The organism is Brassicibacter mesophilus (assembly GCF_050433385.1).
GTDB classification, from domain to species: domain Bacteria; phylum Bacillota; class Clostridia; order Tissierellales; family Proteiniboraceae; genus Brassicibacter; species Brassicibacter mesophilus.
The window spans coordinates 57,672-115,342 of the sequence record NZ_JBNPXI010000006.1; the positions used below are offsets into that span (position 1 = coordinate 57,672).

Annotated in this window: 53 protein-coding genes and 1 other annotated feature (2 of these 54 cut by a window edge); of the genes, 10 read left to right on the top strand and 43 right to left on the bottom strand. The window is 31.8% G+C overall.

Annotated elements, in window-relative coordinates; genetic code table 11:
- From mtnA to HNR33_RS08770, 5 genes are all read right to left on the bottom strand, one after another.
- Positions 1–305, bottom strand: the start of a protein-coding gene (gene mtnA, locus HNR33_RS08750; protein ID WP_429082427.1) for an S-methyl-5-thioribose-1-phosphate isomerase. Its footprint begins 733 nt before the window's first position; only the first 305 of its 1,038 coding nucleotides appear in the window; its start codon is at positions 303–305; its stop codon lies beyond the left edge, outside the window.
- 39 nt (positions 306–344) lie between these two features.
- Positions 345–1,295, bottom strand: a complete 951-nt coding sequence (locus HNR33_RS08755; RefSeq protein WP_429082430.1) for an MDR/zinc-dependent alcohol dehydrogenase-like family protein — start codon at positions 1,293–1,295, stop codon at positions 345–347.
- A gap of 37 nt (positions 1,296–1,332) precedes the next feature.
- Positions 1,333–2,616 (bottom strand): amidohydrolase, encoded by a 1,284-nt coding sequence (locus HNR33_RS08760; RefSeq protein ID WP_429082433.1) that lies wholly within the window; start codon positions 2,614–2,616, stop codon positions 1,333–1,335.
- A gap of 78 nt (positions 2,617–2,694) precedes the next feature.
- Positions 2,695–4,035, bottom strand: a complete 1,341-nt coding sequence (locus HNR33_RS08765; RefSeq protein ID WP_429082434.1) for a hypothetical protein — start codon at positions 4,033–4,035, stop codon at positions 2,695–2,697.
- Between the two features lie 63 nt (positions 4,036–4,098).
- Positions 4,099–4,830 (bottom strand): GntR family transcriptional regulator, encoded by a 732-nt coding sequence (locus HNR33_RS08770; protein WP_429082436.1) that lies wholly within the window; start codon positions 4,828–4,830, stop codon positions 4,099–4,101.
- Positions 4,831–5,181: 351 nt separating this feature from the next.
- Between HNR33_RS08770 and gdhA the strand changes: the two genes are divergently transcribed.
- Positions 5,182–6,519 carry an NADP-specific glutamate dehydrogenase gene (gene gdhA / locus HNR33_RS08775; protein ID WP_429082437.1) on the top strand — a complete coding sequence of 446 codons (1,338 nt, stop codon included), beginning with the start codon at positions 5,182–5,184 and terminating at the stop codon, positions 6,517–6,519.
- Between the two features lie 25 nt (positions 6,520–6,544).
- Here the strand turns inward: gdhA and HNR33_RS08780 are convergent, their stop codons facing one another.
- Positions 6,545–7,423, bottom strand: a complete 879-nt coding sequence (locus HNR33_RS08780) for a cation diffusion facilitator family transporter (protein ID WP_429082439.1) — start codon at positions 7,421–7,423, stop codon at positions 6,545–6,547.
- Positions 7,424–7,513: 90 nt separating this feature from the next.
- Positions 7,514–8,614: a GerAB/ArcD/ProY family transporter gene (locus HNR33_RS08785; protein WP_429082442.1), complete on the bottom strand. Its 1,101-nt coding sequence runs from the start codon at positions 8,612–8,614 to the stop codon at positions 7,514–7,516.
- Positions 8,615–8,760: 146 nt separating this feature from the next.
- On the opposite strand from HNR33_RS08785, the gene HNR33_RS08790 reads away from it, so the two are divergent.
- A complete protein-coding gene (locus HNR33_RS08790) occupies positions 8,761–10,392 on the top strand; it encodes an MBL fold metallo-hydrolase RNA specificity domain-containing protein (RefSeq protein WP_429082444.1) in 1,632 nt (543 codons plus the stop codon).
- Positions 10,393–10,450: 58 nt separating this feature from the next.
- Here the strand turns inward: HNR33_RS08790 and HNR33_RS08795 are convergent, their stop codons facing one another.
- Positions 10,451–11,218, bottom strand: coding sequence for an MBL fold metallo-hydrolase (locus tag HNR33_RS08795; protein WP_429082446.1), 768 nt, complete (start codon positions 11,216–11,218; stop codon positions 10,451–10,453).
- A gap of 206 nt (positions 11,219–11,424) precedes the next feature.
- On the opposite strand from HNR33_RS08795, the gene HNR33_RS08800 reads away from it, so the two are divergent.
- On the top strand, positions 11,425–11,643 hold the full coding sequence (locus tag HNR33_RS08800; RefSeq protein ID WP_429082448.1) for an alpha/beta-type small acid-soluble spore protein: 219 nt from the start codon (positions 11,425–11,427) through the stop codon (positions 11,641–11,643).
- A 30-nt stretch (positions 11,644–11,673) separates the two neighbouring features.
- Here the strand turns inward: HNR33_RS08800 and HNR33_RS08805 are convergent, their stop codons facing one another.
- The 4 genes from HNR33_RS08805 to HNR33_RS08820 all read right to left on the bottom strand — a co-directional run bounded on the left by HNR33_RS08805 (position 11,674) and on the right by HNR33_RS08820 (position 19,372).
- Positions 11,674–14,976 carry a ligand-binding sensor domain-containing protein gene (locus HNR33_RS08805; RefSeq protein WP_429082449.1) on the bottom strand — a complete coding sequence of 1,101 codons (3,303 nt, stop codon included), beginning with the start codon at positions 14,974–14,976 and terminating at the stop codon, positions 11,674–11,676.
- Positions 14,977–15,323: 347 nt separating this feature from the next.
- A complete protein-coding gene (locus tag HNR33_RS08810; protein ID WP_429082452.1) occupies positions 15,324–15,617 on the bottom strand; it encodes a hypothetical protein in 294 nt (97 codons plus the stop codon).
- Positions 15,618–15,693: 76 nt separating this feature from the next.
- The gene (locus HNR33_RS08815) at positions 15,694–17,520 is read right to left on the bottom strand and encodes an ABC transporter ATP-binding protein (RefSeq protein ID WP_429082454.1); all 1,827 of its coding nucleotides are present in this window, start codon (positions 17,518–17,520) and stop codon (positions 15,694–15,696) included.
- A gap of 43 nt (positions 17,521–17,563) precedes the next feature.
- Positions 17,564–19,372, bottom strand: coding sequence for an ABC transporter ATP-binding protein (locus tag HNR33_RS08820; RefSeq protein WP_429082456.1), 1,809 nt, complete (start codon positions 19,370–19,372; stop codon positions 17,564–17,566).
- Positions 19,373–20,037: 665 nt separating this feature from the next.
- Between HNR33_RS08820 and HNR33_RS08825 the strand changes: the two genes are divergently transcribed.
- From HNR33_RS08825 to HNR33_RS08840, 4 genes are all read left to right on the top strand, one after another.
- Positions 20,038–21,261, top strand: a complete 1,224-nt coding sequence (locus HNR33_RS08825; protein ID WP_429082459.1) for an efflux RND transporter periplasmic adaptor subunit — start codon at positions 20,038–20,040, stop codon at positions 21,259–21,261.
- 4 nt (positions 21,262–21,265) lie between these two features.
- Positions 21,266–24,286, top strand: coding sequence for an efflux RND transporter permease subunit (locus HNR33_RS08830; protein ID WP_429082461.1), 3,021 nt, complete (start codon positions 21,266–21,268; stop codon positions 24,284–24,286).
- 171 nt (positions 24,287–24,457) lie between these two features.
- Positions 24,458–25,972: a sodium-dependent transporter gene (locus tag HNR33_RS08835; RefSeq protein WP_429082464.1), complete on the top strand. Its 1,515-nt coding sequence runs from the start codon at positions 24,458–24,460 to the stop codon at positions 25,970–25,972.
- Positions 25,973–25,991: 19 nt separating this feature from the next.
- Positions 25,992–26,090: a MetS family NSS transporter small subunit gene (locus HNR33_RS08840; RefSeq protein WP_429082466.1), complete on the top strand. Its 99-nt coding sequence runs from the start codon at positions 25,992–25,994 to the stop codon at positions 26,088–26,090.
- A 543-nt stretch (positions 26,091–26,633) separates the two neighbouring features.
- Here the strand turns inward: HNR33_RS08840 and HNR33_RS08845 are convergent.
- The 5 genes from HNR33_RS08845 to HNR33_RS08865 form a co-directional block, all read right to left on the bottom strand.
- Positions 26,634–27,836: a serine hydrolase gene (locus HNR33_RS08845; RefSeq protein ID WP_429082469.1), complete on the bottom strand. Its 1,203-nt coding sequence runs from the start codon at positions 27,834–27,836 to the stop codon at positions 26,634–26,636.
- A gap of 161 nt (positions 27,837–27,997) precedes the next feature.
- On the bottom strand, positions 27,998–28,210 hold the full coding sequence (locus tag HNR33_RS08850; protein WP_429082471.1) for a hypothetical protein: 213 nt from the start codon (positions 28,208–28,210) through the stop codon (positions 27,998–28,000).
- An 83-nt stretch (positions 28,211–28,293) separates the two neighbouring features.
- Positions 28,294–28,494, bottom strand: a complete 201-nt coding sequence (locus HNR33_RS08855) for a helix-turn-helix transcriptional regulator (protein ID WP_429082474.1) — start codon at positions 28,492–28,494, stop codon at positions 28,294–28,296.
- Positions 28,494–28,841 (bottom strand): DUF3796 domain-containing protein, encoded by a 348-nt coding sequence (locus tag HNR33_RS08860; protein ID WP_429082475.1) that lies wholly within the window; start codon positions 28,839–28,841, stop codon positions 28,494–28,496. Before HNR33_RS08860 ends, HNR33_RS08855 begins: the two co-directional genes overlap by 1 nt.
- A 195-nt stretch (positions 28,842–29,036) precedes the next feature.
- Complete coding sequence (locus tag HNR33_RS08865; protein ID WP_429082478.1) at positions 29,037–29,627, bottom strand: hypothetical protein; 591 nt, start codon at positions 29,625–29,627, stop codon at positions 29,037–29,039.
- Positions 29,628–29,935: 308 nt separating this feature from the next.
- Between HNR33_RS08865 and HNR33_RS08870 the strand changes: the two genes are divergently transcribed.
- Positions 29,936–30,295: a hypothetical protein gene (locus tag HNR33_RS08870; RefSeq protein ID WP_429082480.1), complete on the top strand. Its 360-nt coding sequence runs from the start codon at positions 29,936–29,938 to the stop codon at positions 30,293–30,295.
- Positions 30,296–30,361: 66 nt separating this feature from the next.
- On the opposite strand, the gene folK is transcribed toward HNR33_RS08870, so the two are convergent.
- Genes folK through HNR33_RS08910 form a run of 8 tightly spaced genes read right to left on the bottom strand, consistent with a single transcriptional unit; the run spans position 30,362 to position 36,170 of the window.
- Positions 30,362–30,841: a 2-amino-4-hydroxy-6-hydroxymethyldihydropteridine diphosphokinase gene (gene folK, locus HNR33_RS08875; protein WP_429082482.1), complete on the bottom strand. Its 480-nt coding sequence runs from the start codon at positions 30,839–30,841 to the stop codon at positions 30,362–30,364.
- A complete protein-coding gene (folB, locus tag HNR33_RS08880) occupies positions 30,834–31,199 on the bottom strand; it encodes a dihydroneopterin aldolase (protein WP_429082485.1) in 366 nt (121 codons plus the stop codon). The genes folK and folB overlap by 8 nt, the downstream gene beginning before the upstream one ends.
- A gap of 2 nt (positions 31,200–31,201) precedes the next feature.
- Positions 31,202–32,053, bottom strand: coding sequence for a dihydropteroate synthase (gene folP, locus HNR33_RS08885; protein WP_429082486.1), 852 nt, complete (start codon positions 32,051–32,053; stop codon positions 31,202–31,204).
- A gap of 12 nt (positions 32,054–32,065) precedes the next feature.
- On the bottom strand, positions 32,066–32,632 hold the full coding sequence (folE, locus tag HNR33_RS08890) for a GTP cyclohydrolase I FolE (RefSeq protein WP_429082487.1): 567 nt from the start codon (positions 32,630–32,632) through the stop codon (positions 32,066–32,068).
- A gap of 29 nt (positions 32,633–32,661) precedes the next feature.
- Positions 32,662–33,378, bottom strand: coding sequence for a hypothetical protein (locus tag HNR33_RS08895; protein WP_429082490.1), 717 nt, complete (start codon positions 33,376–33,378; stop codon positions 32,662–32,664).
- Entirely contained in the window at positions 33,371–34,192 is an 822-nt protein-coding gene (locus HNR33_RS08900; protein ID WP_429082493.1) for an aminotransferase class IV, read from the bottom strand. The genes HNR33_RS08895 and HNR33_RS08900 overlap by 8 nt, the downstream gene beginning before the upstream one ends.
- Positions 34,193–34,218: 26 nt before the next feature.
- Positions 34,219–35,589 (bottom strand): aminodeoxychorismate synthase component I, encoded by a 1,371-nt coding sequence (gene pabB / locus HNR33_RS08905; protein WP_429082494.1) that lies wholly within the window; start codon positions 35,587–35,589, stop codon positions 34,219–34,221.
- On the bottom strand, positions 35,583–36,170 hold the full coding sequence (locus HNR33_RS08910; protein ID WP_429082689.1) for an anthranilate synthase component II: 588 nt from the start codon (positions 36,168–36,170) through the stop codon (positions 35,583–35,585). Before HNR33_RS08910 ends, pabB begins: the two co-directional genes overlap by 7 nt.
- 394 nt (positions 36,171–36,564) lie before the next feature.
- Between HNR33_RS08910 and HNR33_RS08915 the strand changes: the two genes are divergently transcribed.
- Both HNR33_RS08915 and HNR33_RS08920 read left to right on the top strand, forming a co-directional pair.
- A complete protein-coding gene (locus HNR33_RS08915) occupies positions 36,565–37,410 on the top strand; it encodes a TIM barrel protein (RefSeq protein ID WP_429082497.1) in 846 nt (281 codons plus the stop codon).
- Between the two features lie 189 nt (positions 37,411–37,599).
- Complete coding sequence (locus tag HNR33_RS08920; protein ID WP_429082499.1) at positions 37,600–38,064, top strand: Hsp20/alpha crystallin family protein; 465 nt, start codon at positions 37,600–37,602, stop codon at positions 38,062–38,064.
- Between the two features lie 210 nt (positions 38,065–38,274).
- Here HNR33_RS08920 and leuS read toward each other — a convergent pair whose 3' ends face one another.
- From leuS to HNR33_RS09010, 18 genes are all read right to left on the bottom strand, one after another.
- Positions 38,275–40,683 carry a leucine--tRNA ligase gene (leuS, locus tag HNR33_RS08925; RefSeq protein ID WP_429082502.1) on the bottom strand — a complete coding sequence of 803 codons (2,409 nt, stop codon included), beginning with the start codon at positions 40,681–40,683 and terminating at the stop codon, positions 38,275–38,277.
- Positions 40,684–40,733: 50 nt separating this feature from the next.
- Positions 40,734–40,940 (bottom strand) — a binding site (T-box leader).
- Positions 40,941–40,981: 41 nt separating this feature from the next.
- Positions 40,982–41,362 (bottom strand): RidA family protein, encoded by a 381-nt coding sequence (locus HNR33_RS08930; RefSeq protein ID WP_429082505.1) that lies wholly within the window; start codon positions 41,360–41,362, stop codon positions 40,982–40,984.
- 30 nt (positions 41,363–41,392) lie between these two features.
- Positions 41,393–42,787 (bottom strand): dihydropyrimidinase, encoded by a 1,395-nt coding sequence (hydA, locus tag HNR33_RS08935; RefSeq protein ID WP_429082507.1) that lies wholly within the window; start codon positions 42,785–42,787, stop codon positions 41,393–41,395.
- 26 nt (positions 42,788–42,813) lie between these two features.
- Positions 42,814–44,397: an N-acyl-D-amino-acid deacylase family protein gene (locus tag HNR33_RS08940; protein ID WP_429082510.1), complete on the bottom strand. Its 1,584-nt coding sequence runs from the start codon at positions 44,395–44,397 to the stop codon at positions 42,814–42,816.
- A gap of 28 nt (positions 44,398–44,425) precedes the next feature.
- Positions 44,426–45,493 carry a 4Fe-4S binding protein gene (locus HNR33_RS08945; protein ID WP_429082511.1) on the bottom strand — a complete coding sequence of 356 codons (1,068 nt, stop codon included), beginning with the start codon at positions 45,491–45,493 and terminating at the stop codon, positions 44,426–44,428.
- A 21-nt stretch (positions 45,494–45,514) separates the two neighbouring features.
- Entirely contained in the window at positions 45,515–46,825 is a 1,311-nt protein-coding gene (locus HNR33_RS08950) for an amidohydrolase family protein (protein ID WP_429082513.1), read from the bottom strand.
- A 37-nt stretch (positions 46,826–46,862) separates the two neighbouring features.
- Positions 46,863–49,142 (bottom strand): xanthine dehydrogenase family protein molybdopterin-binding subunit, encoded by a 2,280-nt coding sequence (locus HNR33_RS08955; protein ID WP_429082515.1) that lies wholly within the window; start codon positions 49,140–49,142, stop codon positions 46,863–46,865.
- Positions 49,132–49,926, bottom strand: a complete 795-nt coding sequence (locus HNR33_RS08960) for an FAD binding domain-containing protein (RefSeq protein ID WP_429082517.1) — start codon at positions 49,924–49,926, stop codon at positions 49,132–49,134. The genes HNR33_RS08955 and HNR33_RS08960 overlap by 11 nt, the downstream gene beginning before the upstream one ends.
- Positions 49,923–50,393 (bottom strand): (2Fe-2S)-binding protein, encoded by a 471-nt coding sequence (locus HNR33_RS08965; protein WP_429082520.1) that lies wholly within the window; start codon positions 50,391–50,393, stop codon positions 49,923–49,925. Before HNR33_RS08965 ends, HNR33_RS08960 begins: the two co-directional genes overlap by 4 nt.
- A gap of 434 nt (positions 50,394–50,827) precedes the next feature.
- A complete protein-coding gene (locus HNR33_RS08970; RefSeq protein ID WP_429082521.1) occupies positions 50,828–52,015 on the bottom strand; it encodes a YgeY family selenium metabolism-linked hydrolase in 1,188 nt (395 codons plus the stop codon).
- Entirely contained in the window at positions 52,005–53,222 is a 1,218-nt protein-coding gene (gene dpaL / locus HNR33_RS08975) for a diaminopropionate ammonia-lyase (RefSeq protein ID WP_429082522.1), read from the bottom strand. The genes HNR33_RS08970 and dpaL overlap by 11 nt, the downstream gene beginning before the upstream one ends.
- A gap of 368 nt (positions 53,223–53,590) precedes the next feature.
- A complete protein-coding gene (locus HNR33_RS08980) occupies positions 53,591–53,680 on the bottom strand; it encodes a helix-turn-helix domain-containing protein (RefSeq protein ID WP_429082692.1) in 90 nt (29 codons plus the stop codon).
- A 30-nt stretch (positions 53,681–53,710) separates the two neighbouring features.
- Entirely contained in the window at positions 53,711–54,664 is a 954-nt protein-coding gene (locus HNR33_RS08985) for a sugar-binding transcriptional regulator (RefSeq protein WP_429082525.1), read from the bottom strand.
- Between the two features lie 38 nt (positions 54,665–54,702).
- A complete protein-coding gene (locus HNR33_RS08990) occupies positions 54,703–55,197 on the bottom strand; it encodes a PTS sugar transporter subunit IIB (protein WP_429082528.1) in 495 nt (164 codons plus the stop codon).
- A gap of 15 nt (positions 55,198–55,212) precedes the next feature.
- Complete coding sequence (locus HNR33_RS08995) at positions 55,213–55,611, bottom strand: PTS sugar transporter subunit IIA (protein WP_429082530.1); 399 nt, start codon at positions 55,609–55,611, stop codon at positions 55,213–55,215.
- 21 nt (positions 55,612–55,632) lie between these two features.
- Positions 55,633–56,670, bottom strand: coding sequence for a zinc-dependent alcohol dehydrogenase (locus HNR33_RS09000; protein ID WP_429082532.1), 1,038 nt, complete (start codon positions 56,668–56,670; stop codon positions 55,633–55,635).
- Between the two features lie 12 nt (positions 56,671–56,682).
- Entirely contained in the window at positions 56,683–57,537 is an 855-nt protein-coding gene (locus tag HNR33_RS09005) for a class II fructose-bisphosphate aldolase (RefSeq protein ID WP_429082534.1), read from the bottom strand.
- 72 nt (positions 57,538–57,609) lie between these two features.
- Positions 57,610–57,671: the 3' end of a PTS system mannose/fructose/sorbose family transporter subunit IID gene (locus HNR33_RS09010; protein WP_429082537.1), read on the bottom strand. It continues 772 nt past the right edge of the window; the window shows 62 of its 834 coding nt (coding positions 773–834); its start codon lies off the right edge, out of view — the gene reads right to left on this strand; its stop codon occupies positions 57,610–57,612.

Consider the following 57,671-nt stretch of genomic DNA (forward strand, 5'->3'; position numbering starts at 1 on the left):
CTCTTTACTGCCCACATAAGATTTACAGCTGTTGGTCTAGAGCTATTCAATACTTCAAGAGCCTCATCCATTTTAACTAAAAAATCTTCTTTCTTTTCATTCATGAATTCCTTAGCAGCAAGAACTGCTCCATACGCAGCTGTTGCCCCTATTGCTGGTGCTCCTCTTACTACCATATCTTGTATAGCAAAATCAACATCTCTATAGTTCTTGCACTCAAAAACCTCATAATCTACTGGCAACTTTCTTTGGTCAATTAAGTACAAAACATTATCTCTAAATTCTATTGTTTTTATCTCCTTCATTTTTATCCTCCCTTGAATGTTTGCTAGCTATATCAGTACTTATTCTTTTTGTATGTCAAAAATCGCTTTTAGCCTATTTAGTGGACTAAATGCTTCTTCATATTCTTGAAGTGAATAAAATCCACTTATCAGATGTTCTACTGATATAAGTTTCCTTTCAAAAAGCCTCAAAGCAGCATCAATAGGTCCACATCTAGTTCCTACAATATTTATTTCATTTACTACCCAGGTTGTAGGATTTAATACTGCATCATCGTGATATGTGCTTTTTAATATTATAGTCCCCATTGCCTTTACTATTTTCTGCGCATATATAAGCCCCTGTTCATTACCAGTACAGTCTATTGCTACATCAAAATAGTTATCAAAGCTTGCATCAGATAATAGGACTGTTTTTCCTTTTGAACTTAATAGCTGCAGTTTTTCAGAATGCTTACCTATTATAGTTAGTTCACAAGCTGTAAGACTTACTACTTGAGCTATTAGTTGAGCTAACTTTCCATCTCCTACTATTGCTATCTTGTCTGAAGGCTTGATATGATACTGCTCTGCTATCTGGAGAGCAGCTGCTAATGGTTCTGCAAATACAGCTTCAATATCAGAAACATTATCAGGCACCATGTGGATATTTTGATTAGGCAGAGAAATGTACTCTGCAAAAGCTCCATTCTTATCTTTCATACCAACAATTTTTCTATTTCTGCAATGATTTTTAAATCCTTTTTTACAGAAATCACAATATCCACAACCTATATTAATCTCGCCTACAACTCTTTTACCAATCATAAGAGAATCTGAAGACTCTTCAATAATACCTACAAACTCATGTCCGAGTATCCCTTTGTATCCTTTGTATCCTTTAATTATTTCTTTGTCAGTATTACAAACTGCAGCATAAAGTACTTTTATTAAGCTTTCATTCTCATTACAAATTGGCTTTTCTAAATCTTCCTTATAGTGCAATTCTCCATTAAAGAATAATCCTCTCATATATTCATTATCCTCTCTTTTTATGATAATAAACTGACTATACGATTAATCCTTTTGCACTTCTCTCAGCATTATAAATAACTTTTTCTAGATCAATTGTCTTTATTTCGTAGTTTTCCATAACGATTTTTCCATCAATAATAACAGTATGTACATCTGATGCTTGTGCTGAATATGCTAATGAAGAAACTAAGTTATATCTTGGATAGAAATGTGGTTTGTTTAAGTCTATAAAAATAATATCCGCTTTTTTACCAGCTTCAATAGTTCCTATTTCACTTTCAAGCCCAACAGCTTTTGCTCCGTTAATAGTAGCCATTTTCAATGCAGTAATTGCTGGAACAGATGTTGTATCAAAGTTTACTGCCTTATTTATAATCGCAGCTAAATTTATTTCCTCAAACATATTTAAATTGTTATTACTCGAAGAGCCATCAGTTCCAAGTGCAACATTCACTCCCTTTTTTAACATTTTTTCTACAGGAGCAAATCCATTACCTAGTTTTAGATTACTGCCTGGGTTATTAGCTACACTTACATTGTTTTCTGCTAGTATATCAATATCTTCGTCTGATATATGAACACAGTGAGCAGCAATTGTTGGCAGTTCGAACAAACCTATATCATATACATGCTTTATTGGCGATTTTCCATAATTACTATAGCTATCCTCTACTTCCTTCTTGCTCTCAGACAAGTGTATATGTACTCCAGTATTAAGATCTTTAGCTAAATCAATAACTTTATGTAAATATTCGGGGTTACATGTGTATGGTGCATGAGGACCAGCTAATATATTTATTCTTCCGTCGCCTTTTCTGTGCCAATTATTAAAAAATAATCTTGTCTCTTCTAGCTTTTGATCACCATTTTCATCTCCTGCTAATCCTCTACATAAGCTTGCTCTCATTCCTGATTCTTCTACTGATCTTGCTGTTTCATCCATAAAGAAGTACATATCTGCAAAGCATGTAATTCCTGACCTAATCATTTCAGCAACACTTAACATTGATCCCCAATATACATGCTCAGCTGTAAGCTTTGCTTCTAGCGGCCAGATTTTTTCTGTAAGCCATGGCCAAAAAGGAAGATCATCAGCATAATTCCTAAATAAGGACATTGCTATATGAGTATGTGAGTTAACAAGACCAGGCATAACAAGCTTGTTATTAGCATCAATCACTCTGTCTGCCTTGAAATCAGCTGGTACTTCTCCTACATGTTTAATATATTGTCCTTCTATAGCTATTTTAGTGTTTTCTAATATTCTGTCATTATCACTCAATGTCAGCACTAAAGCATTTTTAATTAAAATATTCATATTATTCCTCCTTGAAATTTGAAATCTATAATTGATTAAGCTGGTGTCTTTTGGCTATGTGAGACTATACTTTAAACTTTATTTATAATCACCCATTAAGTAATTATAAAATGGCTTATCAACCCAAAATTTATAGGTTGTTACTTTCATATTAGGATCAATTTTCTTGAAACCCTCTACTACTTCATTTGACTTATCATTCAAAGAAAATGATTGAACAATAAAATTATCTTTTTTCACATAGTTATTAGTTATCTGCTCGTAATTTTCCATGTTAGTAAGTGAATAATAAAGAGGTTGCCACCATGAGCCAATTATCAATCCTGACATATCCTCTTGATCTCTTTTTGCATAACTAAATATAATATCCTGAAACTTGTTTTTTTGCTCCATATTGTTAAATTCAAAGCTTATGTCATATTCCTTAGAATATGCTATATAGTTTCCATTTTCTATCTGAACTACCTGATAATCTGGAAACTCTTCTGGTTCACCCCATTCTTTCAAATAAATAAAGGCTGAAGATTTTGGTTCAAGCTGTACTTTTGCGTCTATTCCTTCACTTTTTAGCAATCCTATAAGCTGCAAAGCATGATTAATATCAGTATGTCCATAAGTTATTGAAAGCTCTGGATCAAAGTTAGGATTATATCTAATATCTTTTACATTATATCCAGTAATAATATCTTCTTTAAGCGCTTGATCTACTATGTTTCTTAAGTCATCTGCTTGCAGAAGATTTTGTGACTTCCATGATTTATACACTTTACTGTATATGTCTGGATCACTTATGTTGCCCAAATAGTTTTTATACTGACCCCTAAAGGTTAGCAATTTTCCTAAAAGTACTGTAGTAAAATCACTATCAACGCTATTTTCAAGTTTTGTTAATTTGCTGTACATATCTAAAGGTATGATTTGAGTATCAATAGCTACTGCTAATTCTTTTAATTTATCACTTACAACCTTTTCTGACTTATAAGAGCTTATTTTTGCATTTAATAAAGTACTCTTTACTTTTGTTTCCGGATAAGTATACGCAAGCTCCTTTAAGTCTGCAGCTTTAACAGTAATGGATATTGCATCTTCATATGTTAATCTTTTATTTAAGTCATTAGTATTAATATTAGTATCAATCGTAGAATAGTCTATGTCCAATATTTTCTGTATAGTGTTTATAAAGTATTCTTGTGTTATTATATCCGGTACGGTTATGTCATAGGTATATTTCAAATAATTCTTATACTCGTCTACTAAAGAAACTTTCTCTGAATTGTAATATGAAGTATCCTCTGTTTTGGTAAGATAAGAATTTGATTCAGCAAAGGCAGAATTTCCTATGCTAGAAAGTATTAATAGCATTACTACTATAATGCAATAAAGCGACTTACTAATTTTTTTAAAACTATGTCCTCTCAAACTAAGTCCCTCCTTTTATTTTACCTATATCATTATATTTAAACTAAGACACCAGCTTAAATCTTATTTAACTCTATTCACCTTAAACTTGAATACATCTGGATTAAAATAGTCCATAGAATAGATCAAAGGATTTCCTTCTTTATCATAATGAACCTGATGTAAGAGAATAAATAGCTGCTTTTTATTTATTTTCATTAGCTCTACCATTTCCTTAGTTGGGAAAGTAGGCAATATCTCAGAAATAGCATATTCAGGTTCCATTCCACACATTTCTTTAAGATAACTAAACATTGATTCGTTGTCTACATTTTCTGGAACATCTCCAATTAACATTGATTTCTTTATTGTATCAACACAGTAAGCTGCCACTTTTCCACTTGCAGTTCTTATTCTTTTAAAAGTAATTACTTTCTCATCTTCATTCATCTTAAGCTCATTTATCATATCCTTTGTGGGAACGTTTTCTTTTATATCAATCCATTCTGTTCCTGGATCATATCCAAAGCTTTCTATTATCTCAGTAATACTTTCCAGCTTTTCAAGTCCACTCTCAATTTGAACTGGTCTTTTGTTTACAAAAGTACCTTTCCCCTGTATTTTATATACTATTTTATCCTGCTCAAGAAGAGCCAATGCCTCTCTTACTGTGTATCTGCTTACCCCTAGCATATCCATAAGATTTGCCTCCGATGGTAACGTATCATCAGGCTGAAGACCTTCTTCTCTAATATATTCTATAATCTTTTCCTTAGCTTTCTGACTTAAGGGAATAGATTTTTCCTTTATTTTCATATTTAATTTTCTCCCTTCACTTGTCTGACATCTGATATCCTATAACTAATGCTATCATGTAAAAAATATTCTGTCAATATATTATGATGCAAATTTATATTCAAAATTTTTATTGTTTATGGCACTGTTCTAAACTGTTTTTAGTAAGATATATTATCTCTATCTATGTACTGTCTGTTACTAAGTATAATAACCTTGTTGCCGAAGCATAATACTCTAAAAAGCTAATCTTATTTATATATGAAACGAAATAAATTTTTTAATAATTCACAATTTTTTGTTGATTTTTGTTATATTTCATGTATAATTATTAATAAATTATTTATAAATACTTATTTAGGGGATGATGCCATGAAAGTAGTAGAAAATGTAATCAATGAAGTTATAAAGAAAAATCCAGGAGAAACAGAATTTCATCAGACTATAGAAGAGGTGTTGCAATCTCTTGAACCTGTTATTGAAAAGCATCCTGAGTTTATTGACGAAGGTATACTTGAGAGATTGGTTGAACCTGAAAGACAAATAATATTTAGAGTTCCTTGGATAGATGATAATGGCAAAGTACGTGTCAATAAAGGATTTAGAGTTCAATTCAACAGTGCAATCGGGCCATATAAAGGAGGCGTTAGATTCCATCCATCAGTAAATCTAGGAATAATTAAATTTCTAGGATTTGAACAGATATTTAAAAACTCACTTACAGGACTTCCTTTAGGCGGAGGGAAAGGTGGTTCAGATTTTGACCCTAAGGGTAAATCAGACAGAGAGATCATGAAATTCTGCCAAAGCTTTATGACAGAATTATATAGGCATGTAGGACAGGATACTGATATTCCTGCTGGAGATATTGGAGTAAGTTCTCGTGAAATAGGATACTTATTTGGCCAATATAAAAGAATTAAAAACAGCTATGAAGCTGGAGTTCTAACAGGAAAAGGATTGAGCTCTGGAGGCTCTCTTGCTAGGAAAGAAGCAACTGGCTATGGTGTTGTTTATTTTGTTAAAGAAATGCTTTCTGCTAATAATATTGACATCAGTGGTAAAACTGCAATAATTTCTGGTTCTGGGAATGTAGCAATATATACATGTGAAAAAGCTCAGGAGTTTGGTGTTAATGTAGTTGCTATGTGTGATTCTAATGGATACGTATATGATAAGAATGGAATTAATATCGAAACGATAAAACAAATAAAAGAAGTAAAACGTGAAAGAATTAGCGAATACACAAAATATCATCCTGAAGCAGAGTATCACGAGGGGCAAAATAATATGTGGTCATTAAAATGTGATATCGCACTTCCTTGTGCAACTCAAAATGATATAGATACTTTAGAAGCTCAAAAGCTAATTGAGAATGGTGTTATTGCCATAGGTGAGGGCGCGAACATGCCTTGTACTCTTGATGCATTAAAACTTTTCCTGCAAAATAATGTATTAGTAGCTCCTTCAAAAGCTGCAAATGCTGGCGGTGTAGCTGTGTCAGGACTTGAAATGTCACAAAATAGTATAAGGCTATCTTGGAGTTTTGAAGAAGTAGACAAAAAGCTTAACGACATAATGATTAATATTTTTAAAGCAACAGACAATGCTGCTAAGGAATATGGTGTACCTGGAAACTACATAGCAGGTGCAAATATTGCTGGTTTTATGAAGGTAGCAAAAGCTATGATGGAACAAGGGATAGTTTAAAAAAAGTCATATGACTTTTTTTAAACTATTTGTCTAGCGTGTCAACTGGCTCTAAATGTACAATAGCTTCACTCACGCCTTCCAATTGTTCTTTTAGCATATCTTCAATGTTATGTGCAAGTCTATGAGAGTATTCAAGTGTGAAATCTTTGTTTATACCAACATGAAGGTCTATCATAATATGATTTTCTTTACCCCGAGTCCTAATTTTATGGCAATACCTTACCTCAGGAACCTTCATAACAAGCTCGTATATTTTTTCAGAATTTATCATTTTAGCATCTGATAAAACATTTATTCCTGGTATTAATATCTCTAGTCCAGCTTTTATAATTAATATTGCAATCACTGCTGCTACTATTGCATCGATAAAAACAAGTCCAAATCTAACTGCTATCAAGCTTATTATTACTGATATTGAAACATAAATATCACTTCTAGTATGCATGGCATCAGATATTAAAATACTGCTTTTTAATTCTTTCCCTTTTTTTGCTTCATATGTTGTAACAAATATATTAATTACTAAAGTAACTACCATTATAATAAAGCTTAACGAGTTTATTTCAGGAGCTACTGGAGATTTTATCCTATCATACGCATTTATGAGAATTTTAAAAGATATAAAAAATAGTATTAAACTAATAACAATAGTTGATAATGTCTCAAATTTGTGATGCCCATAAGGATGATTTTCATCGGCAGGTCTTGAAGCTATCCATATCCCTACTAGTCCAACAATATTTGATGTACCATCAGAAAATGAATGATATCCGTCAGCTATCATACTTGACGTTTTAGTTATTATTCCATATATTATTTTGGCTGTTGCAACAAGTATATTTAGTAGTAATATTCCTAGAAGTACATTTCTTACTTTTACACAGTTGTTTTGCTCGACCATATTCTCCCCCACTTTTATCATATTCTAATATGATATTACCCAATATGTATTTATTTAAAATAGGCTACATGTTTTTTATACTAATTTATCTTAAATACTTCTACGCACCAGATTTTTATTCTTTCCTTTTATAAATGATACAGACAATAAAATAATTACTAAAACTATCTGAAATAATGCTGAATAATATGGCCATATTTCATGTGACCATTCAAAATATTCAAGTGTCCCATCATACATTGCATATGAAAGATTAACAATATTTAGTGCTACTACAGTTACAATAGACCTATACTCAGAAAGTTTAAATATCCCTGTTATTCCTCTGCATGCTACTAATAAATATATGCTCAACTTTATAAAAGTACCTAATGAAAAGAAAATTGCTGATATTATTTCAAGCCTTTGTAGAAAATTTCCTATGTCTATTTTAGCAAAAGTTGAATATGATGGATATAATTCCACTAAAGCATTAGATACACCTAAAACTAATAAATCAAATATAGAAATTATGATTAATATAATACCCCCTAATAATAGTCCAAAAGAATAAATTTTAGTAGATGAATCTACATTTCTAAGATGAGAAAAAACCGTTATAAAAATAACAAGTTCTCCAAATGGAAATGAAAATGCTGAAAATGCTCCTTTCAATACAGGTCTCATTCCATTATACAAAACTGGCTTAATATTTTCAGGATGAATTTTAGGTAATAACAATATTGCGCCTATTAAAACAAAAAATATAAAAACAATTATAAAAACTTCATTCACCTTACTCAAAGTTTCAATGCCATCACGAATAACAAATGTGCAAAGAAGAACTAAAAACATCACTATTATTATAAAAGGAGTTTCAGGAATTGAAACTGTAGTCACAAACGTAGAGTAATTCCTAGCTATTTCAGCAGCATCATGTATAAAATACCAAGTATATAATATACTTATTATCTTACCTATAACATTTCCAAAGCATATCTCAAGAATTTCATATAAATCTTTTCCAGGAAATATCCTATTTATCTTAGCACAAATAAGTCCTATAATAAAAGCCATGCCAATAGATAATATATTAGCTATCCATAAATCCCTACCTGCTTCAAAAGCTAAAGTATATATGGCCGATGTTCCTATTATTAGCATTGCAACAAGTCCAATTCCTTGTCTTTCAGTAATAACCTCTTTGGTCATTTCATTCCTCCATTAAATTATTATTATATTATTTGCTAATGATAGAAATAATACTCGCCAAAGATTCTGAATAATTACAATCTTTTTTCAGAAATATTCAATGAATATGATATAATAATAAAAAGCCAGTATAGGGGGTTACTTTTATGAGAATACAATTTTTAGGTGCTGCAAAGGTTGTTACAGGTTCTAACTACTTGATCACTACTAATAAATATAAAATTCTTCTTGACTGTGGTATGTTTCAAGGAAGTGAGCAGCTAGAAAAATTAAACTATGAAGATTTCCAATTCAATCCATCAGAAATTGACTTTGTTATTTTGAGTCACGCCCACATTGATCACAGTGGAAGAATCCCTAAGCTAGTAAAAGAAGGCTTTGAAGGAAAAATATTTTGTACACAAGCAACTAGCGACTTATGCGAAATAATGCTAGTGGATAGTGGACATATACAAGAGTCTGACGCAGAATGGGAAAATAGAAAGAGAAAGAGAGCTGGAAAACCGCTTATTGAACCATTATATACTGCAAGAGATGCAGCACTAAGTCTTAAATACTTTAGTCCCGCTTTATATGACCAAAAAATAAAAATCAACGAAGACATATCAATCAGGTTCAAGGATGCCGGCCATATATTAGGTTCATCTATAGTAGAGCTTTGGATTAATGAAAATAACAAAGCAGTGAAGATAGTATTTTCTGGTGATATAGGAATGAAAGACAGACCTATAATTAAAGATCCTGAATATATAGAAGAAGCTGATTATTTGATTTTGGAATCGACATATGGTGATAGGATTCATGAGAATGTAAATAAAAGAGTTGAAGAATTAACAGATATAATTAATGAAACTGTACTGCGAGGCGGTACTGTGATCATACCATCGTTTGCAGTAGGTAGAACTCAAGAATTAATATATGAGCTTAATAAGTATTATGAGTATAATGATGAACTAGAAACATTTATGAAAATACCTATATATATTGATAGTCCTATGGCTGTATCTGCTACTGAAATTTTTCAAAAAAACTCCTATTGCTTTGATGATGAAACGAAGAAGCTTATATTAAATGGTGACAATCCATTTGAATTTGAAAATCTTCACTATGTAAAAAGCCAAGAAGAATCTATGAGACTAAATAATTATTCATTTCCTAAAGTAATTATCTCAGCTAGTGGAATGTGTACTGCTGGGCGAGTACGCCATCATTTGAAGCATAATCTATGGAAAAAGAAGAATAGTGTTATTTTCGTAGGCTATCAAGCTGAAGGTACTTTAGGAAGAATATTAAAGGATGGATCTAAAAAAGTAAAAATTCTAGGTGAAGATATTGTTGTAGATGCTGAAATTCATAGCATAGAAGGCTTTTCAGGACATACTGATCAAGTAGGATTAATCGACTGGGTTAAAGGATTTAAGAAGCTTCCAAAGGAGATTTTTATAGTTCATGGTGAGGATAATTCTTCAGAAGCTCTAGCAAAACTAATATCTACTCAGTTCAATGTGAAAACTATTATACCTACTATGGGATACTCTTATGAAATAAAAGAAGATATGATAGAAAGTAACGGTAAAAACTTGATGGAAGCAATTAAGCTTAAAGAAAGTATCAAGGAAGAGCTTCAAGAGGTTTATGATCAATTTGAAAGTCTTGTTACAAAAACTGATTTAATGATTGATGAAAAGCGATTAAAAACTGATTACGATGAACTAAAAAATAAGCTAATTGAGTTACAGCAAAAACTACTTGATATTAATATGATAATAAGTGACTAAACTATAAACAGAAACAGGGCTTAAATTCAATAAATTTGAGCCCTGTTTAATTGTTCTATTAAACTAATTGTTTTATATTAATACTATGATATCTTAATGATTCGTAATTTTCTATGCTTTGTCTTAAGCAATCTTCTAGTGCCAATTTGCCTTTTGACTGATCTACTTTTTTTAAATAATATATTCTATCAAATATTGTATCCTTTATTTTTTTCTTGTCATACAAAACTTCACCATGAGAAGGTATAACTATGTTATATTCTAATTCAGCAACCATGTTAAGGCTTTCAATATGTTCTTTAAAATTTCCATCATCTGAAATATACGGAATCATGTCCTTACCGTTATGGGATTTCATTATTAAATCTCCAACATGTATTATTTCATAATCTATTACTGTGCTAATGCTGCATTTACAGTGACCAGGTGTATGTATAAAACTCAAATTATGGGTACCAAACTTAAGTCCTCCTTTTTCACCCATCAATATATTTGGCTCAATAAATTCTTCATCTGGAAACCATACTTTACATCTCTCAAGGTTATATTTGTAAAGTTTACTGCCAATAAAGCTGCATCCTTTAAACACTTTACATCCACTTATGTGGTCAGGATGATAATGAGATAAGACTACAAGTTCTACACTTATGCCATTATCCATCAAGTCCTTCTTCACTAGTCGAGCCTGCTCTTCGTATCCAGTGTCTATTATTAATGCTCTGTTCCCATCAACAATAGCTGTTATGTTAATATTGAAATCAGTTTTTATATTATTATCATTGAATTCATATAAAAATATATTCTCTTTTATATCTATCTTTTTCATTTGATAACCTCCTAAAACTATCTTGATAACGTTTTCCTCATTCAAATACAATTATACTATATTTACACTTAAAACTGAAGTGCCTGAATATACATTAGATAATATATACAATATAATTTTTTTATCCTTAATTTGCCTTGTATCCTTATGATGATAATGCAAAAGATAATATTAAATATATAAACATATTTGAAGAGGTGATTTTTTTGAGTAGAAACCCTGTAGACCCTAATGCTATAAGTGCTCTTAATCAGATGAAACTGGAAATAGCAAATGAACTAGGAATCACGAATAATTTTACAAATAATAGTGGTAGTATAGATGAGTCTGTACAAAATATTTTTTATGCAGGTAGCGTTGGTGGAAATATGACAAGAAGACTAGTGGAATTAGGAGAAAAGCAGCTAATTGACAAGAACAAATAGAAGTAGATAAAGCCCTTTAAAGGGCTTTATCTAAAGTTCAGACATTTCAATATTTATATTGTTTATTCCTGAATTATCTGCTCTAGTAGAACATGTCTCTGATTTAAAGGTTTTAGGAAATTCATCATTTTGAACTGGTAGCTCTATAATAAATTCACTACCTTTATTTTCTTCACTCACTACCCTTATGGTTCCTCCGTGTAATTCTACAAGAGATTTCACTAAGCTTAAACCTATTCCACTGCCACCATTTGATTTTGAAAGATTATCATCCGCCTGCTTAAATCTTTCAAATATTATGTCTTGCTTATCTTTTGGTATACCTATACCGTCATCTTTAATAGAGATCCTTACCATATTTTCACTTTCTCCATAGATATTTACCCAGACATTTCCTCCTCTAGGTGTAAACTTTATAGCATTTGATACAATATTTAATACTACTCTTTCTATTTCTATAGGATCGCATTCTATTAGCTTCTCTTCTACATCAGTATCTATAATTAGATTTAATTCTTTCTGACTTGCATATTCCTTCATGGATAATACTAATTCTTCAACTAAATAGACAATATCTGTTTTCTCAAGATTTAGCTTATATTGTTTTGCCTCAATCTTAGTTACATCTATAAGATTATTTACTACTTTTAGCAGCCTAAAACAATTTTTCTTGATAATAAATATATGATTTTTAATATTGTCCACTAATTTAACTGTATCATCCTTCTTTACATAAACTTCAGATAATTGTAATGTGCTTAAAATGACATTTAAAGGAGTTCTTAATTCGTGTGAAAGATTTACAAAGAAATCATTCTTAAATCTTTCATTTTCGATGATTTCATTATATAGTCTTTCATTTTCCTTGATGTTTTTCTTAAGTTCTAACTCGACTTTCATACGCTCATTAATTTCGTTTAACAAATGCTCATTAGTTTTATTAAGCTCTGATGTTCTTTCATGAACTTGGATTTCTAGAATGTTTACATAGTTAACAATAAAAAACAATAATCCTATTAATAGTAATGCGTACATACAATACGCCCACCACGTCCTCCATGGCGGCATGTCAACACTAACCTTTACTGTTGCTTCAGTATCACTCCATACTCCATCACTATTTGCTCCTTTAACTTTAAATACATAGTTTCCACCATCTAGGTTAGTGTAGCTGGCATAGTGCCTAGTACCAGAATATATCCAGTCTTTGTCAAAGCCTTCAAGCATATAAGCGTATTGATTTTTTGAAGGATTCTTAAAATCTATTACAACAAAGTCAAATGAGATAAAATTTTCTTTGTATGATAATCTGATTTCATCACTATAATTTCTAGGTTTATCAAAAACTCTGAAATCAGTTATTATAACATCAGAGGCCTTTTCACTATTTTTAACCCTGCTTGGGTGAAAAGCATTTAGCCCATTTAGCCCGCCAAAGAACATTTCTCCACTCTTACTTCTAAAGAAAGCATTGGCATTAAATTCGTTTCCTTGCAATCCATCCATTACAGTATAATTAGTAAATGACTCGGTATCAGGATTGAATCTTGATATTCCATTGTTAGTGCTTAGCCATAAGTTTTCATCATTATCCTCTAATATACCATAAATAAAATTATTAGGAAGTCCATTTTTTTCTGAATATACCTTAAAACTTTGATTATTAGAATCGAATATATTTAAACCGTTGTTTGTAGCTATCCAAAGTCGTCCTTTTCTATCTTCATAAATGCACTTAACACTATTGTGACTTATACTATTACTGTCATTAAGATCATTGGTATAGGATTTAAACGTATTATTATGTATATCAAACAGGTTAAGTCCTCCGCCTACAGTTCCTATCCAAAGGTTCTTTTTGCTGTCCTCATAAATATATCTCACATAGTCATTACTTATATCGCTGTTCAAAGTTGTAAAATGAGTAAATGTTTCTTTTTCCCTATCAAATAGCTCTAGACCGCCCTTTGTTCCAATCCATAAGTCGTTTTTCGAATCTTCATATATGTAAGTTACTTTATTATCTATAATTGAGCTAGGATTAGTATCATCAGTAGTGTATCGTTTAAACTTTTCTGCTTGTCTATCAAATCTATTAAGACCATTTTCAGTACCTATCCACAATATTCCATTTTTATCTTCATATATGGAATAAACTCTATTTGCACTAATTGATTTAACGTCCTTTGCATTATATGTATAGTGCTTAATCTTATTGTTTTTTCTATCAACCCTGCTTAAGCCACCATCATATGTACCAATCCATAATATATCAGATTTATCTTCATATATAGAAAATACTGCATCATCATTTAATAAAGAGTTAGGTAAGTCTTCTTCTTTTTTATAATGTAGAAAAACTTGTTTTGGGTTAAACCTACTGACTCCAGCATCATATGTTCCTACCCATATTATTCCCGAGTTATCTTCGTATATAGAAATAACATCATTACTTTTCATACTATATTGATTATCAGGCTCTTTTACATAGCTAATAAACCGCTCTGCTTCTCTATCATACTTTACTAAACCAAGACCATCTGTGCCTATCCAAATGTTTTCGTTACTATCTTCATATATCGATTGTATCCTATGAGCTTTTAAGTTGTTTTGTCTATTATTCCCATCATTGTATCTTATGAATTTACCTGTTTGTCTTTCAAATCTGTTTAGTCCACCGTCATGTGTTCCAATCCATAGCTGTCCTTTATTATCTTCATATATAGCATATATTGAATCATTGCTTAAAGTGTTAGGATCGTTTGGATCATTTCTATAAACAGTAAATTCTCCAGTATTTTTATCAAATTTATTAAGACCATCTTCAGTACCTATCCATAGTGTTCCTTCTCTATCCTGTCTTATTACAACTATACGATTATCACTTATAGTTGTAGAATTCTGGGGATCGTTATTATATCTAGTGAACTGGTCTGTCTCTCTATCCAGCTTATTTAATCCCCCTCCATATGTTCCAATCCAAAGAACACTATCATTATCCTCAAATATAGTTATTACTTTGTTATCACCTATACTATAAGGATTGTGTTCTTCATTAAAGTAATGCTCAAATTTTCCTGTATGTACGTTGTGCTTATTTAAACCATTATTAGTTCCAATCCATATTGTTCCTTTTTTATCTTGATATAAGGAAGTAATATGATTGTCAGAAATAGAGCTGTTATCAAAAGGTATGTTCTTATAGACAGTAAACTTATATCCGTCGTATTTATTTAATCCATCATGTGTCCCAAACCACATATAGCCTTCGCTATCCTGCAAAATAGCGCTTACAGTGCTTTGAGATAATCCATCTTGCAAGTCTAAAGTCATAAATTTGATATCATCCTCTATAGCGTATGTATACGGACTTATAAGAAATAATAAAACAATATTAAGGACCACAAATAACTTTATTTTTATGTAGTTCACCACCCTTCATCAAAAGACAATAACTCTCACAAATTTTGAAAGTACCTAATATGATTTTCTCAGAAAGTAAATAAAATTACAATACATTTTATGATATTAATTGTCGTATTTTGTATTTTTGTGCTTTTATTCTATTATTAATTTTTAAAATTGCTATATGTTTGTAAATTTATCACATAAAAAAATTACGATTAAACAACCGCAATTTTTTTAGTTTGTAAATTATATCTAATTTTCATATTGTAAATCTACATTAGCTGTGAATCAACGCTTTTGTGTAGAATGTCTCTAAATTTCTTTGCTGAAAAATCTTTTACATTCACCCAACCTTCATTATCTACTTGATTTGAATACTCATTTACTTCTTTTCCATATACATATCCATTTCCTGAACTACTAAAATCTTTAGCGACAAGTTTAAGTTCATCATTATCATTCAAGTAATATGAATATCCAGATTTTTCATCCTTCACTTCAATTAGTTGGTTAAAGGAGTTTAATATAACTCTTTTTTCTTCTAATGTCATAAAAAACTTATCCATTTATAACAACCTCCATTTATCTTTGTATTATTCTATTATTGTTTCAAAGATGAATGGCTTTTATTACATTCTATTATTATGACTTCAAAACCCTTGCTTCCTGCTCTTCCATAAATTGATTTGTATATAGTCTATAATAATAACCTTTGTTTTTAATAAGCTGATTGTGATTTCCTTCCTCAATAACCTTGCCATTTCTTACTACAAGAATACGATCTGCTGAACGTATTGTAGATAATCTATGAGCTATGATAAAGCTAGTTCTTCCTGTTAATACTTTTTGTATTGCTCCTTGGATAATTTGTTCAGTTTCAGTATCAATAGATGAAGTAGCTTCATCTAAAACAAATATTCTTGGATTAGCTAGAATAGCTCTAGCAAATGATATAAGCTGCTTTTCTCCCGTAGACAGCTTGTTTCCACCTTCACCTACTTCAGTATCATAGCCTTTTTCTAGCTTCTTAATAAAGTCATGAGCGTTTACTAGCTTTGCTGCCTTGATTATTTCTAGTTCGCTTGCGTCTAGTCTTCCATACCTTATATTATCCTTTATAGTTCCACTAAAAAGATGAGGTGCTTGTAAAACATATCCTAAATTGGAATGAAGCCATTGTAGTGGCATTTCTTTATAATCTACTCCATCTATTAATATCTGTCCTTCTGTTGGTTCATAGAATCTACAGGCAAGATTTACTATTGTACTTTTACCAGATCCTGTTTCTCCTACTAAAGCTATTGTTTCTCCTGCGTTTACATCGAGATTGAAATTTTCAAGTACCTTTTCACCTGACTTATATGAAAATGAAACATTTTTAAAGCTTATATTACCCTCCATATCAGGTAATTTACCTTTATCTATATTTAATGAATCTCCATATCGTCTAGTTACTTTTTCATTATCTTTAATATCAGGCTCTGTATCAATCATTGATAATACTCTCTCTGCAGAAGCTTGTGCTGATTGAATCTCTGCGAAAATACGGGCTAACTCTCTCACAGGTTCAAAAAATTGTACTGTATAAGATATGAAAGCTACAAGAGTACCATAGCTTAATGCTCCAATCATTACGTTTCTTCCTCCATACCATAGTGCTAATCCTGTTCCTACACTACTGAGTGCTAATACTATTGGTAAATATAGTGACGAAAATACTGCAGCTCTTACTGATGAGTTTTTCATTTCTGTAGTAATAACTTCGAACTCATTTAAGTTTTCTTCTTCACGTACTAATGTCTTTGTGGTCTTCGCTCCCATTATTCCTTCATTAAACGCTCCAGTTATTTTCGAGTTTATTTTTCTAACCTGTCGATAGGATTTCAATATTTTATTTTGGAAATATACACTTATAACTGCAAGTATTGGCATTACAAGTAAAACAATCAGCGCAAGCTTCCAATTCAAATAAAACATTACTCCAGTTATAGCTAGCATCATTGTCAATCCCCATACTGAATCAACTAGCCCCCAAGCTATAGTATCTCCAAGCCTCTGTATATCAGAAGTCATTCTTGCCATAAGCCACCCTACAGGTGTTTTATCATAATAGGCAAATGATAGCCTTTGCAAATGTTCAAATCCCACTTTTCTTATAGTGTAGCATACTCCCGTCTCAACCTTTCCAGCTATTGCTATAAAAAACCATATATTTATTGCCTGAACAAGAACTAAAGCTATATATCCTAATCCAAACTTTGCTAATCCATCAAGATTACCTGGAACAACAAAGTTATCTATGGCATACTTAGTCATCAGTGGAAAAATAGCATCTATTCCTGCAACCCCTATCATCACGAATCCTAGTTTAAACAATGAATCTTTATATGGTTTTGCATAGTGTAATAGTTTTTTCCATAACCCTATGTCAAATCGTTTATCATAATCTTGCTCTTGAAATGAATTCATTGATTCATACCTCCTTTTCTTTCATAATCTACTGCACTTATCATTATACAGTTTTAATATCTCTTTCTAACTCTGCTTCAAGAGAATTCTGTATAGACCATATACGATTATATAGCCCTTTCTGACTAATTAATTCTTCGTGTGTTCCTGTTTGGACTAACTTTCCATCTTCTATAACGATTATCTTATCAGCTTCAGATAAAGTTGAAACTCTATGAGATATTATAAATGTTGTTGTTTCCTCATTTTTTTCTTTTAATGCCTTACGAATAGCTGCGTCAGTTTCTGTATCAACTGCACTTAATGAGTCATCAAAAACCAATATAGGATAATCTGATATCAGCATTCTAGCTATTGCTACTCTCTGTTTTTGCCCTCCAGAAAGTGTAACACCTCTTTCACCAACCAGGGTATCGTAGCCATCTTCGAAGTCCTGAATCACATCGTGTATAAAGGCAGTTCTAGAAGCTTCAAAAACCTGTGACTCTAAAGCATCTTTGTTCGCTATTCGAATATTGTCTTTAATAGTTTTAGAGTATAAAAATGGCTCCTGCAATATCACTCCTATATTTTTACGAATCCATTTTTTATCTATATTTTTCAACTCTATACCGTCTATTTTTATTGATCCCTTTTGATAATCATATAATCTACCCATTAGGTGGACAAGTGACGTCTTTCCCGAACCAGTTGGTCCTAGTATAGCTATAGTCTCACCCTGCTTCACTTCAAACGATACGTTATTTAATATTGGATGACCTTCTTCATACTCAAAGTAAACATTTTGAAATCTGATGTCACCTTTTATTTCAGGCTTCAACTCGCCATTTTCTTCAGTTTCAAGTGGTTCATCTAATATCTCATTTACACGTTTAAGCGAAACCATCATTTTACCCATATCTGCTAATATTCTTCCCATCTGACGCACTGGCCACAACAGCATGCTTTCATAAGTCGTAAATACTACTAATGTTCCGAGCGAAATAATATTCTTTGATGCCCAATAAGAACCAACAACCAACACTGTTCCTATTTGCATAAAGCATAAGAAATCCGATAAGGACCAGTACCCAGCTAATAATCTTATTACACGATATATCAAATCTCTGTATTCAGAGTTCTTTTCATCAAACTTTTCAATTTCATAGTTTTGACGTGCAAAAGCTCTCACTACTCTAACTCCAGTTAGGTTCTCTTGAAGGACTGTTGACAACCTTGCTTCTGATTCATCTGCTTCTTGAAAAGCATTTCTTATTTTCATAAAAAATAGAATTGCAAATATAAATATGATTGGAATAACCAGCATTGATATGATAGTCATTCTAATGCTTAATGATAGCATTATTATCAACATAAATATAAGCATAAATATTGCCTGACCTATTTCAACAAACTGAACAGCCAAAAATCTTCTTATTGTTTCTACATCAGATGTACATCTTTGAATTAAATCCCCTGTTTCAGCTTTTACATGATAGTCATAGGATAAATGCTGTATGTGATCATAAAGAGCCTCCTTCATATTTTTAGCTATTGACTCAGATGCAACAGCAGACCATTTACCTTTGAAATATAGAAAAAGTCCTCTTCCTATAGTTAGAAGCAGTATCACTATACTACATGCCCATAAATTTTGAGCTAATACTGTTTTTCCTCCAATCGATTCAATACCTGATAATACCCATCTTGGAGCAGTAAGTGGTTCATTTCCTATTATAGAGTCAATGGTCATCCTTATTACTAATGGCCCAGCTGTAGTAAATAAGGTCGCCATTCCCACACTTAAAATTGCTCCTATATATAAAAGTTTATTTCCCTTCATAAATTTCATAAGATATTTAAAAGTTTTCATTTAATACCCCTTCCCTTCACCATATATTTTGATTTCCAGTCAAAGCTTATCTAGTAAATCACTTGGACTAAGTCTATCCTTCCATGTATTAATCCTTACAGTTTTTAAAATTGTCATAAAAACTCCTCCTTTTTGTTTGATAATTTGTATAAAAACAAAAAACCACAGGAATATCCTATGGCTTTTATTAACAATAATTTTAGTGACAAAAGTAGTGTTAAGTAGTGCTAATTTATGTTAAGAAAATAAAAAGCCAATGGATAGACACTAACCCATGGCTTTATTGTAATCATCAAAATATATTTAATACATATAAATTATGCGTAAATATATAGACACAGGTCGTGTGTATTTTTTTGTAGTTTTTGTAATCTAATTTTCTTATTTGCCCTGATTGCAAACATTTTCATGACACGACCTCCTTTTAATTATTTCTTACCTTTAATATTATATTGATAAATGCTAAAATATTCAACCTTAAATATAATTTGTAATATTATTGTAATATTTAACTCAATGACACCATATTTCTTATTATTGTAGTTTTACAAACTATATTATATATTATTAATATACAGACACATATTTGATAAAACTATTTTACATATTTTTCTGTGGCTATACTATAGTTATAAATAGAATATTTAATACGTGGAGGAGATATTGTGAGAAAATTATTTTATCTAACCATTATACTAACACTCCTTTGTTCCAATGGATGCTCTGACACAAGTAATAAATCAGCTGAGTTAGAAAATATTAAGCCAGTAGCGGTAGAAAAACTAAATTCAGAAACCTTTCCTATCTTATTAGAATACATTGGTACACTTCAATCAAAGCAAATAAAGAAATATAGCTTTAAAAGCAGTGGAAAAATAGCTAAAATTCCTGTAGCAAATGGACAGCTAGTAAATAAAGGCGATATGTTAGCCGAATTAGATAGTACTGAACTGAAACTAGCAGCAAAAGCCTCAGAGTCTCAAATGAATGCAGCAAAAGCATTATATGACAAAGCAGTCAAAGGTGCCTCTGATGAAGAAATAGATCAGGCTAAGTTAAATGTAAAAAAAGCAAAAGATGCCTACGATTTCTCTTTATCTACATATGAAAAAGTTCAGAAGCTATATGATTCTGGAAGTATATCTAAACAGAAGCTAGATGAATCAAAACTTCAATTAGATAACAGTGAAACTAACTTAAAACTTACTGAGGAAATCTTATCTCAAGCTACTAATGGTAGCAGAGCTGAGGATAAGCAGGCAGCATATGCTCAGTATCAACAGGCAAAAGCAAGCTATGAAGCTCAAGAAAAATTAGTTGAGGATACTCAATTAAAAGCCGATGTGAATGGATACGTAGTTAATGTATTATATGAGATTGGAGAAATGGCCCCTGCAGGACATCCTGTAGTTGTTATAAGAACTGATGGGCAAATCATTAATGTAGGATTATCGCAACAAGACATAAAAAAAATAGATATTGGAACTGAAGTTAATATAACTATAGATGATACTAAAATTAAAGGCCTAGTATCACTAATTAATAACGTTATAGATAATAAAAGCAGAACCTATAATGTTGAAATAGCTATTGATGATAGTTATAAAAGCTTAAACCTGCCTTTAGGCTCAATAGCAAACGTTTCTTTCATAATGGGAAGTAAAAATGGTGTTTGGGTCCCTATATCATATATCTCAAATGATGGCCAAGACTATGTGTATGTAGTAGAAGATAATAGAGTGGTAAGAAAGAATATTATTATTAAAAATATATATCAAGATAAAGTTCTAGTTGATGGTTTAAAAAGTGGTGATTTATTGATTACTAAAGGAATAAAAAATGTTAAGGAAGGATACAAGGTTGTAGTTCAACAGCAGATTGGAGGGTAAATGTATGATTCGCATCGCTGTAGATAATAGAAAAATCACTCTATTCTTAGCTTTTATGCTTACTATAGCTGGATTATATAGCTATTATGTAGTTCCAAAACAGGATAACCCAGATGTATCTACTTCAGTTGCAATGATTTCTGCTGTATATCCAGGTGCTTCTCCTGAAAATGTTCAAAAGCTTGTCACATCAAAGCTTGAAGATAAAGTTGAACAGATTGAAGGCTTTGATCGTGTTGTATCACACTCAAAAAACAGTCTATCGATTATAGTTGTATATTTAACCAGTGATGCCGACGTGGATAAAGCATGGAGTGAGTTGATATACAAGATGGATGAAGTAAAGCCTGAACTACCTGATGAAGTAACACAAATAAATGTAAATACTCAAATGGATGATACTGCTGGGATCATAGTCAGTCTGTCAGGAGAAAAATACAGTTATGAGCAACTAGCTTCATATGCAGAAACCTTCAAAAACGAGCTTACAAGAATTGATGGAGTATCTCGTTTTGAAGTGGATGGAAAACTAGATAAACAAGTTAATGTAGTAATAGATATAGAAAAAATAAATATGCTTGATATATCTATGGAGGATGTACTTAATCTTCTAAAAATCCAGAACGTAGAAATCCCTTCTGGGAGCATAGACAACAAAAACTCTAAAATCAGTGTAAAGATACCTGGCATGTATACATCAATCAACGAAATTAAGGATACAATCATTAGCATTTCAGACGAAAACGGAGGTGCTGTTAGGATAAAAGATATTGCAGACGTTTCGCTTGAACTTGAAGAAGGCACCCATAAATTCAAAAAGAACGGTGAAAATGCAGTGTTATTAACTGGTTACTTCGACCAAGATAAGAACATAGTTATTATAGGTAAAGAGGTAAGGAAAACAATAGATGAACTAAAAGACAAAGTACCTGATGGAATAGTTTTTGATGAAGTACTTTTTCAGCCAGAAGATGTAAGCAATGCAGTATCAAATTTCATGTTAAACCTGATAGAAGGAATGATTTTTGTTCTGATTGTCGTTTTTATTGGGATTGGTATTAAAAATGCACTAGTCGTGTCTACTGCTATTCCACTATCTATTATCATTACATTTGTCGTAATGAATTTGATGCATATAAAGGTACATCAGATATCGACAGCTGCACTCATAATTGCACTAGGAATTCTTGTTGATAATGCAATTGTAGTCAGTGATGGGATTCAGTATCTAATAGATAATGGTGAAGATAAATTAACAGCTGTATTAGAAGGCACAAAAAAATCTGCATTACCTATATTTACCTCTACACTTACTACAGTTGTAGCCTTTGTCCCTCTATTACTTCTTCCTGGAATGGTTGGAGAGTTTATATACAGTCTTCCAATGGTTGTAATAATAGCATTAAGTGCCTCTTTTATTGTGGCTATGATTGTTACGCCAACTTTGGCATATATATTTTTTAAACCAAGTGAAAAAAGAAAACTAGGTCTGAACAGACTATACAATATATTTAATAAGCTGCTAATAAAAGGATTAAACAACAAGCGCTCTACCCTCTTTATATCCTTTGCAGCATTATTAGGTACAATATTATTAATTTATCAGTTAGGGCTTCAGTTTTTTCCGTACATAGATAAAAATGTGTTATATATAGATATGAATGCTGAGATTTCAAGTGATCTAGAAGAAACAGAAAAGCTAACTACACAAGTAGAAAAGGTATTGCTAAATCAAAGCGAGATTATTGATTATACAACAGCTATCGGAGATGGTCTTCCTAAATTCTATCTGACCATAATACCATCCATACCATCCCCAGATTATGCACAGATAATGATGAAAATAGACTTGAAAAAAGGAAATAGATTTAGATCGAATGAAGCCTTTGCAAACTATCTACAAGAGCAGCTTGACCAAAATATTGTAGGGGGAACTGCTGCTGTTAAGCTATTAGAATATGCAGAGCCTATAGGAGCACCTGTAAGAATACGAGTATCGGGAGAAAGCTTGGAAGAAGTAATAAAAGCATCTGAAGAATTACAGGCTGAAATTAGAAAAATCCCTGGCACCATGAATATTCGAGATGATGCTCCTAACAAAAGCTATGAATATATAGTTGATATCAATCCTGATATTGCAATGTACTTTGGAACAACTAAGCTCGATGTACAAAGGCAAGTAAATATAGCTTTAATGGGTGCAGAAGCAACTGTATTTAGAAAAGCTGGAAACGAATACTCTGTAACAGTAAGTAGTAATATTGAAAGTAAGAGTCAGCTAGAAAACTTAGCTATAAAGTCTTCAATAACTGGAGATAAAGTATTATTAAAACAGTTTGCTACTATCAAGCTTGGCACTCAAATAGATAATATCACTCGCTATAATAAGGATATAACTGTCACAGTATTTAGTGATGTTAAAAAAGGCTACAGTTCAGTTGATATAGAGAATATAATAGAAAAAGATGTAATAAAACATATAAATAAGGAAGATATTAAAATAACTTTTGATGGCGAAAGAGAGCAGATTGTTGAGAAATTTAGTAACGTTGGTTTTTCTGCTATATTTGCAGTTTTAGGTATATACATTATTCTACTGCTACAGTTTAAATCATTTGCAAAGCCTTTAATAATATTAATAACAATTCCCTTATCACTCATTGGTTCAATACTAGGTCTATTCATTTCAAGACAGCCATTATCATTCATGGCATTTCTAGGAATAGTAAGCTTAGTTGGTATAGTTGTAAATAACGCTATACTACTGATTGAATATATCAATGATGCAAGACTTGGAGGCTTTTCTGTATATGATGCATGCATTGACGCAGTAGAAAAAAGATTCCGTCCGATTATTCTAAGCACTACTACTACTGTAATAGGGTTAGTACCTTTAGTATTATCCGGAAGTCCTATGTTTACTCCTATGGCAGTATCGCTAATGAGTGGCTTGCTTGTATCTACACTGCTTACGCTTGTTATTATCCCTGTTGTTTACAGTGTGGTTTCAAAATATGCTGAATAATTTTTGTTAGAATATATCTATCTCAAAAAACCATGGTGCTTAATGTACCATGGTTTTTTTATGATAAAGCCATTTAAATAATACTGAATATTCAAAAAACTTCCTATATAATAATATATTTTGAATATTGAAGTAATATAATATATTAAATAAATTATTAGGGGGGGTTTAATGGAAACAAGAGAAAGATGGAACTCAAGAACTGCTTTTATTTTAGCTGCTATTGGATCTGCAGCAGGTCTAGGTAATGCATGGCGTTTTCCGTATATGGCAGCACAAAACGGAGGAGGAGCTTTTTTAGTACCTTATTTTGTAGCAATATTAACTGCAGGAATTCCTTTATTAATTGCTGAATTTACCATAGGTCATAAGTTTCAGACTGGTGCACCTGATGCTTTTCAAAGAGTAAAGAAAGGCTGGAGTGCACTAGGATGGTGTGCTATTACTATAAGCTTTGTTATAGTCACCTATTATGCCGTTATTATGGCATGGGTTGTTGATTATCTTTGGTATTCAATAACAACAGCATGGGGTAGTAATCCAGCAGATTTCTTTCTAAACAAAGTATTGCAGATCTCTAGTGGGCCTGGTGAACTAGGGTGGTTCAGTCTACCTGTGGTAATCGGCTTATTGATCGCATGGGGAGCTATTTATTATTGCATAAGAAATGGTGTAAAGTCAGTTAGCAAAGTAGTAAAATGGACTGTTCCATTACCGGTAATTATGTTAGGCATTTTGGTGATAAGATCTGTAACATTACCGGGGGCGTCTGAAGGACTTAACTATTATCTAAATCCTGATTTTTCTAAGCTTTTAGATCCAAAGGTTTGGGCTGCTGCATACGGTCAAGTGTTCTTCAGTCTAAGTTTAGCTTTCGGAGTTATGGTTGCTTATGCAAGTTATTTGCCTAAAAAATCTGATATTACTAATAATGCACTTATAACCGCTTTTTCTAATCATGGTATCAGTTTCTTAGCAGGTTTTGCAGTTTTCGGCACAATCGGTCATATGGCATTCAGTAAAGGAGCCGCAGTAGCTGATGTTGCTGGAACTGGTGGAATAGGATTGGCATTCTGGGTTTACCCAGAAGCAATCAATCTTTTACCTTTTGGTGTAGTAGCTTTCTCTTTAATTTTCTACATAATGTTATTTACACTAGGAATAGACTCAGCCTTTTCATTGATTGAAGGCGTTGTGGCCGGATTAGATAAAAGAGGCGGCTGGAACAAGAAAAAAATAATGCGAATTACTTGCTTAGTTGGATTTATTATAAGCTTCCTTTATGCAACTAAGAGTGGATTATACTGGCTAGATATTGTAGATAGATATATTAATAATTTTGCAATAATCGGTGTTTGCTTGTTTGAAGCTATCGCTATAGGCTGGCTATTTAAGGTCAAAAACTTACGTGACTATGTAAACTTATCTTCCGAGGTTAAGCTAGGTAAATGGTATGAAATAATGCTTAAATTTGTAACTCCATTAGCTTTAGCTATTATTTTTATATGGAATATAGTTCAAGAAATAATTGATGCTGTAAATGGTAATCTTTATGAAGGCTATCCTTTATGGGCTATAGCATTAGGTGGTTGGTTAATGTTGGCTCTAGTATTAGTGATTTCAATTGTACTGGGCAAACGTAAGTCTCCTGGCATCGTCGAAATCCAAGAAAACTCACTAGATTAATCAAGGAGGAATAGTTGATATGACTATTGGAGCATGGATAATGCTGTTTTTAGGAGCCATATTTTTATATGGTGGTCTAATTTGGACTGTGTCTATTGCTAGAAGACATAGTAAATAATTATAAGGAATGAACTTTAGTAGATTAGGAAAGTAAATAGCTATGGTAATCCACATCCATCTATCTAATCCTAATCGATATGTATTACAGCATAAAAAAAACAATACTAACAATTATATCTATAGAAATATGCATATTTAAGAGCATTACAACCTTTACTGCAAGAGGAGTTGGAGAAGAAATAAGATAAGAGTACCAATCTTTCAAAGAAAAAAGGTCTGAACTATTCAGACCTTTTTTGCATCTAAAAAACCTTTTTTACATCTTTATCTCCTCTTCCAGGTAAGATGATAACAATAATCTATTCTAGAAAAAAGATTTAAGCTAATTTTATGTAATAGGATATCCCATGAGCACTTTGTATAATCCTCTTTGTCTTGCTTAAGATTTGAAAGACTTCTAAAGCCTCATCATCTGTAATACTAACATACCTTTCACTTTCAATAGAGTATGTCAACAATTTTATTAATTCTTTGTAAAAATGAGAAAATCTTGCCGCTAATCTTAAAGGAAAGATAAATAAATTTAAAATATAGATATATTCTAAAGCTTTCCATCGTTTATTAATGAAATTAATCTAATAGTCAAGTCTACAATTTTACTCGCATCTACGTCATTATCAGTATTGTTTACAGTAAGTGAAATAGTGTATATATCACCCTTTTCTTCTTTTTGAAGAAGATGGGTATATTGAAGGACCCCAGGCTCAGAACCGCCCTTATAACCAACTAAGTTCCATTCATCTTTATTTGCTAACCCAGGGTTAATGGTAATTTCATCAGCTTCTTTTAAATCATATATTATATTGCAAAGCTCCTTAGTTGTGAAAAACCATTCTACATCGTTAATTAAAGTTGGTGAAGCTAACATTTTATCTACAGTTAACGTCTTGTCCTTTAAAAGGTTTAAGATTTCTTTTTTATCAGCCTCACATCCATTAATATATTTTTGCTGGGTTTTTTGATCAAGAAGATATTTAATTTTAAATGCTTCAGCTGTTTGTAAAAAAGGCTTATTAATATCTGATACATTTTTCTCAATATTTTCTCTTCCCATATAATCTATTAAGTGGTCAGTTGCAGTATTATCACTTATCGAGATCATTAAACTTGTTAGTGTTCTTAATGTTATGGGAGTGTCAAATGGCCAATCTTGAAGAATTCCAGCAGGAATAGATATGTTCTCTTTATTTAAGGTTATAACATCTTCCCAAGAAGCATCTTTAGCCTCTATTTTTTCATAAAGAGCCTTTAAAACATATAGCTTAAAAGTAGAACCCACTGCCATTGGCTTGTCATCATTATAAGAAAGAAGAACATCTTCATTATTCTTCATTATGCAAACAGAAGCCGTACCATCAAGAGCTTTTATTCCTGCCAATACTTTTTCTACTGAGTCATCTTCTAAAACCGGTGGACCAAAAAATATTGAAATAACTTTATTTTTATCATTTAATTTTATTTGTACTGGAGGCTTCCCCTTTTCAAATATAAGGATATAATTACCCTTTTCTCCTTCTATATTATTTAACGCACCTAAACTTGTTTTATAAGATTCAACCAATTCAATAATTTTTTCTATTGGAATTTGATTTAAAAAAGATTGGTCAAATAATGAGCTTATTTCGTTATAGTCCATTGTAAAAATTTTGTTGAGTATCTCTTTATCACGGTCATTTTCAGCAAAAGTCACTGATGTTATTAATAGAGAAATTACTAATACTACTATAAATATTTTTGATTTCATGAACTTACCACTCCTTATAATTTAATGAGAATTTTAAAAAAAGATAATTAAATAAGTGTTTATCCATTCATCTCTCTTTTCTTCATAACGATTTTAAAATATAGATAATCTACTGAATGACTATGGTCTTATCATTGACTTTTCTCAGTTACTTCACTTACTTAGTTATACTGTCTAATTTCCTCAATATTCTTTTCTAATTTTTCTATTTTGATTTTCATTTCTCTAATGCTAGTATTAAGATAGCCAATATATAAAATAATACATACTGTAATAGCTATCGTAAATAAACCTTCAGTTTGTATTGATTTGCTCTGCACACTTAATAGTATTATTACTACAACTATCAAAACACTCTTTAAGTTTATTTTCAACATGTAGTCTCCTTTCCTAAGCAATGGTGTGAAATTCTTGTTTTTTGTTATCTTGGTTATAATGTATTTTCAATTTTCTAATATTAGTCTTCATAAGTGAAAACTTCTTCTATGGTTGTTTCAAATACTTTTGATATATCCATAGCTAATTTCAAAGATGGATTATATTTTCCGTTTTCTAAATTACCTATTGTTTCTCGTCGCACTCCAACCATCTTTGCCAATTCTTCTTGACTTAAATTGTATTTTGCTCTAAATTCTCGTATTCTAGTTTTTAGTGCCACTAACTGCACCTACTTTCTCTATATTCCAAAATCGCAAGATAAATAGAGAACACAAAAATTGCAGTAGAAAAGCTAAGACCAAACGCAAATGGTATAGCTCTAGCATCTAAAAAAATAAAATGCCCTGAAAACATAAATAGAACTAAAGAAATCATTTGGCATAAAAAAGCAGCAGTAGATGCTTTCCGTACATTAAGCTGAAAAAGTTCATCAGGTATTACGAAAAAATATCTGATATAGTAAGCAAAACCAAAAAATCCATATAAGCTTATATCTCCTGTTTTCCATCCTAATAATCCTATTAGTGAAAGCAGAGAAAGTAAGCTTAAGTAGTTAAATTTTTTCATTTTAATCTCTCCTTTCTATGTTATATATTTCTCACTTTATGTTATAAATATATAACATAGAAAGCTAAAAGTCAAACACTTTTACAATAATTATTTTATTTGTTAATTTCACTATATCTATTTGGATTTTATGCGAATAAAGGTGCAGCTCTTAGAAATATAGTTTTTTTAGTATTGCAACATTAATTATTCTTTTCAAAGATTAAATTGTTCTCTGTACTCTACTAATTCGTTATTGAATTTGTTATATTTCAGATTTTCTTCTGGGGTATCTATGTCATACATACCAATATCAATATACTCTATCTCATATTCTCCGTTGTTATTAGTAATTCTATATCTCTTAGTTATATAAAATCCTGGAACAGAATTACCCTCAGGAGATATAGTTGATTTAGTAAATATATATTTTTTATTTTCGTAGTCAAAAACTTTAGTTATTTCTACTTTTACATCGCATAAATTTTCCTGTGTTTTTCTCAATTCATATAGCTGTTCTTTGTCTAAGTTTTTTAAGTCAATTGGTTCTGGAACGTATTTCCTATTGTAATGCACTTCATCATCAATACTGGTATTGAATTTTATGTCTAGACTCTTCAAACTACTGATATACTCATCATATGACAAAAAATAATTAGAAAATTGATGATCTAGTCTTTCTATTTCCTTTACTGCTTCAATTAAATTACTATTGTTTTCTGATTCATTAAAATTAGTCTGACTATTACAAGATATCAATAAAAAAACTGATACTGATAATAGAAATAAGCCAATGTACTTCTTCATGAAAAATACCCTCCCACTAGTAATTTAGTTATTTTTACATTTTATTCTTATATATAAGAGTCTTAAGACTATCAAAAAATTCCAAAAAAATAATTTTTTATAGATATGTCACAATGTTAACATTTAGCATTTTTTCAATTATTATGCTATAATTACAGCATATCATATTATAAAAAAAGTTTCTATTGAAGCATTAATATATTAAGTTAGCCTTTTTAGAAACCCATTTACTAAAAGTTTATATTAAGGAAACCTAGCACTTTCCTATGGATTATAAAAAATAATCAAATTAACCAATGGGGGATAGTATGAGAAGAGTTTTAGAAATATTAAATAACAACTTGTTTGTTAAAATAGTATACCCTATAGTTTTTGCTGTCTTATCTTACATAACTGACTATAATCCTAATAAATTCAGCTTTCATATCTATATTCTATATTTTCTTTTTTATAACTTCATTGGGTTCTTTATTGGGTATATTATTATTAGTATTATAACTAGATTAGGACAAAAGGAAAGACTATCAAATTTTATAAGCAAAGTAAATTCATTTATTAAAATTTTCATTTTTTACATTGCTCTTACTAGAATAGAGATGTACATGGGAGTAGAGTTTCAAACAATTTTTTTAGGTGCTATTTTATGGATTGATTTAGAAATCAGTTGAAATATAAGATTAGTGATGTATTTTAATATCTTGTATAGAAAAACCAGGGTATTTACCCTGGCTCTATCACTCTTCAAGCTTTCTTATAGCTTCACCGTTTAAGTTTTCTACTATATCTTTTATGGTCTTTCCGTTTATTTGTATGTCCTTTGCTATTTCAAATAATGGTATCATAACAAATGCTCTTTCACACATTCTAGGATGAGGTACTGTTAGCTTTTCATCATCTGATGTGAAGCCTTCGTATAATAGTATGTCTACATCTATTGTTCTAGGACCCCATCTTATTATTCTCTCCCTTTTAAGCTCTGCTTCTACATAGTTACAGTATTTTAATAGCTCATAAGGGTCAAGTGATGTCTCTATCTCAGCTACTATATTTAAAAACCAATCCTGATCAGTATATCCTACAGGCTCTGTTTCATAGTATGATGAAATATTTGTTATGTTTATTGATTCATGGTTTTCTAGCAGTTCTAAAGTCTTCTTTATGTTTTCTTTTTTATCTCCTATATTTCCACCGATTCCAAGATATGCTTTAGCCATTTCTTTTTCTCCTTATCTCAACACCAAAATAATCATATATGCCCTTTACTGGTGCTTCTGGCTTTTTAACTAAAACAATAGCCTCATTAATCATTTCAAATTCATTCATTAAGCTATTTGCCACATTTTCTGCCAATGCTTCTATCAGCTTAAATCTCTTGTCTTCAACTATATCTTTAACTATTTCATAAGCTATTCCATAGTGAACAGTATTCTCTACATTATCAGTGCTTCCTGCTTTTTTCAAATCAACATAAAGCTCTATATCTAGAAAGAATTTCTGTCCAAGTACATTTTCTTCTGACATAACTCCATGATATCCATAAAATGCTAGGTTCTTCATAACTATTTTATCCATACTTATAACCCTCTCACTATGGCATCTGTAACTTTAACCGCTCTAAGGTTTTCTTTAATATCATGAACTCTTATTATATCTACTCCTTGAACTACTCCCATAACTGATGTAGCTACTGTACCCTCTACTCTTTCATTTGCAGGTAAATCTAGTATCTTACCAATCATTGACTTTCTTGATGTTCCTAAAAGCACAGGGTATCCTAGGTCATTAAGCTCACCTAATCTAGACATAACAATCATATTCTGTTCGGGAGTTTTTCCGAAGCCTATACCTGGATCAAGAATAATATTATCTTTCTTTACTCCTGCTTCTAGTGCCATGTTAATAGACTTAACAAAGAAATCGCATATTGCTTCCATTATATCCTTACTGTATTCTGTACCGTTTTGATTATGCATTATGATTACTGGAGCATTATATTTTGCTACAACTGATGCCATATCTAAATCTCTTTGTAATCCCCATACATCATTTATAATATGTGCTCCAGCTTCAAGTACTTTTTCTGCAACTGAAGCCTTGTATGTGTCAACAGATATAGGAACATTTACTTCCTTAACTAATCTTTCAATAACAGGAAGTACTCTTCTTAATTCTTCTTCTGCATTAACTTCTGCTGAACCTGGTCTAGTTGATTCTCCTCCTATATCTAGGATATCTGCACTTAGCTGAACCATTTCTTTTGCATGTTCTATTGCTTTGTCTACATTTATAAATTGACCTCCGTCTGAAAAAGAATCTGGAGTAACATTTAGAATACCCATAACATAAGTTTTAGTTCCTAGCTTTAACACATGTTGTCCACACTCTACATCTACCTTACGATGAAGGTTATATGCTATGTTTCTCATAATTATCCCCGCCTATCTACCAAAGTTGATTAATGACATTGCCTCCGCTCTAGCCTTTGCATCATTATTAAATAATCCTCTAACTGCTGAAGTAACTGTTTTTGAACCTGGCTTCTTTATTCCTCTCATTGTCATACACATATGCTCTGCCTCTATAACTACTATAACTCCATATGGATCAAGAACTTCCATCATTGTATCAGCTATTGTTGCTGTCAATCTTTCTTGTAGCTGCGGTCTTTTTGCAACTGTATCAACAACTCTAGCAAGCTTACTTAATCCAGTTAATTTGCCGTTTTTAGGTAAATATCCTACATGAGCCTTTCCGAAGAATGGTGCAAAATGATGCTCACACATTGAGTAAAAAGGAATATCCTTTACTAAAACTAATTCTTCGTGCTGTTCTTCTTGGAAGTATACTTCAAGATGTTTTCTAGGATCTTGTTCTAATCCAGCAAATATTTCTTCATACATTTTTGCTATTCTTCTAGGTGTATCTCTTAATCCTTCTCTATCAGGATCTTCTCCGATTGCTGCTAGTATCTCTCTTACTGCTGCTTCTATTCTTGGTTTATCCATTTTAATACTCCTCTCGTTTTTTTTATTTCTTAAATGAAGTCAAATGGGTACTCAGCCTTCTCCCATTGGTTTAAAGCTCCTCCAAAAGGTTGTATAACATAATCTAATACATCACTAATTACTTTAATCTTATCATTTATATTATGGCTGTTATAATAGTTAACTATTAAGCTATAAAGTATATTATCTGTTTTACTTATTACTTGTATCATTTTTTTATCTGACGGAGTCCATAATCTATTAAGCTTAAAATAACTATATAGCAGCTCTTTAATAAAATTATTTATCAAAAACACTAAGTTTATTTCATCAGTCTTTTTACTTAATATTGTTTCATACATTTGACATAATCTAAATCTAACATATCTGATATCAATCTCTTCCAAATACTCTGGTCCTTCAATGTATACATCGTTTATATCGTTAAGATACTTATCTACCATAGTTCCTGATTTATATATAACCTTTGAATTATACAGAACATTAACTAGAGATGATATTCTGTCTTCAATAGCTTTTTTCAATAATGTTATAGGTAAATATGAAATGTCGAATTCGATGCCTTCTATATCTTTTACTTCTCTATAAAAGGTATCCTTCTCTATTATAACAAAAATATCAATATCCCTTAATCTTTCAAGCTCCGTTTCTTTAGAATTTGCAGCTGATCCAACTAATAATACAGCAGTTGGTTTTTCATTTTGAATTATCTTATCTATAACACTATCAAATATTTTTTTAATCATCTTTTTCACCTAAAAATCCTATATATTCTTTCGCTAATAATTTTGTAATTTTGTTATCTATTATGTCAAATAACTTGTCTTCAATTCTTGATACTGGCATTATTCCCTTAAGCGAATTTGTAATAAATACTTCATCTGCTTCTAGCAAGCTTTTTTTATCAAATTCACCTATTATTATATTTATTTTAAATTTATTTGCAATCTCTATAACCTTATCTCTAGTGATCCCGGGTAGAATACCGCATTCAATTGAGGGGGTATATACTTTTCCTTTTTTTATAAAGAATAAATTTGATATGGATCCCTCGCATAGTTTATCATTAGTATTTAAAAAAACTGCTTCATCATATCCTGCTTCATTAGCCATCTTTTTAGCTAATATATTCTCCATATAATTGTTTGACTTAACATATACTAAAATTGAATATGGATTTTTTTTAATATCAGAAAAGCATAGTTTGAATCCTTCATTATACTTTTCTGAGTTATACGGATTCTCTCTTGTTGAAATTAATAGATTAAAACTATCCTTATTCTTTGCGATTAATATTTTAATTGCACCGTATTCTAGTTTGTTTACTTTTATCAATTTATAGCAATGTTTTTCTACGTTTTTTATATCAATATCAGAATTAATTCTAAGAGTTTTACATCCATCAATTAATCTATTCATATGCTCAGTAAAAAAGCAAATTTTCTCATTATAAACATTCAATGTTTCAAAAAGTCCATATCCAAACATAAAGCCTTCACTGTTTACTGGTATATTCGCCTTACTATTTTCCATTAAGCTATCGTTTAGAAAAGCATACAATATTATCACTCCTAAAAAGAGTTTACTTACATTTTAATGGCTTCCATCATAGCTCTAGCTTTATGGAGTGTTTCCTGATATTCCAATTCCGCATCAGAATCCCAGACTATACCGCCACCTACTTGAAAATATGCCTTATTATCTTTACATACAATAGTCCTTATAACAATATTTAAATCCATGTCGCCATTAAATCCAATATACCCTATAGAACCTGTATATATATTTCTCTGTGTAGGTTCTAGTTCATCTATTATTTCCATTGACCTTATCTTCGGTGCTCCAGTTATTGAACCTCCTGGAAATGTAGCTGTAATACAATCAACAGCATCATATTCATCCTTAATCTCTCCTATGACAGTTGACACTAAATGATATACTGTAGAGTATTCTTCTAAATGAAATAATTCTGTTACCTTTACAGTACCTGTTTTAGAAATCTTACCTAAGTCGTTTCTTTCTAAATCAACTATCATCAATAATTCTGCTTTATCCTTTTCACTTAACTGTAGCTCTTCTCTATTTGCTATGTCTTCTTCAGGAGTTTTGCCTCTCGGTCTAGTTCCTTTGATAGGGCGTGTTTCTATTATATTGTTTTTCAATTTAATAAATCTTTCTGGTGAACTGCTTACTATACATCCTTCACCAAAGTCTATAAAGCTAGCAAATGGAGCTGGGTTTATACTTCTAAGCTTTGTATATAATTCAAATGGTGTTTCTTCTAGCTCACACTCAAATCTTTGTGTAAGGTTAGCTTGATAGATGTCGCCTGATCTAATATAGCTTTTTACCTTATTTATTGACTCTATATATTTTTCTTTAGTGAAATTTGACTTAAACTCAACAGGTGAACTTTTTTCTTTAAGTCTTAGCTTTACACCTGTTTTCTCAGCTGCTTGTATTCTATGTGTTATCTGTTCTAATACAGTTTCTTCATTATCTTTTATTCCTAATGTAGCAACTGAAACTTCATTTTTCCTGTGATCTATAATAATCACGCCATCATATATTCCAAAAAAGCAATCAGGTATATCTACATCATCAACAGCTGTTCTAGGAAGCTTTTCTATATGATGACACAAATCATATGACAGAAATCCTACTGCGCCACCGATAAATGGTAGCTCAGTATTATAGTCTAATGAAAATTTTGAAAAAACTTCCTTTAGCTTGATGAATGGGTTACCTTTATAGCCTTCAGTTACTCCATCTTTTTCAATGCTAATATAGTCATTTTTACTCTTAAATACTAAAAATGGATCAAATCCTATAAAAGAGTACTGCCCAAGCTTTTGATGATCCATGCCGCTATCTAGAAAAAAACTATATCGACTTTCTTTAAATATAGTATATAGCTCAAAGCTGTTTAACCTAGTTTCGATCTTCTTTATTAGCATTGTTCCACCTGCTTTTTAATTTTTTTTGCTTCTTTTAAAAAATTATCTAAAAGCTCCATTCCCATTTCTGTTAGTATTGCTTCAGGATGGAATTGAACTCCTTCTATCATATATTCTTTATGCCTAAATCCCATTATCTGACCGTCATCAGTTTCAGCCGTTATCTCAAAACAGTCCGGAAGTGTTTCTTTTTCAACTACTAATGAATGATATCTAGTTACTTTAAGCGGGTTGTTAAGCCCTTTGAATACACCTTTATCTGTATGCTTAATAGGATAAACCTTTCCATGAACAGGCTCTATTGCCTTTATGACTTTTCCTCCAAAAACCTGTCCGATAGTTTGATGACCAAGACATATACCTAATATTGGTATTATACTTTTAAATTTTTCAACAACTTCTATACAAATACCTGCTTCATTAGGAGTACATGGTCCTGGCGAAAGAACTATCATATCAGGAGCAAGTTTAGCGATTTCCTCAATAGTAATACTATCATTTCTATAAACTAAAACTTCTTCTTTCAGACATTGCAAATACTGAACTAGATTAAATGTAAAGGAATCATAGTTGTCAATCATTAATATCAAATGAAACACTCCTTTGTTTTATATACATTATACAACTAAGTTAGTTTTATCAGATTTCATATATTGTGTAAATATCACTTTTTTCCAAAAACTAAGCTTAATGTCTATAGTCAATTTTGTATATTATATATAAATAAAAAATGAAATTAACTTCTTTATCATTTTACCAAATACAATTATCCTTTAAAAGCATAATCAAGTATTTATTTTTCTTTCAATATGCCCAAATGAATTATCTGAGATTAAATATTTTTTTGGCTACTTACAGCCTAATTTAAATCATATTTTACTTTATATTATTCTTCCCTGTTGTTAAAATAATAATAAGAAGTATTATAAATGTAATTTACAATGTATTGTAAAAAATAACTTTGGAGGATGTTAAATGAAAATTGGATTTACTGTTGATGAAAAGTGCTTTAATAAAATAACTGCTGAAGAATTGATAAATAGAGCTGCTGAAAATAATGTTAAAAGCATTGAAATAAGTCCTGATGTCGATGTACTGTCTGCAAATGAATATAAAAAAGTCATAAAGCTTGCTTCTGACAATTCATTTGAAGTCAATTATCATATACCATATTTCGCTAACAAACTTTATGAAACAAGCTACTTTACAAATAATAAAAATGAATCTATATCCGCATATGAGAAGTTTTTATCACTAATTGAAAGCTTTCAACATTTCTTGCACAATAAGCCAGTTATCGTAGTACACGGTGCTAAGTACACCAATCAAAACGAAGCACCAGAAAGCTTATATGCTACACTTAGTTTTATTGACTGGATGCTTAATACAATAGAATCAAAAAACTTAAATCTCAATCTTGGAATTGAAACTCTAGGAGTTAAAGAAGAAAGAAGTGTCGGTGATACTAAGTCAGACGTATTATATATAGTAGATAACTTCAAGACTGAAAAACTTGGAATCTGCTGGGATATATGTCATGATGCATTAAACCACTATCCTGAAAATCCACAAGTTGATAAGAGTTTTCTAAAGAATATTGTATATAGTCATATACATGGCACTGACTTATCAAGAAAAATATCGCATATATCATTAGTAAAGTCAAATATTGATTACACTAATCAAATCAAAAGTTTAATTGAAGCTCAATACAAAGGTATCATAAATCTAGAGCTTTTAATAAACTATTGTGGAGAAACCTATATTGATGATTTGTTTAAGGACATAGATTATATGAATAAGTTAACAAAAATCGAGTAACAATAAATACGCTAGAGATAACCTAAGATTTTCATCTACATTTTGATTTATCTCTTGTTAACAGGTGTAAATCGTTCTATTTTGATTAATTTGGCAATTGAATAATTTTGAATTTGATGATATAAAATAATTGTAAGGTCAAAGAAAGTCAAAGTCAAACATTAAATAATAATATCGGAGGTGTTGTATATGTTTGGTTTAACTCCTTACAACAAAAGAAATAGAGGTTTAATTAACAGGCCACTAGAAATGCTAGATTTTGATAACTTTAATAATTTTGTACAAAGCTTCTTTGACAATGATTTCTTTCCTTCAACTCTTGGAAATGCAAATCAGATGAAGGTAGACATCAAAGAAAATGAAAAAGAATATATATTAGAAGCAGAGCTCCCAGGTGTAAAAAAAGAAGATGTAAATATTGAACTAAGAGATGATAGGTTAACTATATCTGTTGAAAAAAATGAACAAGTAGTAGAAGAAAAAGAAGATTACATCAGAAAAGAAAGAAGATATGGATCTCAGTCAAGAAGCTTCTATGTAGAAAATGTTAAACCAGAAGATGTGGCTGCGAAATTTGAAAATGGGATACTGTCTATTTCTTTACCAAAGAAGGAAGTCAAATCTTCAAACAGCAGAAAAATTGACATAAACTAGTATTTAGAAGAGCTTAGCGCTACAAAGTGTTAAGCTCTTTTTGTGTTATCTACTTCATCATGGGAATTATCGCAATTAATTACATTAACTTGAAATTTCATATTATAAATACTTAATCCTTCTACATTAATATTACATTAAATGCAATTTGCCTCAAATTTTAAGTATAATAAGTAAAAAAACATCCCCTAAAAAAGGGGATGTTCATGCCTATTTTACAACTATATTATATATTCTGCCTGGAACATATATTTCTTTGACAATATTTTTACCTTCTATTAAGCAGTAAAGTTTTTTGTCTTCAGCAAGCTTCGCTTTAGCTGTTTCATGATCAGCATCTGATGGTACTACAATCTTGCCTTTAACTTTTCCATTTATCTGTACTGCTATCTCTATCATATCTTCAACTGTTTTAGCTTCGTCCCATGTTGGCCAGCTTTGTTCATTAAGCATTCCTTCAAAACCATTTTCAGTCCAAAGCTCTTCAGTCATGTGAGGTGCAACAGGATTAAGAAGATTTATAAATGTTTTAAACTCTGCTTTATTTACTTTACCAGCACTATTAAATTCATTTATCAAGCTCATCAATGCTGCTATTGCTGTATTAAATTTTAGACTTTCAAAGTCTTCACTAACTTTTTTAATAGTTTTATGCATACTAGTTTCTAGCTCTTTAGAGAATTCTTCTCCATCTACTAGTATTTCCTGAAGTCTCCATACGCGGTCTAAGAATCTTCTACAACCTCTAACACCATTCTGCGACCAAGAAACACTCTTCTCGAAATCACCTATAAACATTTCATATGTTCTTAGAGTATCTGCACCGAATTCATCTATAATTTCATCAGGATTAACTACATTTCCTCTAGATTTAGACATTTTTTCGTTATTTTCACCTAAAATCATACCGTGAGAAGTTCTTTTTTGATATGGTTCTGGTGTTGGAACTATTCCATAATCATAAAGAAATTTATGCCAGAATCTTGAATAAAGTAAGTGAAGCGTAGTATGCTCCATTCCTCCGTTATACCAATCTATCGGCAGCCAATACTCAAGGTTTTCTTTGCTTGCAAGCTCATCGTCATTATTTGGATCAGTATATCTTAAGAAATACCATGATGAACCTGCCCATTGAGGCATTGTATCAGTTTCTCTTTGTGCTTCTCCTCCACATTTAGGACAAGATGTGTGTACCCATTCAGTAATATTAGCAAGTGGCGATGCTCCATCCTCACCGGGCTCATAGCTTTCAACCTCTGGTAAAAGTACTGGAAGATCTTCTTCAGGTACTGGTACCCATCCACATTTTTCACAATATACTAAAGGTATAGGCTCTCCCCAATATCTTTGGCGTGAGAACACCCAATCTCTCAATTTGTAGTTAGTTTTTCTTTCGCCAATTCCTTTTTCTTCAAGCCAATCGCTTATTTTTTGCTTAGCTACTTTAACATCTAGTCCATTTATAAAATCAGAATTTACTAATACACCATTTTCTATATCAGTAAATGCACCTTCTTCTACGTTTCCTCCTGCAACAACCTCAACTATTGGAAGTCCAAATTTCTTCGCAAACTCCCAGTCTCTAGTATCATGTCCAGGAACAGCCATAATTGCTCCTGTCCCATAAGACATCAATACATAATCGGATATCCATATAGGGATTTCTTTTCCAGTAACTGGATTAGTAGCAGAAATTCCGCCAATTTGTACCCCAGTTTTCTCTTTTGCAAGCTCAGTTCTTTCAAAGTCTGACTTTTTATTTGCAAATTCCCTATATTCTTCGATTTTATCGAAATTATTTATTTTATCTTTAAGTTCATCAATAAATGGATGTTCTGGCGATATAACCATGTATGTTACACCAAACAAAGTATCAGGACGAGTTGTATATACTCTAATCTTTCTACCACCAGTTATATTGAAGTCAACCTCCATACCTTCAGAGCGCCCTATCCAGTTTTTCTGTTGGATCTTTACTCTGTCAATATAATCAACTAAATCTAAATCTTTGATTAATCTTTCTGCATACTCTGTTATCTTAAGCATCCATTGGTTCTTAGTTTTTCTTACTACTTCATTACCACATCGCTCACACACACCATTTACTACTTCCTCGTTTGCTAGTCCTACCTTACAGTCAGTACACCAGTTTATAGATGCTTCTTTTTTGTATGCTAACCCTTTTTCAAATAGCTTTAAGAATATCCATTGTGTCCATTTGTAATATTCAGGGTCTGTTGTATTAATTTCTCTTGACCAATCAAATGACATACCTAATGATTTTAGCTGAGCCTTAAACTTAGCTACGTTTCTTTCTGTTACTATTCTAGGATGAATTTTATTTTTTATTGCGTAGTTCTCAGTTGGTAGTCCAAATGCATCCCAACCCATTGGATATAATACATTATATCCTTCCATTCTTCTCTTTCTAGCAACGATGTCAAGAGCTGTATATGGTCTTGGATGCCCAACGTGGAGCCCTTGTCCTGATGGATAAGGAAACTCAATCAATGGATAGAATTTTGGTTTTGTTTTATCCTCTGATGCATAAAATGATCCCTTTTCATCCCAAATACCCTGCCATTTCTTTTCAATTTGTTTTGGATTATACTCTCTCAATGAATTCACTCCTTTTCATATGCTATAAACATAAAAAAACCCCTCGTCTGTATAGAGACGAAGGGTTCGCGGTACCACTCTAATTGACAGTAGAATACTGTCCACTCAAAAACTTTAACGGGTTTACCGATTAAGGCTACTCTTTTTCACCTTAATAGCTCAAGGACGAGTTCGGCTGTAACTGTTACCACCTCTCACCAAACAGTGGCTCTCTTAAAACAATATAAAAGCTTACTACTTCCCTTCAACGCTAATATTATTTTAATATATGGTATCAGATTTTTAGATAAAAATCAAACTATTTTACAAAAACAATCATTTCTATTTCTACTAATGCATCTTTTGGTAATCTTGCTACTTCTACACAAGCTCTAGCTGGCTTATGTTCATTAAAATATTCAGCATATACTTCATTTATTTTCCCAAACTGATTCATATCTTTAATAAATATTGTAGCTTTAACTACATCATTAAGTGTAGCTCCTGCTTCTTCTAGAATAGCTTTACAATTTTCTAATGACTGTTTAGTTTGTTGCTGAACATCTTGTGGCATTTCACCATTTGTTGGATCTATTGGAAGCTGTCCAGAAACAAATAATAAGTTACCTGCTAATACTGAATGTGAATAAGGTCCTATTGCTGCTGGTGCCTTTGATGAATTAATTGCTTTGATACTCATTTAAATTCCTCCCTTTATAATTATGTTTTTTTAATTATCATTAAATATGTAGGATTTGTTTCTTCTTTGATATTTCCCTAATGGTTTTGAAGTTACTATCTTATCATCTTTAACTATCATTTCCCCTCTTAAGAAAACATATTCAAACTTTCCATGTTGTTTAAATCCTTCATATAGATTATAATCAACATTTTGGATTTGATTTTTTGATTCTATTATAGAAGTATGATTTGGGTTAAAGATAACAATATCGGCATCGCTTCCTTTTTGAATAGTGCCTTTTTTAGGATACAAACCAAATATTTTTGCAGGACTTTCACAAAGAACTTCAACAAGTTTTTTCATATCTATCCTGTTTTCCTTTACTCCATAGCTATACATAAGCTTAAATCTATTCTCCACTCCAGGAGCACCATTAGGTATTTGAGTAAAGTCTTTTTTTCCAAGCTCCTTTTGCTCTTCATAATTAAATGCACAATGATCTGTAGCAACAACATTTATTATATCATTTTTTATTCCATTCCACAAAGCCTCATTACTTTTAATGTCTCTGAGAGGAGGAGACATTACATATTTTGCTCCTTCAAACAAGTCATTTCCATTAGGAGTATAACAGTCTTCATTTAACAAAAGATACTGTGGACATGTCTCCGCTAATATTTTTATTCCTTCTCTTTTAGCATTGATTACTTCACCGTATCCTTCTTTTGAACTTAAGTGTACTATATAAATCCACATATCTGCAAGCTTAGCGATCGCAGCAAGTCTTGATATCGCTTCTTTTTCAGCTATTGCTGGTCTAGATTTAGCATGATAAATTACATCTGTATTACCTTTTGATACTTCAATTTCCCTAAGTTTATCTATCAAATCTCCATTCTCACAATGAACACCTATTAAAGCATCTAGTTCTTTTGCTTTTATTAAAGCTTCGTATATTTCCCCATCATTTAGCTGTAGATCCTTATATACCATAAACAACTTAAAGGAAGTTATTCCTTCTTTAATCATTTCACTCATCTCTTGGATTGTATGTTCATTCCAATCTGATATAGTCATATGATATCCGTAGTCAGTATAAGTTCTACCTTCTGCTTTATTGTTCCAGGCTTCAAAAGCTTCTCTTAGTGTTCCACCTTTTACTTGCTCAGCAAAGTCAATTATAGTAGTAGTTCCCCCTGCAATCGCAGCTTTAGTTCCAGTTTCAAAATCATCTGCTACTGTTCCTCCTGCTTCACAATCAAAATGAGTGTGAACATCAATAGCTCCAGGCATTACATAGCATCCTTTGGCATCAATTATTTCATCTTGTTCCTTGGCTAAGCTACTGCCTATATCTTCTATTTTACCATCAACTATACGAATATCTTCACTTATAATTCCCCGTGAAGTCACTATGTTGCCATTAATTATCACCGTTGCCATATAACTCTCTCCTAATTTTCATATATCTATATACGCTTTAATACTTTACCAGCAAGAATACTATGATATTTCTTATCTAATATTACTACTTTGCCATTTATTAGAACATATTCTATCCCTTCTGAGAATTGAACTGGTTCTATAAAAGTTCCTTTATCTTCTATTTCTTTCATATCAAATATCACAATATCAGCAATATTTCCCTCTTTAATCTCTCCTCTATCTCTAATATTAAAGGTTTCTGCTGGCTTTTTTGTCATCTTATATATTGCTTCTTCTATAGTAAGAGCTTTTTGTTCTCTTACATATCTACCTAAAACTCTTGGAAATGATCCAAATAGTCGTGGATGAGGTTTTTCTGACATCATTCCATCTGTACAAACATTTTGCTCTGGTCTTTTTAGAATTTTTATTATATGCTCTTCCATTCCATAAAAATCCACCATGCCTACAGAATTTTCTTCTTCATAAAGAAGATCAAAGGTTGCATTATAAGGATCTTTTCTTCTAAGCTCTCCTAGCTCAACAAGATTTTTACCTACTGTGTCTTTATTTTTATCTGTTTTTACTGAGGTTACAAATATTTGATCTAGTCCAGCAAAATTAATAAAATTGTCCCAGCCAGGAATTCCATTTTTTATATCTGCTATTATTTTTTTTCTAACTTCTTCACTTTCAAGCCTTTTTAATAATTTTTCTGTACCTCCTTCATGAACCCATGAAGGCAATATTACTCCTAGGCTTGTACTTCCTGCAGCATAAGGATATTGATCAAATGATACTTTAATTCCTTCTCGTTTTGCCTCATCTAATAATGCTAAAGCCTCATCTATATACTGCCAATTGTTTTTACCACATACCTTGAAATGAGAAAAATGAATTTTTACTCGTGACTCTCTTCCAATTTTTATTATTTCCTTCATTGATTCTATAATATCATCTGCTTCACTTCTCTGATGTACTACAAATATACCATTATATTCTGATACAACTTTACAGATTTCTATAAGCTCATCAGTATCAGCATATACACATGGTGCATAGATAAGCCCACTAGAAACTCCAAATGCACCTGCTTCCATTTCTCTTCTAGTAATCTGGCACATTTTTGCAACGTCTTGAAAGTTAGCCTTTTTGTCTTCTAATCCTATAGCCTCAAGTCTTATATTGCCATGAGGAACTAAATATCCTTGATTTAATCCAACACCATTTTTCTCCATTATACTCAAATAGTTTTTTGTAGTCTCATATTCCCAATCAATTGTGTTGCTATCTCCATTGAAGGCAGAAATTATACTTCTCCATTGATTAATATACTTTTTAGGGAGTGGAGCCATAGATAGTCCATCCTGACCTAATATTTCAGTAGTAATACCCTGTCTTATTTTTATCTCGTTATATGGATTATCAAGAATCATAAGGTCAGAATGACTATGAGTATCTATAAAGCCCGGACATACAACTTTCTCATTGGCATCAATTACTATATCGCTATCTTCAATTAATTTACCTATTTTTTTTACTCTATCTTCTTCAATTAATACATCAGCATTATATGGTTTATTTAAACTTCCATCAACTATTAATCCATTTTTAATTAATATTTTCATACTATACACCAACTCTATAAAAATATTTTTATATATAAACAGATTTAAGTGCTTTTGTTGGACATACAGATACACATAGTCCACAGTATCTACACTCACCTTCATCTAATTCCATTTTGTCAGTCACTTTTCTTGCTTTATAAGCACATACCTTTTCACATAGCTTACAGCTAGTACAAACATTTTTATCAAATTCAAATTTAAAGCTTTCTCTATCGTTACGCTCACCCATATGTTTATGAACTACTCCACAAGCTTCTTGTATTGAACTATATCCTAATCTTTGTAGATGATTTAGACAATCATTATTTATTTTATTTATTATTTGTTCTCCTTTTAAAATAGGTGCTGAACATATTCCTATGAAATTTGCACCTGCCATTATCATCTCTACTGCATCAGCACCACTAACACATCCACCTAATCCAATAATTGGAACATCTACTTTTTTTCTTATCTCATATATCTTGTGTAAGGTAATTGGCTTAATTACTTCACCTGTTAACCATCCAAATCCTGAACCACCTAATAGTGGCTTCCCAGTTTCTATATCAATACGAAAAGCAGGTCCTACAGAGTCACAAGCTGTAATAGCATCAGCACCAGCTTGTACTAGTTGTTTACAAAAATCACCTATATTCTCAATGGTAGGAGGTAATTTTGCAATTACGGGTATATTTACTCTCTTCTTAGTATCTTCAATCATTGGGATAAGATCGTTCTTGTCGTAAGAAACTAATTCGATTATATCTGTTCCTGCATTTGCTACTTTTTTTACTAACTCACTGCTTTCCTCTAATGTATGCCCAACAGATGCAATACAAACAACTCCATATCCCTTCATCTTAGGAATTTCTTCATTTATCCATCTTTCAGGTTCAAAATCTGACCATTTTTCATTATTTATAAGTGAATTGTTTGAGCTTTTTACCATGTGTGGTGCTGGATTTATAGCTCTATTTTTTCTTATTGTCTTTGTTACTACGGCACCTGCTCCAGCATCACTTAGTCTTTTCATTCCCTCTGCGCTATAGCTTAAAGGGCCTGATCCTATAATAATAGGTGATTTTATTTCAACTCCAAATAATTTATACATCTCGCTCACCTCTTGTATTTTTTAGATATCCCAAAATGTTTTTGCTACCTGCTTCATTTGTTTACACACGTCTTTTTTATCTATTGTGCTTAATCTTTTTTCTTCAAGAACTATCTTGCCATTTATATAAACACTATCTATTGATTCCTTTTGACCATGAACTACTATTTGATCAAAGATGTTTTCCATAGTAATAGGGGTTTTAAAGTTATCTTCCATAATAATAAAGTCAGCTTTATTTCCTACAATAAGTCTTCCAGTATCCTCCCAGCCTAGAGCCTTCGCTCCATATTCTGTAGCCATTTTGAATACTGTACTTGCGGGCATAACAGATGCATCTTCTTTACTCGCTTTGTGTATTAAAAATGCTGCTTTCATAACAGTAAAGAAATCGTTTATATATCCATCTGTTCCTAAAGCCACCTCTATACCCTCATCTAAAAGTTCTGGTATTGGAGCAAAGCCTCCACCAACTTCACAATTACTAAGAGGCATATGAACTACTTTAACATTTCTTTCTTTTAAAAGCTTAATCTCGTCATTATTTACTTTTACACATTGAGATGCAAGAACATCCTTATCTAATAAATCAAGATCATCATAATATTTTACAGGTGACTTATTATAGTTGTTTCGACAATAATTTACTTCATAAATACTTTCGGATAAATGAAATTGCCATCTAGCATTTATTCTTTTAGTTTTTTCCTTGACTTCCTTTAAGAAATTTTTAGAACATGTAAATGAAGTATGTGTGCACATAATTCCATCGATTAATTTGCTATTTTCTCTACCCCATTTTATCAATCTTTCATTTTCATCTAGGCATTTTACTCCGTTTTCATAGTTTATTCTCTCACAGCTTTCTATGGATAGAATAGCTTTCATTCCAATATTTTCTATAATTTTAGCTTGCTCTATAAGTGTACCTTCTTCTGTATTTGGAGCTTCTAACGTGTCACAGAATCCTATTACTCCTGACTCTATAAGCTCTATTGCAGAAGCTCTAGTAGTTGCTTTTACTTCTTCTATTCCTATCCTATTCTCAATAAATGGCCACCAATAGTCGTTTAAAAACCCTTCAAAATCCTTAAATTCTACATTTGCAGGTATTCCTCTTGAAAGAACACCGTACTGGTGCATATGAGCATTGATAAAACCTGGCATAAGGATCGAATCAGATTTGTCAATTATTTTAACATTAGGATACTTTTTTTCTGTCTCTATATTAGGTAATATTTCTTTAATATACTCATTTTCAATTACTAGAGAATAATCTATATAAACCTCTTCGCTAGAAGCTATCAAGTACTTACTCTTTACTATATACATGGTTTACCTCCTAAAAAGCTTCCTAATTGGTCAGTTATCATTTTAGTTTTTTCATTTCATTGTATACTTTTTCTGAAGTTATTGGTAAATTTCTTATATTCACTCCAACTGCGTTATAAACTGCATTTACTATGGCTGGAGATGGGGTGTGGATTACTACTTCGCCAATGGATTTTGCTCCAAAAGGACCTGTTGGTTCATAATCAGGTTGGAAATCCACTATTATATTACCTATATCTTTCTTTGAAGGAACATTGTATTGAATAAAGCTATTCGTCAACAATCTCCCTTTATTAGAATATTTTACGTCTTCATATAACGCCATACCTATTCCTTGAGTTATTCCTCCCTCTACTTGAATTCTTGCTAAATTAGGATTAATAACCGTTCCACAATCAACAACAGCAACATAGTTTATAACCTTAACTTCTCCTGTATTTTTGTCTAACTCTATCTCTACAAAACCTGCAATAAAAGGTCTAGGACTTTCTGTCATTCCAAAAGTTGCATTAGCCATTAATACTTCACTATCTGGTCCCAATACAGATTCTTCCCCTAAGGTGCTTAATAGTACATATATATTTTCATCTTCCCTATGACATATTCTGTCTTCCTTTAGTTCTAAAAATGGTGCAGGAATATCAAGTTTCTTTTCTGCAGTCTTTAAAATTTTATCTTTTAATTCTGCACAAGCCCTTACAATTGCATTACCTGTTAAATAAGTAGTACATGAAGCATATGCCCCAGTATCATAAGGACATGCATCCGTATCTCCTGAATAAACCGTAATCCTATCCATATTCGTATTCAATGATTCAGCTGTAATTTGTGCTAAAACTGTATCTGAACCTGTGCCTAAATCCGATGAACCTGTTAGCAATATATAAGTACCGTCTTCTACCATGCGTATAATTACTGTAGCAGAATCGATATTAGCAATTCCAGATCCATGTATAGCTATACTCATGCCAACAGCCCTTACTTTATTACAACTAATTTCTTTTTTAGGATATTTTTCATCCCAACCTATTAATTCTTTTCCTCTTTTTATACATTTTTCTATATTAAGACTTTTAATAGGACTTTTTAATATCCCACCTTCTGCTCCCTTTCGTATAGTATTCTTAAGTTTAACTTCAATAGGTTCTATCCCTAGCTTGCTACTAAGTTCATTTATAGCCGAGTCCATCATAAAAGTCCCTTGAGTTGCACCATATCCTCTAAGGGGACCTGCCGAAACTATATTTGTATAAACGGTTTTCCCTCTATATCTTATTGCTGGCACCTTATTATATATAGGCAATACATTCTGTGCAGCCTCCATAGTTACTACAGCTCCATTGGCACCATAGGCACCTGTATTGTTTATAGAATTAATTTCTATGGCTTTAATATTTCCATCTAAATCAGAACCAATTTTTACATCAAATTTCATTTCATGTCTACTTGTAGAGGCTGCAAAAGTTTCTTTTCTTGTATAGATAAGTTTAGAAGGCCTTTTTGTTTTCCACGTAACAAACGCTGCATAAGGTTCAGCTAATGCTACATTTTTACCTCCAAAACCTCCGCCTATCCTTGGTTTTATAAATCTAAGCTTTGAAACAGGTAAACCAATAGCTTTAGCCGTTTGTCTCCTCATATGGTAGGCTGATTGATTGGATGATATCACAACAAGTCTTCCATTTGCATCTATGTAAGAATAAGCTCTGTGAGTCTCCATCATACAATGTGCTTGCGCCTGTGTACGATAAGTTCTTTCTATTATAACATCACAATTTTTAAACTCTTTCTCCACATCTCCTTTTCCTAATTCAAACCGTGAAACAATATTTTTTTTGCCATTAAATCCAAAATCAAAAGGGCAAAATATATCACTTTCTGGATGTAGGATAGAACTATGTCCTTCAGCTGTAATTAAGTCCAATACAGGTTCTAGTACTTCATATTCAACTTCTATTAATTTTATTGCCTTTTCAACGGCTATCTCATTTTCCCCAACTATTATGGCAACCTCATCTCCTACATATCTTACAATAGGTTCCAACAGCATCCTATCGTAAGGTGTGGGGTCAGGATAAGATTCCCCTGATTCTGAGTATCTAACTTGAGGAACATCTTTGTATGTGTATATTTCCACAATCCCTTCTACTTTTTTAGCTTTATTAATATCAATCTTCTTAATCTTCGCAAAAGCATGAGGACTTCTTAAGAGTTTAATTATTAAAACATCCTTATGAAAAATCAAATCATCTGTATATATTGGTTGTCCATTTAATATGGAGGAGCTATCTACTTTCTTTACTCCTTTACCTATCATGATAATCACCTACCCTATCATGCATTCTTTTTATCAATACTTTACACATATCTTCTCTATATTCTTTTCTGCCTCTCATATTAGTTCCAAAATGCAGTTCATCAACCGCCCTATCTGCTGCCTTTTCAATATTCAATCCATCTCCTAAATCCTTGGCTGCCTTTTCAGCCAGTTTTGCTCTTTGAGGTCGAGAACCGATAGCAATTCTATATTCCCCACCCTTACTTCTAAACATTGCTCCATTTATAATAGATAAATCTCCAGATGACTTTCTTAAACAGTCAAATTCAGCTATACCGTCTTTTTTAGGTAATATTACTTCCAATAATATATCTTTGTCATATTTCTTCTCTAAAAAGTATTTTAAATCCATAACTCCACCATTATAAAGCCTTACTCTAGCATCCAAGACCAATAAGGATGGCAATAAATCAGAAAAACCATATTTAGAAAATACACTAGCTCCAACCCTTGCCATATTTCTAAATTGTACTCCTACAATATTGGAAACACCTTGACTAATTGCTCCTCCACAATAGTTTTTTATAATATTATTAGTTTCTAACTGCCTTAAAGTTGTATCTGCACCTATTAATATCTTATCTTCATTTTCAATAATATAGTCTAAGGACAGATTACATAAATCTATAGCTGTTCCAATATTTTTAGAACCTAATTTTATAAATCCACATCCACCTAATATTATATTATTTTTTCTAGCCATTAGAATTTCATACGCTTTTTCTATACTTTTAGGTGCAACATATTCCTTTATAGTAATCATCCTTCTTCCCCTCTCACTACTTTAGATTCTAAATATTTCTTAACCGCCCTAATCTGTCCCTTATATCCTGTACATCTACATAGATTACCGTTTAAATAATGATATACTTCTTCCTCACTAGGATTGATTAATTCTTTTTCCATAGCAAGTACCGTCATTATAAATCCTGAAGCACAATATCCACATTGTTCTGCACCTTCATCAGCTAAAAAATTAGTAAACTTTTTAGATTCTTCTCTTACACCTTCTAAAGTAGTTATATTTTTCCCAACTGCCCGTACAGTGAGATAGGTACAAGATAGTACTACCTCACCATCAACCCATATTGCACATAAACCACAGGAACTTGTATCGCATCCGCTTTGTACGCTTGAATATCCAAGCCGCCTTAAAGTATCGAGCAAAAATTCATCTGGCCTAACATCTATTTCCATGTCTTTATTATTAACTTTGAGTTTTATTTTCAAATATCTCACCTCTATACTTAATATTCCTGCATATACTTCGTACTAATCTTCTTCTATTTCCGCTCTTCCTTTGGCTTCATCTGCTAAAGATTTGTTTGGTAAAACTATGTTTAGTGTAAATGCTATAATAGTTGCAATTACTATTGGTGATTAAGCAAATATCTTTATCGCAGAATCAGGAAGAGATACTAAATATCCCTTAACTGCTGTTGTTCCCAAACTGCCCTATCACTTTTAATCTTGCATCTTTAATGGGGTATGAATGCCCTATAATATCTTCTTTACTCATATTACTCACTCCTCATTTTTATAGATGCCATTTTGATAGTTTTTGCAATCGTTTACATCTAACTTCACTATCTTCATTTTTACCTCATAGATAACTTTTCTATCGATTTTAGTTCATATACGTTTATTTATACTAGCAACCTTTTTTACTTCTCAAAAACAGCTTTCAATATTCCATAATAGCCTCTGGCACCTTTTTCTAGTTGCTCAATCTCAATATATTCGTTGATTGTATGAGCTAAGTTCTCTTTTGAAGGACCAAAACCTATTGTTTTTATTCCTTTTTCACCTGCGTAATGACTTCCATTAGTACAGAAAGAATAATGAGTTATCTTAGGATCAATTCCTGCTTCTTTTAATCCTTTATATGCAACTTGAACAAATTCATCGTCTTCTCTGAATATCCATCCTGGGAAAAATCTTTCACCTGTTATAACTTCACCTGTGTAACAAACCTCATTCCCTACCGCATAAGAAACGTTTGTATTCAATTCGTTATCTTCTCTCATCATTTCATCTAAAAGCTCTTTTATTGGAGCAAGTACTGATTCTTTCGTTTCTCCTACCAGAAGTCTTCTGTCAAATGTAGCCTTACAGTACTCTGGCACAACAGAAGCTCCAGGATATGGTGATGACTTAATATCTGTTAATACTAATATTCCTTCTCCTAACTCCTCATGTACAGTTGTTTTTAGTTGTTGAATTCTTTCAATTATTTTTGCCATCTTATAAACTGCATTAATACCTTTTTCAGGATTAGCTGAATGGGCTGGTTTTCCAAAAACCTCTACTACAATCTCTGCTCTACCTCTTTGTCCTATCTTTAGATTCAGTTCTGAAGATTCACCTATTACTACGTAATCAGGATTAATCGCATCACTTATTTTTCTTGCAGCTACTCCTTCAAATATTTCCTCATGTACAACTCCTGCAACATAAATATCTCCTGCAAAATCTTTTTCTGTATCTTCTGCAAAATATGAAGCGGCAGCTATCATAGCACTAACTTGTCCCTTCATATCTGAAGATCCACGTCCATATATTTTCCCTTCAGAAATCTCACCACTAAATGGCCCAAATTTCCATTTCATTTCATCTGTAACAGGAACCGTATCGATATGACCATCAAAAAGAATAGCCTTACCTTCTCCCCTTCCTTTTATATGACCTATTACATTTCCATAACTATCAACGAAGCAATTGTCAAATCCAAATTGTTCAAATGCGTTTTTAACTTCTTCTACTACTTTTTCTTCTTCTCCTGAAACACTTGGATTTCTTAATAATTCTTGACATAATTTAATTAGTTTTTCTTCTCTTTGTCTATTTAGCATTTGTATATTCTCCTTTCCACACTATACTTCTATACTTATCAGGATCTGTATCACCTTCTGTACTAACTAATAAAACTTTAGAATTCTCATCAAGCTTTAATTTTTCTCTTAACTCTTTGTAGCAATCGTTTGTCATGATCTCAACTAGTAATCCTGCAGTAACTGCCCCTGACTCTCCTGAGATAACATGCTCATCTCCCTTTAAAGGATTACCTAATATCCTCATCCCATTAGCTGCCACCCAGTCAGTACATGATACAAATATGGAACTATGATTTTTGAGTATCTCCCAGCCTATTGTATTTGCTTCTCCGCAAGCAAGTCCAGCCATTATAGTTTGCATATCTCCGCCAACGGCTGTAGGTTCACCATTTGCTTCTACTGCTGATTTATATAGACAATCTGCAACATCTGCTTCAACTATGGCTGTAATTGGACAATCATCTCCATAGATTGATGCAAAAACTCCTTGAATTCCTCCTGCAAAAGATCCAACACCAGCCTGTAAAAACATATGAGATGGTCTTTCTATTCCTTTTTCTTTTAATTGTTCTATAGCCTCTAACGCTATAGTTCCATATCCTTGCATAATCCAAGCTGGAATTTCTTCATAACCTTCCCACGCTGTATCTTGAACTATTACACCATTATTGTCTTGAGCGTATTTGTTTGCAAGCCTTACAGCTTCATCATAATTCATATCAGTGATACTCGCCTCTGCTCCTTCTTTTCTGATGTTTTCAAGTCTTATCTGAGATGAACCTTTCGGCATATATACAACTGATTTTTGCTTTAGCTGATTTGCTGTCCAAGCAACCCCTCTACCATGGTTACCGTCAGTTGCAGTAACAAACACCACATCACCTAATTCTTTTCTAATTTCATCTGAAATCAATCTTTTATAACCTAATTCTGAAATATCTTTTCCAAGTCTTTGTGCCATATATTTTGCCATAGCAAATGAACCACCAAGAACTTTAAATGCATTTAGTCCAAATCTATGCGACTCATCCTTTAAGTAAATGCCCGATACACCTATATGTGCTGCTAATTCTTTTAGTTCAACTAAAGGTGTCTCAGAGTATTGCTCAAAGCTTTCATGAAAATTTCTTGCTTTCCCAATTTCCTCTTTGCTTAAAAATTCTATACATTTCTTTTTATCTGTTTTAGGAAGAATGTTTTCTTGCCACTTAATACCTACATTCATTAAGTAATGTCTCCTTTCTACATAAATAATATGATTTATGCAAATGTATATAGCAATTGTTATGCCAATTCACTTAGAAAAACAAATTGAAGTTAATTGCTTATTTTTATCCTAAATAACTTCTAATTGGTAAAATTTTAAATTAATCTATAGTTGAATTCATAGATTTCTCTCTATTTTATTATCAAATAATATTTATAATAAAATTTCTAATTTAATTTCTATGACTTTAATAATTTGTAGCCTCAAATTAAAATAAAAACAGTAAAGTTATCAAACAGATAATTGTTTTATCATTTTGATAACTCTACTTTTCTTATATGTCTGCATTTTAACAATCTCAAACACAATAATTATTATTTTGATAATTATTGTTCAAGTTTTCTATAAAGAGTTGCTATACCTATTCCTAATCCTTTTGCTACTCTTTTATTTCCAGCAGTACCTTGACCATAAATAAAGTAGAATTAAATATATTTAATTCTACTTTATTTCTTATAATTTTCAATTAAACTAAGCGCAGTATGCTCATCGGTTACCAATGTATCTATCCAGTTTCCTTTTATACAAGCTAAAATAGCCTGTACTTTGTATGTGCCAGATGCTATTGCCATTACTTTTTTAGCTTTTCTTAGTTGCGACAAATTTATAGCAACTACTGTAGCTTGAGAACTAACTGGTTTTCCAAAAGGATCTATTAAATTAATACACAAATCAGCCACGACTTTTTGATTTGTCTCTACCTCAGCTTTTAGTACCAAGTCTCTATAATAGTTATTGTTAGATTGAAAAATAGCTCCTATACCAACTACTGCCCAATCCAACTCATCCCACAAATCAAAGGTATGTTTTAATTCAGGATCCGATAATATAGCATCTTTTGTAGCTTTATACCCTAAATAGACAGGAGAATATACATAATGACAAATCCCACCTAAACTATATGCCGCTTTCCTAGCTGTTTCATTTACTTGATAAAGAGAATCTATGCTCCCTAGCCCACCTGCCAATGGAACTGTTTCGATTCCTGTATGCTTGTTACCTGATAAATTATTTACTAATCCATAGACAGAAGATCCTCTACCTATACCAATTATTTCATTATCAAAAATATTTTCTTCTAAATATTTTGCACCTGCTTTATACACTCTATTTTTAGTTAATTCATCTTGAACTGAAGAAGGAACAACAATGGCTCTAAAATGTCTATCATCCGTAGAAAATATTTCCTCCATTTGCATTGCCAATTCTTTAGCTTCTGAATTTGGATTTTTAACGCTAATTTTAACAATTCCTAAATCATGGGCATTAGATAGTAGTTTTGAAATCATGGGTCTAGAATATTTTAATTTGTCAGCTATCTCCTGTTGGGTTTGTCCCATTTCATAGTAAAGTTCAGCTACTTTAACTATTACTTCTATATCACCCTCAATTTTTGACATAATTGCTAGGCCCCCTTTACTTAACCTATCTTACTTATCTATTTCCTCTTTCCCGCTAAAACTTCAGCTAAGGAAACTCCTTTATTTTCAACAACAACCCTAAATTCTACGTTAACTCCTAGTTCAGATAATTTTTTAAAAGTTTCTATTTCTTCAGAAGAAGCTTGAATATTTCTAAACAATTGTTTTCTACCTGACTTTGATCCCATACCTCCAACATTTAAATGGGTTATATCCACACCAGCTTCTACCAATGATAATATTACCTCTGGGCTTTTAGCAAGAATAAGTACTTTTTCCTTGGCAGACTTTGGTTCGCCTTTTAAAAGCTCTATGCCATCCTCAATAGTAAAAGCATTAATAGCAACATTTGGTGGTGCAGCCATTTTTAACAATTGTAACATAAATGGATCCTTTGCAACTAAATCGTCCACTATAACGATTTTATTTGCTAACGTTTGACGCATCCATCCTGTAACCACTTGACCGTGAATCAGACGATCATCAATTCTAACAAAAACTATATCCAACATATTTATCCCTCCTGTCTACTTACATAATATATTATCACTATTTATTTCGTAAATTCCAGTATTTCCTATTTTTATTGCCTCTAAAATTACATCTTCAATATCCATACCACTTAAACGACTACCAATCATTTCTAAAAGCATGGGCAAATTTGCACCCGTTATACATTTGCAATTCTTATCCCGCACCAAGAAAGAAGCTAAATTAGCAGGTGTACCTCCTTTAAGATCAGCTAATATTACAAATTCATCATAAGAACTAGTAACCTCTCTCAATTTTTTCAAATAGGTTTCAGGGCTATCTTTAGGTAATAGCGGAATAGCTATCATATTTTCTTGTTCTCCCAAAATCATCTCTGCAGCATTTTTAATTCCAGTGGAAAACTCTCCATGACCTATAACAATTATAGCAAACATAATATCTTCAACCTCCTTTTACTACATAGTTACGATAACTCTATAACTTCCTGGTTCTATAGCCATATTAAAGGCTTTAGAAATTTCTTCAAAAGGTACCGTTGTTCTTATAAACTTATCCAAATCTATACGATTAGCATTTACTATAGAAACTGCCCTTGCAAAATCATTTCTAGTTGGACTTATAGTTCCTACTAAGCGATATTCCTTATAGTGTAAATCATTTAAATCTATTGGTGCCTCTGCACCTTCTGGTTGATAATAAGATGTATAAATTACTATACTAGCTCCTCCAGATGCATATTTAAACAATGTTGGCACAAGTTTAGGTGATCCTGCAGTAACAAATACACTATCAACACCATATCCGTCAGTAATCTTGTTTATAACAGATTCTATATCTTTTGTTGGATCTATTACCAAATCAGCGAATTCTTCAGCTGTTTTACGTCTTTCCTCATCAACTTCAGAAATTATTACCTTTGCACCACGTAAGTGTAATATTTCCGCATGAAGTAATCCCATTATTCCAGCCCCAATTACAAGCACTGTATCCCCCAGCTGTATATCTGCTTTATCAACACTCCCAATACAACAAGCAACTGGTTCAATAAGAGCAGAACTTATCATGTCTGCATCTTCACTCATTTTAAACACTTGATAATCTGGCACAATAAGATACTCACCAAACCCTCCTGGTGCTGCTGGTCGCCCTGGTCTATGTAAAGATTTCGTCTTTACACAACGATTATCATCGCCTTTTCTACATGGAGGACATTGTCCACATCTATTCATACGACAAACAACAACTTTATCTCCTACTTTTGCTTCAGTTGCAGCTAACGCTCCTACTTCTTCAACAATTCCTATTACTTCATGCCCAGGATAAAAAGGATATTGATTACCACGTGCTCCTCTGTAAATACCCTGATCTGAAGTACAAATAGCACACGCAGAAATTTTAACTTTTACTTCATCAGGATATAATTCAGGCATTTCCCAATCATTCAGTTCAATATTATTTGGGCCTTTTATTGTAGCAATTTTATAAGTTTTCATTATTTCCCCTCCTTAAGCTCTACCTGATACACCTAGCATTTTTATATAATTTCTAATTACAGGAATTGCTGCTTCATTAGCAGGTTTCCATATAGTTGCTGCCTTTAATTTTTCTAAAGGATTATTATCGAGAATTTCTTTAGTTTTTTCTACAATTGGTATTTGTATATCTGTAAAAACATTTATCTTTGCTATTCCTAACTCAAGCGTTTTTTCTACACCTGGAGTTCCAGAAGATCCATGTAAAACTAATGGAATAGCTACTTTCTTACTTATCTCTGTAAGTCTTTCTAAATCAAGCTTAGGCTCATAATTATAGCGACCATGAGCAGTACCTATTGCAACTGCTAAGAAATCTACATTTGTTAACTCTACAAACTTAGCAGCTTCTTCTGGATCTGTATAAAACTTTTTATTATCTACTTCATCATAGCTACCTTGTCCTACATGACCTAGTTCTGCTTCTACTGAAACCCCACAAGCATGAGCCATTTTTACAATTTCTCTAGTTATTGCTACATTTTCATCAAAAGGTTTTTCTGAAGCATCAATCATAACTGAGGAAAACCCTTCTCGAATAGCTTTCATAAAAGATTCAAACTTGTACCCATGATCTAGATGGAGAGCAACAGGAACTGTTGCATTTCTTGCAGCAATTTTAGCAATAGCAGCTATATAATCTGCATAATCTGCTCCATATGATTGAATTGTTTTTTCACCTAATTCTATTAGACAAGGTGCATTTTCTTCTTCACATACTTTAACTATTGTTTGAATGCTTTGCAGATCAGTTATATTAAACGCCGGCAGAGCATATCCCTCTTTTCTTGCTTTCACTAATAATGTCTTTGTACTGGCTAAAGTCATATTAATCCTCCCTAATATCAAAATATAATAACTTCTGAAGCAGTGTTTTTTACTGCTTCAGATTTAAAACTCCTAGATTATACCAAAAGCACCTACTAATATACCAACAATAAATATTCCTAAAATCAATTTTC

Coding starts and splice junctions, on each gene's coding strand:
- HNR33_RS08755 (WP_429082430.1), bottom strand. CDS start 1,295: ATGAGAGGATTATTCTTTAATGGAGAATTGCACTATAAGGAAGATTTA.
- HNR33_RS08760 (WP_429082433.1), bottom strand. CDS start 2,616: ATGAATATTTTAATTAAAAATGCTTTAGTGCTGACATTGAGTGATAAT.
- HNR33_RS08770 (WP_429082436.1), bottom strand. CDS start 4,830: ATGAAAATAAAGGAAAAATCTATTCCCTTAAGTCAGAAAGCTAAGGAA.
- gdhA (WP_429082437.1), top strand. CDS start 5,182: ATGAAAGTAGTAGAAAATGTAATCAATGAAGTTATAAAGAAAAATCCA.
- HNR33_RS08780 (WP_429082439.1), bottom strand. CDS start 7,423: ATGGTCGAGCAAAACAACTGTGTAAAAGTAAGAAATGTACTTCTAGGA.
- HNR33_RS08785 (WP_429082442.1), bottom strand. CDS start 8,614: ATGACCAAAGAGGTTATTACTGAAAGACAAGGAATTGGACTTGTTGCA.
- HNR33_RS08790 (WP_429082444.1), top strand. CDS start 8,761: ATGAGAATACAATTTTTAGGTGCTGCAAAGGTTGTTACAGGTTCTAAC.
- HNR33_RS08795 (WP_429082446.1), bottom strand. CDS start 11,218: ATGAAAAAGATAGATATAAAAGAGAATATATTTTTATATGAATTCAAT.
- HNR33_RS08805 (WP_429082449.1), bottom strand. CDS start 14,976: ATGACTTTAGACTTGCAAGATGGATTATCTCAAAGCACTGTAAGCGCT.
- HNR33_RS08810 (WP_429082452.1), bottom strand. CDS start 15,617: ATGGATAAGTTTTTTATGACATTAGAAGAAAAAAGAGTTATATTAAAC.
- HNR33_RS08815 (WP_429082454.1), bottom strand. CDS start 17,520: ATGAATTCATTTCAAGAGCAAGATTATGATAAACGATTTGACATAGGG.
- HNR33_RS08820 (WP_429082456.1), bottom strand. CDS start 19,372: ATGAAAACTTTTAAATATCTTATGAAATTTATGAAGGGAAATAAACTT.
- HNR33_RS08830 (WP_429082461.1), top strand. CDS start 21,266: ATGATTCGCATCGCTGTAGATAATAGAAAAATCACTCTATTCTTAGCT.
- HNR33_RS08835 (WP_429082464.1), top strand. CDS start 24,458: ATGGAAACAAGAGAAAGATGGAACTCAAGAACTGCTTTTATTTTAGCT.
- HNR33_RS08840 (WP_429082466.1), top strand. CDS start 25,992: ATGACTATTGGAGCATGGATAATGCTGTTTTTAGGAGCCATATTTTTA.
- HNR33_RS08845 (WP_429082469.1), bottom strand. CDS start 27,836: ATGAAATCAAAAATATTTATAGTAGTATTAGTAATTTCTCTATTAATA.
- HNR33_RS08860 (WP_429082475.1), bottom strand. CDS start 28,841: ATGAAAAAATTTAACTACTTAAGCTTACTTTCTCTGCTTTCACTAATA.
- HNR33_RS08865 (WP_429082478.1), bottom strand. CDS start 29,627: ATGAAGAAGTACATTGGCTTATTTCTATTATCAGTATCAGTTTTTTTA.
- HNR33_RS08870 (WP_429082480.1), top strand. CDS start 29,936: ATGAGAAGAGTTTTAGAAATATTAAATAACAACTTGTTTGTTAAAATA.
- folK (WP_429082482.1), bottom strand. CDS start 30,841: ATGGCTAAAGCATATCTTGGAATCGGTGGAAATATAGGAGATAAAAAA.
- folB (WP_429082485.1), bottom strand. CDS start 31,199: ATGGATAAAATAGTTATGAAGAACCTAGCATTTTATGGATATCATGGA.
- folP (WP_429082486.1), bottom strand. CDS start 32,053: ATGAGAAACATAGCATATAACCTTCATCGTAAGGTAGATGTAGAGTGT.
- folE (WP_429082487.1), bottom strand. CDS start 32,632: ATGGATAAACCAAGAATAGAAGCAGCAGTAAGAGAGATACTAGCAGCA.
- HNR33_RS08895 (WP_429082490.1), bottom strand. CDS start 33,378: ATGATTAAAAAAATATTTGATAGTGTTATAGATAAGATAATTCAAAAT.
- pabB (WP_429082494.1), bottom strand. CDS start 35,589: ATGCTAATAAAGAAGATCGAAACTAGGTTAAACAGCTTTGAGCTATAT.
- HNR33_RS08910 (WP_429082689.1), bottom strand. CDS start 36,170: ATGATTGACAACTATGATTCCTTTACATTTAATCTAGTTCAGTATTTG.
- HNR33_RS08915 (WP_429082497.1), top strand. CDS start 36,565: ATGAAAATTGGATTTACTGTTGATGAAAAGTGCTTTAATAAAATAACT.
- HNR33_RS08920 (WP_429082499.1), top strand. CDS start 37,600: ATGTTTGGTTTAACTCCTTACAACAAAAGAAATAGAGGTTTAATTAAC.
- HNR33_RS08930 (WP_429082505.1), bottom strand. CDS start 41,362: ATGAGTATCAAAGCAATTAATTCATCAAAGGCACCAGCAGCAATAGGA.
- hydA (WP_429082507.1), bottom strand. CDS start 42,787: ATGGCAACGGTGATAATTAATGGCAACATAGTGACTTCACGGGGAATT.
- HNR33_RS08940 (WP_429082510.1), bottom strand. CDS start 44,397: ATGAAAATATTAATTAAAAATGGATTAATAGTTGATGGAAGTTTAAAT.
- HNR33_RS08945 (WP_429082511.1), bottom strand. CDS start 45,493: ATGTATAAATTATTTGGAGTTGAAATAAAATCACCTATTATTATAGGA.
- HNR33_RS08950 (WP_429082513.1), bottom strand. CDS start 46,825: ATGTATATAGTAAAGAGTAAGTACTTGATAGCTTCTAGCGAAGAGGTT.
- HNR33_RS08955 (WP_429082515.1), bottom strand. CDS start 49,142: ATGATAGGTAAAGGAGTAAAGAAAGTAGATAGCTCCTCCATATTAAAT.
- HNR33_RS08960 (WP_429082517.1), bottom strand. CDS start 49,926: ATGATTACTATAAAGGAATATGTTGCACCTAAAAGTATAGAAAAAGCG.
- HNR33_RS08970 (WP_429082521.1), bottom strand. CDS start 52,015: ATGCTAAATAGACAAAGAGAAGAAAAACTAATTAAATTATGTCAAGAA.
- dpaL (WP_429082522.1), bottom strand. CDS start 53,222: ATGAATGTAGGTATTAAGTGGCAAGAAAACATTCTTCCTAAAACAGAT.
- HNR33_RS08985 (WP_429082525.1), bottom strand. CDS start 54,664: ATGTCAAAAATTGAGGGTGATATAGAAGTAATAGTTAAAGTAGCTGAA.
- HNR33_RS08990 (WP_429082528.1), bottom strand. CDS start 55,197: ATGTTGGATATAGTTTTTGTTAGAATTGATGATCGTCTGATTCACGGT.
- HNR33_RS08995 (WP_429082530.1), bottom strand. CDS start 55,611: ATGTTTGCTATAATTGTTATAGGTCATGGAGAGTTTTCCACTGGAATT.
- HNR33_RS09000 (WP_429082532.1), bottom strand. CDS start 56,670: ATGAAAACTTATAAAATTGCTACAATAAAAGGCCCAAATAATATTGAA.
- HNR33_RS09005 (WP_429082534.1), bottom strand. CDS start 57,537: ATGACTTTAGCCAGTACAAAGACATTATTAGTGAAAGCAAGAAAAGAG.